Below are 57,671 nucleotides of genomic sequence, written 5' to 3'. Positions count from 1 at the left end.
CCGGACGCCGTGGCGATATGCCGGGGTTGCGCCAGCAGGGCGGCATATCGGGTTTTCCGCGCCGCTGCGAGTCCGAATACGATTCATTTGGCACTGCACATTCCTCTACGTCAATTTCAGCGGTGCTGGGCATGGCTGTGGCCTCCAGAAATCTCAAAATCGATCGCCAGCACATTGCCGTGATCGGGGATGGAGCCATGACTGCGGGAATGGCTTTTGAGGCGCTCAATAATGCCGGAGTGACGCCGGGCGTGAACGTGCTGGTCATTCTGAATGATAACGATATGTCGATTTCGCCGCCGGTGGGCGCGCTCAACCGGTATCTGGCGCGTCTGCTGTCAGGCGGTCTTTATCGTGATGCAAAAAATGTGGGACGCGCCGTGCTTGAGCACATGCCTGCGCCCATGCTGGATATCGCGCGCCGCGTCAAGGGGCATGCCAAGGGCATGATCAGCCCGGCCACGCTGTTCGAAGAGCTGGGGTTCAATTATGTCGGCCCGATCGACGGCCACGACATGGACTCTTTGGTTCCGACCCTTCAGAACCTAAGGGAATTGGGCGGCTTGCAGTTTCTGCATGTTATAACCAAAAAAGGTCAGGGCTATAAGCTGGCCGAAGCCGATCCGGTGCTGTATCACGGTCCCGGCAAATTCGATCCCGAGCTGGGAATCCAGAAGCCGGCCAAACCGGGCAAACAAACGTTCACCCAGGTTTTTGGTCACTGGCTTTGTGATATGGCCGAACAGGATTCGCGCCTGGTGGCCATTACCCCTGCCATGCGCGAAGGCAGCGGGCTGGTGGAGTTTGAAAAGCGCTTTCCGCAGCGGTATTTTGATGTAGGCATTGCCGAGCAGCACGCGGTCACGTTTGCGGGGGGGATCGCCTGCGAGGGACTCAAGCCGGTTCTGGCCATTTATTCCACGTTCCTGCAGCGTGGCTACGATCAGTTTATTCATGATGTGGCGCTGCAGAACCTGGATGTGACCTTTGCGCTGGACCGTGCGGGTCTGGTCGGGGCTGATGGCGCGACCCATGCGGGCAATTATGACATTGCATTTTTGCGATGCGTCCCCAATATGGTTATAGCGACCCCGTCGGACGAAAATGAAACCCGCTTGCTGCTGTCTGCCTGCTACCAGCATGTGGGACCGGCCTCTGTCAGGTATCCGCGGGGCAGCGGTATCGGCGCTATTGTTTCATCCGGTCTGGATGGTGTTGAACTGGGCAAGGCCGTGGTGCGGCGCACGGGCAAAAAGCTGGCAATATTGGCATTTGGCACGCTGCTGCATGCGGCTGCGCCCGTAGCCGAAAGGCGCGATGCCACCCTGGTGGATATGCGCTTTGTCAAACCGCTGGATGAGGCCTTGCTGCTGGAATTGATGAAGTCGCATGACCAGCTGGTGACCCTTGAAGAAGGGGCTATTATGGGCGGCGCAGGCAGTGCGGTAACCGAGTTGATGCATGCGCATGGCCTGAACGCGGATGTTTTGCAGTTGGGCTTGCCCGATACCTTCATTGATCATGGAGACCAGAGCGGTCTTCTGGCTGGTGTCGGACTGGATGCAGCAGGAATAGAGCAGGCGATTGCCCGGCGTTTCGGGCCTGCGCCTGCAGATCAATAAATTTAGAGTAAATACATGAATTCTCAAATCGAACCATCGGTGCTGATGCCGGACGTACAAAGTACACTGGATGAACGCCATATCACCATTCAGCGTGTCGGCATCCGGCAGGTCAAGCAGCCCATGTTGCTGCAACTGGCCGACGGTTCGGTGCAGGCGACCATTGCGGAGTGGACATTCACCGTTATGCTGCCGGCGCACGAAAAAGGCACGCATATGTCCCGTTTCATGGCGCTGCTCAATGCCTGGCGCAACCGTCCCATGACGGCTGAAACCTTCCGTGCCATGGCGCTGGAAATGCTGCCCCTGTTGCATGCTGAAAAGGGCGATATCACGGCGACGTTCCCTTATTTCATCAACAAGAAGGCACCTGTGTCGGGCGTGGAAAGCCTGATGGACTACCAGGTGACCTGGGTCGCCATGGCCGAGGGTGATCAGGCGGTGGTCGAGCAAACCATGGTCGTGCCGGTCATGAGCCTGTGCCCATGCTCGAAAGCCATTTCCGAGTATGGGGCGCATAACCAGCGCTCGCATGTCACGGTCAGCCTGACGGCGCAACAGCACTATGAGCTGGATGACCTGATTCGTCGAATCGAAGCCCAGGGTTCCTGCGAGCTGTGGGGGCTGCTCAAGCGCACCGACGAAAAATACGTCACCGAACGCTCCTACGACAATCCCAAATTTGTCGAAGACCTGGTGCGTGACGTGGCTGCCGTCTTCCAGAAGCTGCCTGGGGTGGTCAAGTACCGGGTGCAAGCCGAGAACTTTGAATCCATCCACAATCACAGCGCTTACGCCGTGGTGGAAGGCTAGCGCCTGACGGTCGGGAAGGCGTGTGCCGGTCTCATCGGCAGCGCATCCCGGCGCGTGCGGGGCTCCAGCCTGGCCACGAAACAGGGAAATTCGTGGTAAATCAGCATCTTGCCGACAGATAAGGCCACAATTGAGTGGTCTTTTTTTATTTGCTGTGTTATGCTTTACGGTTTCTTGCTCGCCCCGGTACGGGGTTGCGGGCAGGGTGCGGGCACTTTTTGTTTTTTTGTGTCTGTCGCCTTGCCAATCACGCAGTCAGTAGTGCCGGCGGGCTGCCCCCGTGATAGATGTTTGCAAAACTGCTGCCCGTTTGGCAGTCATGGTTTGATGCCGGCATCCTGTTGCGGATATTCCACAAGGAGTTATCTATGCGTCACTACGAAGTAGTGTTTATTGTTCACCCTGATCAAAGCGAGCAGGTGCCCGCCATGATCGAACGTTACCAGGCAACGGTAACAAACGACGGTGGTACCGTACATCGCCTCGAAGACTGGGGTCGCCGCCAACTGGCCTACCCAATCCAGAAACTGGTCAAAGCACATTATGTCTGCATGAATATCGAATGCTCACAAGCCGCACTGGATGAGCTTGAGCATGCGTTCCGCTACAACGACGCCGTGTTGCGTCACCTGGTGATCAAGGCCCGCAAGGCGCACACCGGTGCATCAGTCATGATGAAATCTGTAGAGCGTGAAGAGGCCCGCAAGGCCACGACCGAGCAGACATCTGAACAGGAAAACGCAGGTTAATGGCGCATTGCGCCAGGCATCAATATGAACCAGCTCAGCCTGCAGGCCCGCATACTTGAAATGGGCGCCCTCAGGCATACGCCGGCAGGCTTGCCGGTACTGGATCTGATCCTGACGCACGAGTCCGAAGTGATTGAAGCCGGTCTGCCGCGACGCGTCGAAATGACGATTCCCGCCAAGGCCGTCGGCCAATGGGGACAGAAAATGGCCTCACTGCCACTGGGAGCTGAAATGCGCGTACGCGGATTTCTGGCACCTACCAGAAAGAATTCCAGCAGGCTGGTATTGCATATCCAGCAGGCCGACTTTCCGGGCAGATCGAACACGGACACACCGCCATCACCAGGCATCCTGGCATAACGGAACGAGCGGTACGCTCACTATTGAAATTCAGAGGGTCAGGCCCTCGCAAACATAAAAGGCAATATCATGGCTTTCATGAAAAAAGGCAAGGATAAACGCAGTAAGTTTCCTCAGCAAAATCCATTGTTCAAACGTCGCAAATTCTGCCGTTTCACGGCCGCTGGCGTTGAAGAAATCGACTACAAAGATGTCGACACCCTGCGTGATTTCATCACTGAAACAGGCAAAATCATTCCTGCACGTCTGACAGGCACCAAAGCGCACTACCAGCGTCAACTGGACTCTGCGATCAAGCGCGCGCGCTTTCTGGCTCTGTTGCCGTACACAGATAACCACAACTAATCAGGAAAACCATCATGCAAGTTATTCTTCTCGAGAAAATTGTCAATGTCGGCAACCTGGGTGAAGTGGTTCGTGTCAAAGACGGCTACGCTCGCAACTTTTTGATCCCCCAGAAAAAAGCCCGTCGTGCAACAGAAGCGGCTATCGCTGAATTCGAAGCACGCCGTGCCGAGCTGGAAAAAGTCCAGGCTGAAAAACTGGCTGCTGCCCAGGCACAAGGTGAAAAACTCAACGGCTACAAGCTGCAAGTCAGCCAGAAAGCCGGTGTTGACGGCCGTCTGTTCGGTTCTGTCACCAATATGGATATCGCTGCCGGCCTGCAGGCCGCCGGTTTTGAAGGCGTGGAAAAAAGCCAGGTTCGCCTGACTGATGGCGCCATCAAGGCTGTGGGCGAATACCCCGTGCAAGTCTATCTGCACGCTGACGTGGTGTCTGACATCACCGTCAACGTTGTAGGTGAAATGGCGTAAGCTGTCTGCCTGCACTGCGGTTGCACATGAACAAAGAGCCGGTCTGACCGGCTCTTTGTATTTGTATCTGCCCTGACGCACAGGCGGTTAACTGCGTATAATGACATTTTTCTCCAGGGTTGTGCCGCGCCAGTTCGCTTTGGTTGCGCGCCGCCCCATGAACACCTAATCACTTTCCCGGTTCATCCTGCCATGAATGCTCCTGATCCTCAACTGGACTCCCTGCGCCTGCCCCCTCATTCTGTCGAGGCGGAGCAGTCGGTGCTGGGCGGGCTGCTCATCGATAATGCGCAGCTTGAGAATATCAGCGGGCTGCTGGCTGAAGACGATTTCTATCGTCATGACCACCGGTTATTGTTCCAGCACATTTGCAAGCTCATCAATCTGGATCGTCCGGCCGATGTGATTACCGTGCACGAATCGCTGGTTCTTGAGAGCAAATCCGAGGAAATCGGCGGGCTGGCCTATCTGGATGCGCTGACGCGCAATACGCCGTCCGCGGCCAATATTATCCGCTATGCCGAAATCGTCCGTGAACGCGCTATTTTGCGCAAGCTGGTCACGTTTGCGGATGAAATCGCGGCCGAGGCCCTCAATCCGCGGGGCAAGGAAGCACGCCAATTGCTGGATGAGGCCGAGACTCGTATCCTGAAGGTGTCCGAGGGCTCGTCTTCCGGCAGCGAATTCAAGGAGGTGGGCGATCTGCTGGTCGACGTGCTTAAGCGCATTGAGGAGCTGGGCGAAGGTAATCACGGCGATGTATCAGGTATTCCCACCGGCTTTGTGGACCTGGATCGCAAAACCACAGGTCTGCATCCTGGTCAATTGGTGATTGTGGCGGGTCGTCCTGCGATGGGTAAAACCTCGTTTTCCATGAACATTGCAGAACATGTGGCGATTGATGAAGGCTTGCCTGTGGCCGTGTTCTCCATGGAGATGGAGGCCACACAGCTGGCCGCTAGGATGATCGGCTCCATCGGCAAGCTGGATCAGCAGCGCATGCGTACAGGTCGTCTGCTGGACGAAGACTGGCCCAAACTGACTCACGCCATGCAGTTGCTGCAAGAGGCGCAGATCTATATTGACGAGACGCCTGCGCTCAGCCCGCTGGTATTGCGTTCGCGCGCGCGCAGGCTTAAGCGCAAATGCGGCAAGCTGGGCTTGATTGTGGTCGATTATTTGCAGCTGATGTCTGGCAATGCGCTGTCCAAAAACGATAACCGTACGGCCGAGATTTCCGAGATCAGCCGGTCACTCAAGACCCTGGCCAAGGAAATGGAGTGCCCGGTCATTGCCTTGTCGCAGCTTAATCGCGGTCTGGAGCAACGCACCAACAAGCGACCGATTATGAGTGACTTGCGCGAATCAGGCGCGATTGAGCAGGACGCCGACTTGATTCTGTTTATTTACCGCGACGAGGTGTATCACCCCGATACCCAGGATAAGGGCTCTGCCGAAGTTATTATCGGCAAGCAGCGGGCGGGTCCGATCGGCACCGTCAGGCTGACCTTTGCTGGTGAATTTACCAAGTTCATGAACTACGCCGGTCCGGGCGACAGCTTTATCGCTGAATAAGCGGACGTTCACGGCAGTCCGCCTGTCTGCTCAACCGGTCGCCGGCTGCGTGTAGATGGAGCCGGGACGACATTTTGTCCGCATGGCGTTTGTCAGGATGCTGGCAGACCGGGTGAGGGCATTCGGACCCCGTATGTCAGGACGCCTTTTCGAGCACGGACTCGTCGTCGTCAATCGCAATGTCATCCTTGCGTTTGGATAGCTTGGCCGCAATGACGGCGCAGACCATCAATTGAATCTGATGGAAAATCATCAGGGGCAGCACAATTGCACCGACTGCCTGACCGGCAAACAGCACCTGCGCCATGGGCAGGCCACTGGCCAGGCTCTTTTTCGATCCGCAAAACACAAGTGTGATACGATCTTCCAGGGAAAAACCAAACAGGCGGCCGATCAGGGCGGTCAATACCAGCACCAGCGCCAGCAGCACGATGCTGACGATCACCAGGGCCACCAGCGCCTGGACAGGAGTTTTGTGCCACAGTCCTTCATTAACCGCTTCGGAAAAGGCGACATAGACCACCAGCAGGATCGAGCCCTGATCCACGAACTTCATCAGTGAACCGTGGCGTCCGATAAAGGCCGACGTCCAGGGACGGCTGAAATGCCCCAGTGCAAACGGCACCAGCAATTGCAAGGTAATCAACCAGATGGCATGCAGCGCCTGATGCGGGTCGGTGCTGGCGTTGGTGTCTGCAATCAGCAGATTGACCAGCATGGGCGTAATGAAGATACCCAGTATGCTGGACGATGACGCGCTACAGACGGCGGCGGGGATATTGCCGCGCGCAATCGAGGTGAAGGCGATAGCCGATTGCACCGTAGCCGGCAGCACGCACAAATACAGTACTCCCTTGTACAGATCGGGTGTCAGCATGGGTTCAAGCACGGGCCTGAGCAGCTCGCCCAGCAGCGGAAACAAGATAAAAGTGCAGGAAAAAATAACCAGATGCAGACGCCAGTGCGTGGCACCGGCAATGATGGCCTGGCGTGACAGGCGCGAGCCGTGCAAAAAAAACAGCAGCGCAATGGCCAGATTGGTGACCAGCTCAGCTACCGGCATGCCCCGACCGTGTGCAGGCAACACAGATGCAATAATCACGGCGATAATGAGCAGCAGGGTGAAACGGTCTATTTTCAGAAGGCGAAGCAGGGACTGGGACATTGCGCGAGTCTATTTGTAAAAAATTGAATGGTGCGGCTATTGTACTCAATCCTGCACTGGATTCCGCTTTGGCGGGACATGCGATAGGCGTAATTGCACAGCCTGTCTTGCGGTCTTCCGGCGAGAAAACGGGTTGATCCGACGCCTGGTTATTTCGTCGCAGAACCAGTGTTGACTGGCTTGTGGGCGGATTTGGTGTACGAAAAAAGCGGGGAGTGAGCGCGCGTCGCCGGATGAATGGACTTTAGGTAAAATCACCTTGAACCTTAAGTGATGTATTCGCTGTTGAGCTGGTATGATTTTCCTGGGCACTCAATTGTAAACAGTAAGCCGTTAAAAAGCCGGTGCGCCCCCATCATTGGGAGGGTAACACCGGCTTTTGCTGCTAATGCTGGTCGCTGATTCTGGTTACAGCGCGTCCCCTGCATAATCGGCCAGGCGTGAACGTTCACCTTTTTGCAACGTGATATGTCCGGAGTGCGGCCAGCCTTTGAAACGATCGACCACATAGGTCAGTCCCGAACTGCCTTCGGTCAGATACGGTGTATCAATTTGCGCGATATTACCCAGGCAGATGATCTTGGTGCCGGGACCGGCGCGCGTGATCAGCGTTTTCATCTGTTTGGGGGTCAGATTCTGCGCTTCATCAATAATCAGGTACTTGTTCAGGAAGGTGCGTCCTCGCATGAAGTTAAGCGATTTGACTTTGATATGCGATTTGACCACTTCCTTGCTGGCGCTGCGATCCCATTCCCCGGACGAACCATCGTTTTTGCTTCCGGTATTGAGAAACTCAAGGTTGTCTTCAAGCGCGCCCATCCAGGGCTGCATTTTTTCTTCTTCAGTGCCGGGCAGAAAACCGATGTCTTCACCTACGGGCACAGTGACCCGGGTCATGATGATCTCGGTATAGCGTTTGGTTTCCAGCACTTGCGTCAGGCCGCAGGCCAGGGCCAGCAGCGTTTTGCCGGTGCCGGCCTGTCCCAGCAGAGAGACAAAATCAATGTCGGGATTCATCAACAGATTGAGGGCGAAATTCTGTTCACGGTTGCGCGCCGTGACACCCCAGACATTGTTTTTCTTGTGTGTATAGTCCCGCAGCGTAGCCAGCACGGCTGTCTTGCCGTTGACTTCACGAACCTGGGCATACAGCGGGGAGTCGCCTTCAAGATAGACAAACTGGTTTACGACAAAATCAGCACACAGCGGCCCCTTGATTTTGTAGAAGGTCGTGCCGCCCTGAATCCAGGACTCAACATCTTTGCCATGCTTTGCCCAGAAATTGCCCGGCAGGACCATGGCGCCGTCATACAGCAGATCGGAGTCTTCCAGCGAATGGTCATTCAGGTAGTCCTCGGCTTCCAGACCCAGCGCACGCGCCTTCAGGCGCATATTGATGTCTTTGGATACCAGGATAATCTGGCGTTGCGGCTGTTCGCGATGCAGGGTCTGCACCACGCCCAGAATCATATTGTCTGCCTTGCCGTTGGGCAGATCGACCGGCAGGCGGTCTGCCATGTTCTGGGTCTGGAACAGCAGGCGACCGGTCGCATCCTTGTTGCCCAGCGCATTCAGCGGCATCCCTTTCAGAATATCTTCAGTCTCGGCCACCAGGGCGTCCAGCGAACGGCTGACCTGGCGTGCGTTGCGGGCCACTTCGGTCATACCTTTCTTGTGGTGATCCAGTTCTTCCAGCGTCATCATGGGCAGGAAAATATCATGCTCTTCGAAGCGGAAAATGGAAGTCGGGTCGTGCAGCAGTACGTTGGTATCCAGCACAAAAAGTTTGGATATGCCATTGCTGCCGGCCGTGTTGGCGGCGCGCACCGGTGCGCCGCGGGTGCTGCCCGATTTGCCCGCTGCAGGTGTCGTGCTGCGTGTGGCGTTCGGGCTGCGGGCGGCCGGTGGCTGCTGCGCGCCCGTGTGTTGTTCGTTTGCTTTCGCAGCCGGGCGGCTTGCCTTGGCTGCCTTGCCGCTGGCAGCCGTGCCGGAAGGGGCCGGCGTGCTGGCGGCTTCGACCGGTGCCGCAGCCGCAGGTTCGGCGTAATCTGTCGCATTGGCGGCATCTGCACTGATAATTGTGTCCGGATTGTCCTGCTTCTGGCGTTTGCGTCCCCGTGGCGCCGCAGCTTCCGCGGAAACTTTCGGGGCTGGTAATCCCGTCATATCCAGGATGTCGGCAGGTTTGGCAGGCAGCTTTGGAAGTGGCATAGATGGTTTCTCACATGACAATTGTTCCATGGGCGGTTGCGCCATGGAAACCGGAGCCCGAGAGGGCCCGGATGGGACTAATCCTGTTTTGCTGCATTCAGATTGCGTACGGCTTCAAGCACCGCATCCACATGACCCGGTACCTTGACTTTTCTCCATTCCTGCACCAGTTTGCCAGTGCTGTCGATCAGGAATGTGCTGCGCTCGATCCCGCGTACCTGTTTGCCGTACATGTTCTTCATCTTGATGACGTCGTATTGTGTACACAGGGTTTCATCGGGGTCGGAGAGCAGGGCGAAGGTGACCTCCTGCTTTGCCGCGAAGTTTTCGTGGCTTTTAAGCGAATCGCGTGAAGCGCCCAGTATTACCGTATTTTCGTTTTCAAATTCGGTCAGCGCATCACGAAATCCCTGGGTTTCGGTCGTGCAGCCGGGCGTATTGTCCTTGGGGTAAAAATACAGCACGACATGTTTGCCTTTGAGGGCGGCCAGGGAAACCGGACCAAGCTGGCTGTCAGCCTTGAAAACAGGTGCTTTTTTGCCTACTGCAGGGGGTGTGGTCAAATTATTCTCCTTCTGTGAGCATGAGTGCGACGGCAACGTTGCGTCCTTCGGCCATCAGTACATTATAGGTTCGCGCCGCCGCTTTTGAATCCATGGCTTCGATGCCGACGCGCGCGGCCAGCAGGGGGGCGGTCACGGCAACCGGCAGAAAATGCTGGCGCGCGCCGGTTCCGACCAGCAGGATTTCGGGGGCGTTCTCGTAGCGGCAGGCAGGTGCGTTGTCGTCCAGAAAATCAATGGCATTGCCCGCTTCCTTGCGCATATCGGCCGCCAGAATCAATTGTTCTGTGGTGATATCGCTGACGGAGGTGACATTCCAGGGGCGAATGGCGCCTTCAGGGCGAAATGCAATGGCGTGGGTATACTGGATTTCATTGACTTCAATGAATTGATCCCCGTAGCGGGTGACCGTGTTGAGCGCGTTTGGCTGTTCTCTTTTCAGTTCCACAGAAACTCCTTGTGCATTTATCTTATTCTAACTGTATTTCATATATGTGATAGTGGTCTGCTCTTGTTTCGTGCGACACAATTAGCCTGCCATGGCAGTCATGGGGGAGTGGTGACTTTGCCACTATGGCGCAGCAGCTGGCGCCAGCCGTATCAGGTGCCTGTGTTGGGTGCGCACCCCGCCGGGGGAAGGGCATGTCTTTTTTTTACTGCAATATCGCATTCGATGCAAATTTTTTGCGAGTATCGGCAAAATCATTTGCCGTGCGTCTGCATATAGGCTAGATTTACTGGTTTCACCCAATATTTGTTCCTTCACTTTTCCAGGTCCATCATGAGAAACTTCCCACGTATAGAACGGCTTCCCCCCTATGTGTTCAACATTACCGGCGAGCTGAAGATGGCGGCGCGCCGTCGTGGCGAAGATATCATTGATATGTCCATGGGTAACCCCGATGGTCCGACGCCCAAGCATATTGTGGATAAAATGGTCGAAGCCACGATCCGGCCCGACACGCATGGCTATTCCGTTTCCAAAGGCATTCCGCGGTTGCGCAAGGCGATCGCCGACTGGTATTCGCGTCGTTACAACGTGATTTTCGATCCCGACAAGGAAGCCATTGTGACCATCGGCTCCAAGGAAGGCCTGGCGCATCTGATGCTGGCCACGCTGGACAAGGGTGACACGGTGCTGGTGCCCAACCCCAGCTACCCCATTCATATTTACGGGGCGGTCATCGCCGGGGCCAATATCCGCTCCATTCCCATGAAAAAAGGCCTGGATTTCTTCGAGGAAATCGAACGCGCTGTGCGCGAATCCATTCCCAAGCCGAAAATGATTATTCTGGGATTCCCCAGCAATCCGACGGCTCAGTGCGTCGATCTGGCGTTCTTCGAGCGGGTGGTCAAGCTGGCCAAAGAGCATGACATTCTGGTGGTGCACGATCTGGCCTATGCAGATATTACATTCGACGGCTATCAGCCGCCGTCAATCATGCAGGTGCCGGGCGCCAAGGATGTGGCGGTCGAGTTTTTTACCATGAGTAAAAGCTACAATATGGCCGGCTGGCGCGTGGGCTTCATGGTGGGCAATGCCGAACTGGTCAATGCACTGGCACGCATGAAAAGTTATCACGACTACGGTACGTTTACGCCGATCCAGGTAGCGTCCATTGCCGCGCTCGAGGGCCCGCAGGAGTGCGTGGCCGACGTGGTCGCGCATTATAAGAATCGTCGCGATGTCCTGGTCAAGGGTTTGCACGATATCGGCTGGATGGTCGAAGTGCCCAAGGCGGCCATGTACATTTGGGCCGAAATTCCCGAACCCTATAAAGCCATGGGCTCGCTTGAATTTTCCAAAAAACTGCTGGCCGATGCCAAGCTTGCGGTATCACCAGGAATCGGCTTCGGCGACCTGGGAGACGATCATGTGCGTTTTGCCCTGATCGAAAATGAACAGCGCACACGTCAGGCGCTCAGAGGAATTAAAGAGATGTTCAAAAAAGACGGGTTTCTGAAAAAATGAAACCATTGAAGGTAGGTTTATTAGGATTTGGTGTTGTCGGTAGCGGCACATATGCTGTGTTAACGCGCAATGCCGAAGAAATTTCGCGCCGCGCGGGGCGCCAGATCGTGGTCTCTAAAGTTGCCACCCGTACGCCCGCCAAGGCGGTCGCGGTGTTCGGCGATAAAGTGCCGGTCAGCAATGATATGCAGGCCCTGGTCGCCGATCCCGAGGTGGATATTGTGGTGGAGCTTATTGGCGGCACCACCCTGGCGCGTGATCTGGTGTTGGCGGCCATCGACAATGGCAAGCATGTGGTCACGGCCAATAAGGCCCTGCTGGCATTGCATGGTAATGAAATTTTCGCCCTGGCCAGCAAAAAAGGCGTGATGGTGGCGTTCGAGGCCGCCGTTGCCGGCGGCATCCCCATTATCAAGGCCATTCGCGAAGGCCTGACGGCCAACCGCATTCAGTGGCTCGCGGGAATTATCAACGGCACCACCAATTTTATTCTGTCTGAAATGCGTGCGCATGGCCTGCCTTATGACACCGTGCTGGCACAGGCGCAGCAACTGGGTTACGCCGAGGCCGATCCGGCAGGCGATGTCAAAGGCGTAGATGCCGCCCATAAACTTACGCTGATGGCCTCGCTGGCCTTTGGTATTCCAATTCAGTTCAGCAAAGCTCATGTCGAGGGGATTACCGATCTGGATCAGCAGGATATTGTGTATGCAGAGCGGCTGGGTTATCGCATCAAGCTGCTGGGCATTACGCGACGCCGCGAAGAGGGTATTGAATTGCGCGTCCATCCCGCACTGGTGCCGGAACAAAGGCTGATCGCCAATGTAGAAGGTGCCATGAATGCAGTGGTTGTCAATGGCGATGCGGTGGGTGATACGCTTTACTATGGACCTGGCGCCGGTTCCGAAGCAACGGCCTCGGCTGTTGTGGCCGACCTGGTCGATGTGACGAGGCTGCACACCTCCGATCCCGGAAACCGTGTGCCTCATCTGGCTTTCCAGCCCGAAGCGCTGTCCGACACGCCTATTCTGAAAATAGAAGACGTACGTACCGCTTACTATCTGCGCTTGTCGGTCGAAGACCGCTCCGGCGTGCTGGCCGACCTGACCCGGATTTTGGCCGATCACCAGATCTCCATCAATTCCATGATGCAGGAACAGGATGGGGAAAACCGCGCCACCATTATCTTCCTGACGCACCAGGCCAGGGAAGGGGATGTCAATACCGCGATCACAACGATCGAAGCCATGCCGTTCGTGCATTCGAGCATCACGCGCATCCGGCTTGAACATTTGAATTGAGCGATCAGATCTGACTGGCCGGACTGTGGTTCGTGCGCGGTCAGGTCATTTTGCCACCGGCGGCAAGCCGGTTTAGTGGAGTTACGATGAAATATATTTCGACCCGTGGCGGTATGAGCCCGGTTTCATTTTCCGAGATCCTGCTGGAAGGGCTGGCCCGCGATGGCGGACTGGCCGTGCCCGAAAGTATTCCATCGGTCAGCGCCAAACAGCTTGAGGCCTGGCGTTCCTTATCTTATGCAGAGCTGGCGACGGAAATTCTGGGCCTGTACATTGACGATATTCCACGAGTCGATCTGGAGCGCATTTGCAAGGCAGCCTACAACGAATCGGTTTTTTCCGGCAGCGAGATTGTGCCGCTCAAACCGCTGAACGATGCCATGACGCTGGTCGGGCTGTCCGAAGGGCCGACGCTGGCATTCAAGGATTTGGCCATGCAGTTTCTGGGACAGGTGTTTGAATACGTGCTGGCGCGTGAAGGCCGCAAGCTCAATATTCTGGGTGCCACCTCGGGTGATACGGGATCGGCGGCCGAGTACGCCATGCGGGGCAAACTTGGCGTGTCGGTGTTCATGCTGTCGCCCCATGGTCGCATGAGCGCCTTTCAGCGCGCCCAGATGTATTCGCTGATGGATGAAAATATTCATAATATTTCGGTCAAGGGCGTGTTCGATGATTGCCAGGATATCGTCAAGGCGCTGGCCGGTGATGTGACCTTCAAGAGCCAGTACCATCTGGGTGCAGTCAATTCCATCAACTGGGCCCGCATTTGCGCGCAGATCGTGTATTACTTCTGGGCCTGGTTGCGCAGCACCGACGAGGCCGCCGGTAGCGGCGCCGACGTATCGGGCAGCAAGGTATCGTTCACAGTCCCTTCGGGCAATTTCGGTAATATTCTGTCAGGTCATTTTGCACGTCGTATGGGATTGCCTATTCATAGGCTGGTGCTGGCGACCAATGAAAACAACGTTCTGGAAGAATTCTTCCATACCGGTATCTACCGCCCCCGGGTAAGTGCGGAGACACTGGCGACGTCCAGTCCGTCCATGGACATTTCCAAGGCATCCAATTTTGAACGGTTTGTCTTTGATCTGCTTGGCCGCGATTCGAAGCGGCTGGCTGCAACATGGAAAAAACTGGATCAGGACGGGGCATTTGATCTGTCCGCAGAGAAAGCGCGCTTTACCGAGGAGTTCGGTTTCGTGGCGGGCAACAGCTCCCACCAGGATCGGCTCGATACGATTGCGGGGTTGCAGCGGGAGAGTGGTGTGCTGATTGATCCACATACGGCAGATGGCGTCAAAGTGGCGCGGGAATTTGTCGAAGAGGGCATTCCCATGCTGGTGCTGGAAACTGCGCTGCCGGCCAAGTTCGGCGAAACCATTCAGGAAGCCACCGGCGCCGCCGCTCCCGTGCCTGAGCACCTTAAGGCGTTGAGTGATCTGCCACAGAAAGTGGTGATCATGGATAATGACGTTGAAGCCATCCGCGACTATATCAAGGCCCGGGCGTTGACCTGAGCGCGTTGACAGTGGCCCTTTAACTGCGAAGACAATACAAAAATCGATCCCTCGGGGTCGATTTTTTTTTAGATGTATTCAGGCACCAGCGTGAACATCCGTTGATTTATGACAAATTCGATGTCTGCACCGGGCTGGTCGGCTCTTATTAAGATGTATATAATATGCATATTATATAACCATGAAACGGTCTTCTCGCCATGAATGCACCTGCCACGCCATTGCCGCGATTTTCCCTGTCGGCCTTTCTCTCCCTGGGGTTTCGGCCGCTGTATATTGCCGGCTCGCTGTGGGCGCTTATTTCCGTTGCGATCTGGGTGTTCGCGCCGCATCTGCTGGGCGGTAGATTGAATGGTGTCTGGTGGCATGCCCATGAAATGCTGTGGGGATTCGTCGCCACCATCGCCGTCGGTTTTCTGACGACCGCCAGTGCAACCTGGACGGGTATCAATCCGATCAAAGGAGGTGCGCTGGGTGCGCTGGCGCTGTGCTGGCTGGTGGCTCGCATGGCCTATCTGGCGCGAGGCGATGCGGCATTTGTACTGGGCGCGGTTGCTGATGCGCTGTTTTATCTGACTGCCGCGCTGGCGCTCTGGCGGGTGATTTTCCGGGCGCGCAGTAAGCGCAACTATGTTTTGCCGTGGATGGTTTTGCTATTGGGAGGCAGTCATGTTCTGTTTGTGCTCGCGATTGCACAGGGCAAGGCGATGCTGCTGACCGACTTCATGCGCACCGGTATTTTGTGCATGGTTTTCATTGCGCTGTTGATTGCACGTCGGGTCATTCCCTTTTTTGCAAGCCGGGCCATTGCCGGATTGACGATCCCCATGCATCAGCGTTCAGGCCTGGTGCAACTGGTGGCCTGTGCAGTGGCCCTGCTTGCGGTGGTGGCTGGCCTTGATAGGCTGGTGGGCCTGGGTGCGGCAGTGGCCGGGGCGATTGCCCTGTATCAACTTGTTCAATGGAAGCCGGGCAGGGTGGTCGGCGTGCCCTTGTTGTGGGTATTGTATCTGTCCTGGTTATTCCTGGGCGCGGGGCTGTTATTGGCGGCCTGCTACTTCATGGGCTGGCACCCGGGCTGGATGGACCGTCAGGCGCTTTATGTGCACGTCATTGCCATGGGTGGCTTCTCGGTGATGATTATGGGCATGATTACACGTACTGCATTGGGGCATACAGGCTGGCCGCTGAAGGCGGACCGCAAGATGGTGTTCAGCTACGCTCTGGTTGTGCTTGCAACCGTGGCTCGTGTGGCAGCGCTGATCATGCCATCTGTGACCTTGCCAATGTTGCATCTGGCTGCCGCTGCGTGGATCGGCGCATTTGGCTTGTACCTCTACCGTTTTGTGCCGATTCTTGTCAGCCCGCGACCGACCGCAAACCCCGTTGCGCCGGGAATGATAATTCGTCCATCCGAAAAAAAATCATGATCGCTGTTTTTTGCCGCGCGCCAGCACGCGTTTGAGCATGGGCTCGATGCGGGAGAGTTCATCCTGGTGTGCCGCCGACAGCGATGCCAGTTGTTTTTCGGCCAGCCGGGTCAGTTGCAGAAGCACTTTGCGCTGATCCTCTTCATCGGCGATACGTTCGATCAGGTCGCTGTCGACCAGCCGATTGGCCAGTTCCACCGCACTATGGTGCTTGATTCTCAGGCGCTCGGCCAGTGTGCCGACGGTAATCGGTTCCCCTTTGCCATAACCTTTGATCACCAGTAAAGCCTGATGCTGCCGCGATGTCAGCCCAACGGATTTGGCCCGCTCTTCACTGAACTCAAGAAAACATCGTATCAAATAGCGAAATTCGGCCAGAGCAGTGTAATCGGATTGGTCTAGTGTGTCGTCGGGCATAGCGATGTACGAATAGCGGATTGGAAGAAACGGGAATATCAGTGTAGCAGATCATGATTTGAAAATTTATATCGTATTACGATATAATAGTCAGCTTCTCTATTTTTCCCCACCGTCTTTATATAAATAAGTTGCATGAGTGGCAGGCCTGTTCGCTTGTGTTGCCCCTTTTTTTCATGACTAATAAACACATCCGTAATCGTCAGCTCAGCGATTTTTCAACGGATAAGCGAGTACTTTTTGTAATTGGCATTGCCGTACCGGTGGCCATTGCCGCCATGTTCGCCGGCATGCTGCTTTTGCAGTTGATCCGCTTATGCACCAATCTGGCTTACTTCGGCCGTTTTTCATTCGAGGAGTCGCAGCTGGGAAGCGTCTCTTTGGGGTTGTGGTCTGTCGGTATCCCTGTCGTGGGTTCACTGCTGATTGGATTGATTGCGCGTTACGGCAGTGAAAAAATCCGCGGCCATGGCATTCCCGAAGCGATCGAAGCAATTTTGCTGGGCCGTTCTCGCCTGGACGCGAAAGTGGCCGTCCTAAAGCCATTGTCATCGGCTATTGCCATCGGTACCGGCGGCCCCTTTGGTGCAGAGGGTCCTATTATCATGACGGGAGGCGCCATTGGTTCGCTGATCGCACAGGCGTTGCCTGTATCCGATAATGAGCGCAAGACGCTGTTGGTGGCGGGTGCCGCTGCCGGTATGACAACGGTGTTTGGAACCCCCATCGCAGCCATCATGCTGGCGGTCGAATTGCTGCTGTTCGAATGGAGCCCGCGCAGCTTTATTCCTGTGGTCGTAGCGGCGACAGTGGCTGAGCTCGGACGCAGTCTGATGGGCATGGGCGGACCGCTGTTTCCTTTCGACGGCACGATGATGACCAGCCTGCCCGGCTTTGCCGGGTGGATTGCGATCGGGATTGCTGCCGGCCTGCTGTCGGGGGTCCTGACGCAACTGGTTTACGCATGCGAAGACGGTTTCCAGCGGCTGCCGATACACTGGATGTGGTGGCCCATGATTGGCGGGCTGGTTGTGGGGATTGGTGGCCTGGTCGATCCGCGCGCGCTGGGCGTGGGTTATGAAAACATTTCGGCCATGCTCGATGGTCAGATGCTGGGCGTGGCGGCGATTATGCTGTTGCTGGTCAAGGCGATCATCTGGTCGGTGGCGCTGGGGTCGGGCACCTCGGGCGGCGTGCTGGCCCCGCTGTTGATCATGGGCGGTGCCCTGGGCGCGGCGCTGGCCGGCTGGCTGCCGGATGCGAGTCCGGGTTTCTGGGCCTTGCTGGCCATGGCGGCCATGATGGGAGGCACCATGCGTGCGCCGTTGACAGCAACCTTTTTTGCGGTTGAACTGACGGGCAATGTCCATGCTTTATTGCCGCTGATTGTAGCCTGCGTCACTGCACACGCGATGACGGTGTTGCTGATGAAGCGCTCGATTCTGACCGAAAAGATTGCCCGGCGCGGACACCATATTGTGCGCGAATATCGCGTCGATCCATTTGAGCTGACGCATGTGCGCGACGTGATGACTGCTCAGGTTGTCAGCGTGCCGGCCGCCATGACGCTGCGCGCTGCGGTTCGTTTCCTGACTGCGCCCGATACCCGCCATCCGAGTTTTCCGGTGGTTGATGAGCAGGGCCAGGTGCTGGGGATTGTGGATCCACCATCGGTATTGGCCTGGCGGCGCGCCGGTGAGCATCGCGATCAGACGCTGGAACAACTATTGCGCGGGAAAAAAATAACGCTGGCGTATCCCGACGAGTATTTGGCGGGTCTGGTGGACAAGCTTGTGCATGCCAATGTCGCACACTTGCCGGTCGTTTCCCGTACCGACGGATCACTGGTCGGTTATATCGGGTGGAAAGATCTGATGCGTGTACGCCAGCGGCTAAATAGCGAAACCCATGATCGCACTGCATTGATGGGGCGCAAAGGTCGGTCAGGCCGGTAGACAGAGCTGTTCAGGGATGACGGCGGCTCACATGAGTGGCCGACGGTGCCGCCATTGCCTCGGATGCTGCCGAAGTGCTGATATAGCTGAAGTGCTGATGCAGCAGATCTCGCCGGCGCTACCGATGTTGCCGCTGTCGCCGAGCGGCAATAAATTCATGGGCCGCCTTTGCTGCGGCGATGCCGCTCATGACGGCGCCTTCCAGCACCGCTGGATATCCGGTATCTGTCCAGTCTCCCGCCAGAAACAGCCCAGGCCATGGCGTGCGATTGCCTGGTCGCGCCAGTTGGGGCGTCGCGGCAAAGGTAGCGCGTTTTTCGATGATCAGTTCATGGCCGAGCACGGCGGGGAGCGACAGTCCGTCGGGCAGCTGGCTGCTGATCTGGTCAAGTACGGCACTGGCAATCGTATTTTTATCTGCTCCGACCAGATGATCGGCATGACTTATCACGATTGAAATGGCGTGATGATGGTCCTCATTTACGTTGCTGGCAGGTTCTTCAGCGTCGCGGGCGCATGCGGAGTCGTCGTTCGCCATACCGGCGCTGGGATTGTCAGAAGGGTGCATGAAGCGGCTTCGGTTGAACAGCCACTGGCCGTCATGTCCGAGCGCCCGATTTTCATTGAGCATATACATGCATTCATGCAGAGGGAAGGGAGCTGCGAGAAAGACCGTCAGCGTTGCAATGGCATGGTATTGAAATGCCTGCAATTGTCCCAGCAGGGGTGCGACGCCGTTCGGATCCATGGGTGAAAGCGTCCCATCACCGGCCTGTATCACAGCGCCGTGAACGGACGCACGCGAACCGTCGGACAGATCGTGAGTACCACCTTGTGACAGGCGTGCAAGCAGGCGATGGCAAATAAGCGGGGGAGTCGCCAGGACCACTGCATCGAATGTCGTCGCATTTTCGTCATTCGCATTTCCGGCGTTCGCCCCCCCACCGTTCGCATGCTCGCCGTTCGCACATCCCCCATTCGTACTCCCACTCATATCTGCGTTTTTTTTCCGCCTGCCGGTCTGCACGGTGTAGCCATCTTGCGTATACGTGATGCCGCGCACGGGTGTATTGGTGTGCACCGTCAATCGGCGCGCCAGTGCTTGCGGCCACAGGGTACTCAGGTCGACGCGAGGCAGAATCAGGTCACAGGCCTCGGCGCCTGCGCCAAGGCTGTCTTTCAGAACACGGGCAAACAAGGCCATCGAGGCCTGTGCCAATGGCGTGTTGAGCGTGGCGATGCACAGCGGTGCCCAGAAGAGATCTCTCAGGGCAGGAGGCTGACGTTGCGCGTCCAGCCAAGCCTTTACCGAGAGCGCCGGTTCGACACGCCAGCCAGCCAATTGCAATTGAAATAGTGCGCGGACCAGCGCAAATTTTTCGCGGGCAGCCAACCCCTTCAGGCGCACGAGCGCCAGCGGCAGGCGCAGTGGGCCTGGATACGCGGGATTCACGCGCAAGCCGAACTGTTTATTCAGTGAGTTCAGTTGCAGCGGCAATCGCAGCAATGCCTTATCCAGATCAATGCCGATCTCCTGCATAAGGGCCAATATCTGTCCGTATGCGCCCAGCATCAGATGCTGGCCGTTGTCCAGTACCAGATTGCGACGCGGGATAAGCGCCTTGCGGGCGCGCCCGCCGAGTACGGGCGCCTGTTCGAAGACGTCGGTCCGACAGCCCGCCTGTTCCAGTTTCCATGCCGCTGCCAGGCCCGCCCATCCGGCACCCACCACGGCCACGCGTGGGCGATTGCTGCGCTCAGTTTGCCGGAACATCCAGTGCCCGTATTTTACGGATGAACCCTTTGCCGCCGCCTACCCATATCTTCCAGGCAATGACGAGTTTGCGCAGTGGCGTCAGCGAGATGCGACTGGTCAGCACCGGCCAGCCGTCTTTTTCGATTTCGCACAGCAATGTGTAATAAATGGCGGCCATCATCAGCCCCGGCCGTTGTGCGCGGCGATCCTGTTCGTGCAGCAGCGCCATCGCCTCTTTATAAAGTCCGCGTGCGCGCGCTGTCTGAAATGCCATCAGGGCGCGAAAGTCATCGGTTTCCCGGCTGTTCAGAATATCGGCGGCTTTCACATTATGTTTCTGCAAATCGTCTATTGGCAGATAAATACGGCCACGCCGGGCATCGTCGCCCACATCGCGAATGATGTTTGTCATTTGCAGGGCCAGGCCGAGTTTTTCGGCGTAGGCCGGCGTATCGCCATTCTGGTAGGTAAAAATCTGTGCCGACAACTGGCCCACCACACCGGCGGCGTGCCAGCAGTATTTGCGCAAACCGGGCCAGTCCATATACCGCGTTTGGTCCAGATCCATTTCCATACCGTCGATCACCGCCTGAAATTGCGCCTCGCGCAGTCCGAACGGCGCCAGATGCGGCTGCAGGGCGCGGGTGACGGGGTGTTCCGCCTGGCCTTCGAACAGCTTGTGGATTTCCTTGCTCCACCAGGCCAGCTTGATACGGGCAACCGAAGGATCGGTGCATTCGTCGACCACATCGTCTACTTCGCGACAGAACGCATACACGGCAGTAATGGCACGGCGTTGTTCAGCCGGCAAAAACAGAAAGGCATAGTAAAAGCTCGAACCGCTGCGCGCCGCCTTTTCTTGGCAATATTGGTCAGGTGTCATAGTGATGGTTTCGTAAGCTGCGCCATGTCATCAGGGCCCAGTCTTTTTTATTCAGTGTTGGTCGGTGATGGAAGACGTCGCCCGCAACGGCGTCTATTTTTTCCAGTATGCGCAAGCCGCCCTGGACGATCATTTTGAGTTCCAGGCCAGGCCGGCCGCGCAGACGTGCGCACAGCGGCGCACCAGTAAGCAGTATTCTACGTGCAAATGCGGTGTTTTCCTGCATTAACCGGGGCCATTGGTGATTCAGTTGCCGATTGTCCAGATCCGCGTGTGTCATGCCATAGGCGGCGAGCCTGTCGGCAGGCAGATAATAGCGGTGACGCCGGGTGTCAATCGCGATGTCCTGCCAGAAATTGACCAGTTGCAGACCCGTGCAGATCTGGTCCGACAGCGCAAGCGATGCGTCGTCTGTCTTGCGGTACAAGTGCAGTAAAAGGCGGCCAACCGGATTGGCCGAGTAACGGCAATAGGCCCACAGATCGGTGTCGTGCTGAAACGGGATGTGCTCGACATCCTGCCGGAATGCGACCAGCAGGTCGCGCAAGGGTTGGATCGGCAGCGCATGCGCGCGTATTTCCCGCTGCAAGGCCAGAAACACGGCTTGCGGGACCTGCTCGAAATGGGTCGCGGAACAGTTGCTGTCCTTTATATGCAGCAGGGCCTGATCGAACGCGTTCAGTTGCGCCAGTCGACTTTCTGCGCTGGCCTGGCCTTCATCTGCAATATCGTCCGCCTGACGGGCAAAGGCGTATATGGCCGTGACGGCGGAACGCAAATGCCTGGGCAGCAGCACAGAGGCCACCGGAAAATTCTCATAATGGTCGACGGACATGAATACGCGCTAATGTGATGACGCAATGATTATAATTTACCCTGATCAATCCAGCATGACGAAATTGAACTGGGGAGCCACTCTATGCCGCGTCCGATCCGGGCAGTGATTTCACTGCCGGCCATGTCCCACAACCTGAGTCTTATTCGGCAATATCTTGACAATGCCCGACAGGCGCCGGCCTCAACGCAGCCCGATACGGCCACAGCGCGGCTGGGGGCCACGTATATCTGGGCCGTCATCAAGGCCAATGCCTACGGCCACGGGCTGGAAAATGGCATTCGCGGTTTCGCCCAGGCCGATGGCCTGGCGATGCTGGATCTGCAGGAAACCGTGCGCTGCCGCCAGGCCGGCTGGGACAAACCGCTATTGATGCTCGAAGGTTTTTTCGAGGAACGGGACTTGCCCGTGCTGCAGCAAAACAAAGTCATGAGCACCATTCATCATCCGGAACAGATTCGCATGCTGCAGTCAGCTACGCTGGCAACGCCGCTGGATGTCTTTCTTAAGATAAACACCGGCATGAACCGGCTGGGTTTCGCGCCACAGCAGTTTGCACAGGCGCACCAGGATCTGCTCACGCTGCAGCAGCAGGGCAAGATCGGCCGCATCGGTTTTATGACGCATTTTGCCGACGCCGATGGTGCACAAGGTGCGGTGGACGCGCCGGTGCAGGTATTTCGCGAGACGGTGGGCAACATCCAGGGCCCGATCAGTCTGTGCAATTCGGCTGCGGTCCTGCGTTACCCCCAACTGGCTGTTTCAGAGGCTGACAACTGGGTGCGGCCCGGTATTTGTCTGTATGGGTCATCGCCGTTTGCCAACACCACCGGCGACGAGTTCGGCCTGCGCCAGACCATGACGCTGCAGGCACGCCTGCTGTCGGTGCAGCATATCAAAGAAGGCCAAAGCGTGGGTTACGGCTCTACCTTTACGGCAACCCGTGACATGCGAATCGGTGTCGTTGCCTGTGGTTATGCCGATGGGTATCCGCGCAGCGCACCTTCGGGCACCCCAGCTTGGGTGAACGGTGTGCAGACGCAACTGGCGGGGCGCGTGTCCATGGATATGCTGACCATCGACCTGGATCCGGTGCCCGATGCTGTTGCCGGTGATTGGGTCACCTTGTGGGGCGAGCGGGGACCGCATATCGACGAGGTCGCGGCATCGGCAGGTACAATTGCCTACGAACTGCTGTGCGCACTGGCAATGCGCGTCCCGGTTCATATCGAACAACCAGGAGAATCCATTGAAAAATAAATGCGTGCTTGTTACCGGCGCCACCAAGGGCATCGGCTGGGCCATCACCCGTCGCTTAAGCGATGCCGGCGCTCATGTGGTCGGCATTGCCCGGCAGGTCAGTGATATTGATTTTCCCGGTTTCCTGTATCAGTGCGATCTGAACGACGCCGGTCATACAGAAGAAATGCTGCGCATGATCCGTGAGAAGTACCCGGTTGATGCCGTGGTCAATAACGCGGGTGTCGTGTTGGCGGAAAACCTGGGCGAAGTGAATCTGTCCTCGCTGTACCAGTCCTACGATGTCAATCTGCGCGCTGCGGTGCAGGTCACGCAGGCTTTCGTGGAATCAATGAAAATGCGCCGCGAAGGGCGGATCGTCAATATCGCCAGCCGCGCAGCCCGCGGCAAGGCCGGTCGTACCAGTTATTCCGCGTCCAAGGCGGCATTGATAGGCTGTACCAAAACCTGGGCGCTGGAGCTGGCCGAATACGGTATTACGGTGAATGCCGTCTCTCCCGGACCGATTGAAACCGAGTTCTTTCGCAAGGGGCAGCCGGCGGGCAGCGAAGAAGAAAAGCAATTGCTGGCGCGGGTACCCATGAAGCGCATGGGTCGTCCGGAAGAGGTCGCAGCCGTGGTCGCTTTCCTGCTGTCGGATGAAGCCGCCTATATTACCGGGCAGAACATTGGCGTGGATGGGGGATCGTCCATCTGAGGACGACCCTGGCAACAAGGAGCAGTATGGCGAAAGCAAAAACGGTTTATGTCTGTCAGGAATGCGGAGGCGTGAGCGCCAAATGGCAGGGGCAGTGTCCACATTGTCAGGCATGGAATACACTGGAAGAAACAGTAGAGCGGGGTACGGCTGCCGCCGCCCCCAATCGCTATGCGCACCTGGCGGAAGCGGCCCCGGTCAGAAATCTCGCCGATATCGAAGCGCGGGACACGCCCCGTCAACCCACAGGCCTGTCGGAGTTTGACCGCGTTCTGGGCGGTGGTCTGGTGCCTGGCGGCGTGGTGCTGATCGGCGGCGACCCGGGCATCGGCAAATCGACATTGCTGCTGCAGGCGCTGGCATCGCTCTCGCGTACCACACCGGTGCTCTATATTACCGGGGAAGAATCGGCCGAGCAGGTCGCGTTGCGCGCCAAGCGCCTGGATCTGGTGACCGGTGCCGTCCAGCTGGTTGCTGAAATTCAACTCGAAAGCATACAGGCTGTCCTGCAGCAGCATAAGCCTGCGGTTGCCGTCATCGATTCCATTCAGACACTCTATTCGGGGCAATTGTCTTCTGCACCCGGATCGGTGTCACAGGTCCGCGAGTGCGCAGCACAGCTGACCCGCATCGCCAAACAGACGGGTGTCGCCATGGTCATGATCGGCCATGTGACCAAAGATGGCACCCTGGCCGGCCCCCGTGTGCTGGAGCACATTGTAGACACCGTGCTGTATTTCGAAGGGGAAACCGATTCGTCTTATCGTTTGATCCGTGCTTTCAAGAACCGTTATGGCGCAGTCAATGAACTGGGTGTGTTCGCCATGACCGACAAGGGGCTGAAGGGCGTGAGCAATCCGTCGGCGCTGTTTCTGTCCCAGCATACCGACAATGTGCCCGGTTCCTGCGTGGTGGCGACCCAGGAAGGTACGCGACCGCTTCTGGTCGAGATCCAGGCCCTGGTCGACACGGCACATGTGCCCAATCCGCGCCGGCTGACGCTGGGAGTAGACGGCAGCCGCCTGGCCATGCTGCTGGCGGTGCTGCATCGTCATGCGGGGGTTGCCAGCTATGATCAGGATGTATTTGTGAATGCCGTGGGCGGCGTGCGTATTACCGAAACGGCAACCGATTTGCCGGTGCTGCTGGCGATTCTTTCGTCGCTTCGTAACAAGCCGCTACCCAAAGGGCTGTTTGCGTTTGGTGAAGTCGGATTGGCCGGCGAAGTGCGACCGGCACCGCGCGGCCAGGAACGGCTGCGTGAGGCGGCCAAACTGGGTTTCAACGTAGCGCTGATTCCCCGGCACAATGCGCCCAAACAACCCATAGAGGGGCTGGAAATCAAGGCTGTCTCCCGTCTGGATGAAGTGCTGGATCTGATCCGCTGACGGTATTAATCGGGCTGTACGCGCGAACGGGTGAGTACGCGGGGCCTGGTTTGCGGGCGTGGTAGCCCACACGGGCAGCAATGTGCAGGATAGAAAAGGCTGATTCGATTCACGGGCGCGTATCCCGATCGGTTCAGACCGCTTTAGAATGAGAATATATGGATTGGTATCTGAATCTGCTGCTGTTTGTTTCGCTGGGCGCGGCTATCGGTTTTGTGGGCGCTATTGTGGGAATCGGCGGCGGCCTGATTGCCATTCCCATGCTGGCCCTGGTGTTTGCCATGCCGCAGCAGCTCGCCCAGGGAACGGCGCTGCTTATGATTGCCTCCAATGTGCTGCTGACGCTGCGAAATTATCATAAGCGCTCTCCCATTGATTTTCGCAGTGTCGCGATCGGTGTGGCGGCCAATGTGGTGGCCACCCATCTGGCAGCGCTGGTGGCGCAGGATATGAGTCCCGTCATGCTGCGCAATTTGTTTGCCGTTTTTCTGGCCTCGGTCGCCACTTTCTATATCTGGCAGACTCTACGAACACGCACCCGGCAGGAGAAAGCGGATGCGACGCCTGCCCGCCGCATGGGATTTACACAATATGTCATACTCGGAGCTATTTCAGGTGTCATAGGCGGCCTGTTCGGCGTGGGCGGCTCGCTCATCCTCGTACCTGTCATGACCGTGGTCTACCGATTTCGCCAGACATCGGCCCAGGCCATGGCGCTGTCGATGATCGTGCCCGGCACGCTGGTGGCGCTGATCACGTATTCCTGGCACGGCAATACAGACTGGACAGTCGGGATTGCCTTATCCGTGGGCGGCATGCTGATGATACGCCAAGGCGTGCGTTTGGCGTTCTACCTGCCCGAGCGTACGCTCAAACTGATTTTCGCCGCTGTTCTGTATCTGACCGTGGTGTTGCTGTTATGGAAATAACAGCCTGAATTCTGGAGAAAACTGTGGGTCCCTTGGCAATATGGCAAATGGCATGGCGCTTGTTTCGCCGCGACTGGATGTCCGGCGAGTTACGCCTGCTTGCACTGGCGCTCGTGGTGGCCGTCACTGCCGTTTGCAGCGTGGGTTTCCTGGCCGATCGGGTGTCATCCGGGTTGAATGATAATGCGGGGCAGGTGCTGGGCGCCGACCTGTTGTATGAATCGGATACGCCGATTGAACAGGAGGTCATCGATCGGGCGCACGCGGCCTCGCTGCAGACCGCCAAAACCTGGCAATTTCCTTCCATGGTGACCTTTGACAGCCAGTCCAGACTGGCTTCGGTCAAGGTCGTCTCCGAGGGGTACCCCTTGAAAGGCACAGTGACACTGCAACACGCAGGATCAACGGGTGCGGCAATTGAACGCGAATCGGTGCAGCGTATTCCGCCGGCCGGCACTGTGTGGGTAGACCCGGCACTGCTGGCGCAATTGCAGGCGCCGCCCCAGGCCGAACTGCGGGTCGGCATGAAAACGCTGAGGGTCGCCGCCCTGATTGAAAACGAACCGGACCGCAATGTGGCGTTTGTGAATATCGCGCCGCGCCTGATGATGAACGAAGCGGATCTGCAGGCAACGGGGCTGCTGGTGCCCGGCAGTCGGGTCAAGGAAACCCTGTTGATGGCCGGGGCGGCAGACCAGATCAGCCAGCTGCGCACCTGGCTGCAGGCCAGGCCGGCCAAGGGTCGTCAGATTATCGGCACCGATTCGGCGCGACCGGAAATCCGGGCTTCGCTGGACCGGGCCGAGCAGTTCCTGTCGCTGGTCTCCGTGCTCAGTGTCATGATTGCCAGCGTGGCCATCGCTCTGGCCGCAAGACGCTTTTCCGCCCGGCACCAGGACGGGCTGGCGGTCATGCGCAGTTTGGGGGCTACACAAAGTACCATTCTGCGCATGGTGGCTATCGAGTTTCTGCTGATTGCGACCTTCGCTTCGATCACAGGTGTCATTGTGGGCCTGGCGTTGCATTATGTGCTGATGTATTTTCTGGCAGGCCTGATCCCGGCCACGCTGCCCGCGGTCTCCTGGGTGCCAGGCGCGACCGGTATGCTGACCGGCTGGGTGCTGGCTTTCGGATTTTGTGTCATACCCGTTCTGCATCTGTCACGGGTGCCGCCGCTTAAAGCGTTGCGGCGCGAGCTGGACGTAGGCGCCGGCCGGCCGCTGGTCGCCGTGCTGGTGGGTGTCCTGGTCTGGCTGGGACTGCTCCTGCTGCATACGGGGAATGCGAAGCTCGCCCTGATTAGCGCTGGCGGCTTTATCGGTGCCATGCTGATTTGTGCTGTCATGGCCTGGGTCATTCTGCGGCTGCTGGGGCGGCTGCGTCATGCCCTGGTGTCGCGACCCGTACTGCGGTTTGCGCTGGCCGGACTGGTCAACCGTCGCGGCATGACTGTGGTGCAGATCTGCGCACTCACGCTGGGAATCATGATTATTCTGTTGCTGGGCCTGCTGCGGACAGACCTGCTGGCGGCCTGGCAGAATAACTTGCCACCCGATGCGCCGAACCGCTTTCTGATCAATATTCAGCAGGACCAGATACCGGCGCTCAATGCGCTGTTCGAGCGTGAGGGGCTCGGTGTGCCGGTGCTCGACCCCATGGTGCGCGGACGCCTGATTCGCATCGGCGACAAGGATGTCGATCCGGCTGCCTACGAATCGGAACGCACGCAGCGGCTGGCCGAAAGAGAGTTCAATCTGTCGTGGCTGACCGAGCTGCCGTCAAGCAACCGGATTGCGGCCGGGCGCTGGCTGGACCCGAAGGCGGCCGAGGTCTCTTTCGAGGATGACATTGCCCGTCAGCTTGGGGTCTCGCTAAACGACGAAGTGACTTTCGATGTGGCCGGCGAACTCGTGACAGCCAGAGTCACCAGCCTGCGAACGGTCAAGTGGGATTCCATGCAGGTCAACTTCTTTGCCATTCTGTCGCCCGCGGCCCTGCAGGATAAGCCGGCGACATGGATTACGGCCTTTCATTTGCCGGAACAGAAAGCGGCGTTTACCCAGGATGTGGTCAGCCAGTTCCCCAATATCACGGTCTTTGACGTATCCGGGATATTGCGCCAGTTGCAGAGCATTCTGGACAGCGTGACGGCTGCGGTGCAGTTTTTGTTCGTCTTCACGCTGGCGGCGGGTGTGGTGGTGCTGAGTACGGCTTTTCTGTCGACCCAGGACGAGCGACGCTATGAGGCGGGGTTGCTGCGTGCAATGGGCGCCACTTCGCGGCAACTGGATCAGGCTCAGCGCAGCGAACTGATCGTGATTGGGGTCATGTCGGGCACACTGGCGGCAGCTTTTGCCATTCTCATTGCCCAACTGCTTGCCGTGCAGGTCTTTGATATTTCCCTGAGCACGGGCGTGCTGCCCTGGGTGAGCGGAATCGTGCTGGGCCTTGCCGCTTCCTGGTTAGGGGGTAAAATGGCCCTGCGTGCGGTGAAAAATACGCCCCCGCTGCTCATTTTACGGAGTGCCGAGTAATGGCCAGACTATTGAATATTGTGGAGAATCTGGACACCACAATTACGTTTTACGACCAGATCGGCGGTGAAGCCGGATTACATGCGCTGGTAGAGCGCTTCTATGACCTGATGGACCTGGAACCTGATTTCAAGGCTTTGCGAGCCACGCATGGTGCGTCTCTGGATAACGCACGAGAAAAGCTGTTTCTGTTTCTGAGCGGTTATCTGGGCGGACCCGACCGTTATATCGAAAAGTACGGTCATCCCATGCTGCGCGCGCGTCATCTGCCGTTTGCCATCGGTACCCGGGAACGCGACGAATGGGTGGCGTGCATGGGGCGGGCCATGATGGATTGCAATGTACCGGCGCCCCTGCAGGAACATTTGCTGCACTCGTTTTTTGGGGTGGCCGACTGGATGCGGAACAAAGATGGCTGAGCCCGGTTTTCGCAGCACGCACCGGCCCGTGCGCCAGATGCACCATGGCATCCGGATTCATCCGGATTTCCCCATCCCGGCCCGGATTGAAATCTTCACCCCCCGCACCTGGGGCGCCAAGGCCAGCAAGGTTTCTGACGGCGGGCGCAATACCGCCTGGTATGTCAGCACGCCCTGGGGGGAAGCGGTTCTGCGTCATTATCACCGTGGCGGGCTGATCGGCCGCTTTGTTGATGAACGATACGTGTGGGTGTCCGAAGAAACCACCCGTTCGTTCCGGGAGTTTGATCTGCTGAATGCTATGCATGCTGAAGGGCTGCCGGTGCCGCGTGCCATGGCTGCTGCTTATCAGCGCCGTGGTGCTACGTATCGGGCTGCGATCATGACCGAAAGACTGGAAAATACCATTTCGCTGGCCCAGGCGATCAGTCGGGCGGGCCCTGCCAGCATTCACCTGGTGGCGCCGGTGGCGGCCGCCATCCGGCAGTTGCATGATGCCCGTGTCTATCATGCCGACCTGAACGCGCATAATATTCTGGTGGATGACAACCAGAAAATCTGGCTGATTGATTTTGATAAATCGTCACGCAAAACCATGACAGCGTCATTACGGGAGCAGTCCCTGGAGCGCCTTGGACGATCCCTGCAAAAGCTGCTGGGAGAGCAGGGTGTGATTTTTTCGGGACAATTGCAGCAGCAATACCAACAAAGCTAAAAAAATCAATGACCCAGGCAGAAAATGCCTTTATCATTTCCTTTTTTTTCTAATCCGATTTGGGGAAAACGCAATGAAATCGTCCTCTGTCCGCGGTCTTTTTCTGGCTGTGTCGCTGGCGTGCACCTTGAGCGCCGCTCACGCTGCCGAAGACAAGATACTGAACGTATATAACTGGGCGGAATACACCGCGCCGGACACCATTTCTGGTTTTGAAAAAGAAACCGGTATCAAGGTGCGTTATGACACTTACGACACCAACGACATCCTGCAGGCCAAGCTGCTGACGGGCAAGTCCGGCTACGACGTGGTTGTGCCGTCCACGCATTACGCCTCACGCCAGCTCCAGGGCGGGCTGTTCCAGAAGCTGGACAAATCAAAAATTCCGAACTGGAAAAATCTGGATCCGGCCATTATGGCGCTGGTGGCTCAGGTGGACCCGGGCAACGAATATCTGGTGCCCTGGGGCTACGGCACCAATGGCATCGGCCTGAACGTAACCCGTGCCAAAGCCATCCTGGGTGATGATGCGGATCTGGGCACATGGGAAACCCTGTTCAATCCTGACAATGCAAAAAAAATGCAGGCTTGCGGCATTTCCATCCTGGATGAAGCGGCCCAGGTGTTTCCGGCCGTCCTGCATTATCTGGGCAAGGATCCCAACAGCGACAAGGCCGAGGATTACCAGGCAGCCATGGATGTCCTGAAAAAAATCCGCCCTTATATCCGGCAATTCAGCTCATCGGGCTACATCGACGAGCTGGCCTCGGGTGATCTGTGCATGGTCTACGGGTTTTCCGGCGATGTCATGATCGCGGCCAGCCGCGCCAAAGAAGCCAAAAAAGATTATGTGATCGACTACTACATTCCCAAAGGTGGTGCGCCTGCGTGGTTTGACACCATGGCGGTGCCCAAGGACGCGCCGCATCCGGAAAACGCCATGGCCTTTATCAATTACATTGAAGAGCCCAAAGTTCATGCGGCGATCACCAACAATATGTTCTATCCCAACGCCAACAAGGCCGCACGGGAATTCGTGAACAAGGATATTGCCGATAATCCCATGATCTATCCGGGTGAAGACGTGGCCAAGACACTTTTTGTCATCAAGGCCCAGCCGATCAAGATCGCACGCCTGCAGACACGCCTGTGGGCTGAACTCAAGTCAGGGAAGTAAACCATGGCCGAGGGGTATTTGTCGGTGGCGGCCAGCGACGCGGATGAGTTCGTGCGGCTGGCAGATGTCGTCAAGATTTTTGGCGATACGGTGGCCGTGCAATCGGTCAATCTGACGGTCCGGCGCAACGAGATTTTTGCGCTGCTGGGCAGTTCGGGTTGCGGCAAATCGACCCTGCTGCGCATGCTGGCCGGGTTTGAGGCCCCCACTTCGGGCAAAATTTTGCTCGATGGGGTCGACCTGACCGACATCCCGCCGTACAAACGCCCGGTCAATATGATGTTCCAGTCCTATGCACTGTTTCCTCATATGACCGTCGAGGCCAACGTGGCCTATGGCCTGAAGCAGGAAGGCGTGGATCGCCAGGAGATTCACGACCGTGTCTTTGCCGCCCTTGACCTGGTGCAAATGGCGGGCTACGCCCGGCGCAAGCCATCACAGCTGTCGGGCGGGCAGCAGCAACGGGTGGCGCTTGCGCGCAGTCTTGTCAAGCGGCCCAAGCTCCTGTTGCTTGACGAACCCATGTCTGCGCTGGACAAGCAGATCCGCCAGAAGACCCAGATTGAGCTGGTGCGGATTCTGGATCAGGTCGGCGTGACCTGCGTCATGGTCACGCACGATCAGGAAGAGGCCATGACCATGGCCAATCGCATCGCCGTCATGACCGAAGGGCAGATCGTGCAGTGCGGCACGCCCCAGGAAGTCTATATGTTTCCGAACTCGCGCTTTGTGGCGGGTTTTATCGGCTCGACCAATATTTTCACGGGCACCATCGTGGTGGACGAACCCGATCATATCGTGATCGACAGCGACGAACTCATGCGTCCGTTGTTCGTCAATCACGGGGTTAGCGAGCCGCTGGGCATGGAAGTGTTCGTCTCCATCCGTCCGGAACAGATTCGCGTGCTGATCGAACAGCCCGATGACGAAACCAATATCGGGCACGGCATGGTAACGCACGTGGCCTGGATGGGCAGCTACACGCTTTACCAGATCCGTCTGGACGCAGGCAAGATCATCGAGGCCAGTGTGCCGGGTATCGAACTGAGTCAGGAGAATGCGCCCGGCATCGACGATGAGGTGTTTGTTACCTGGGGACCGGACAGCGGTACGGTCTTGCCGTCATGAAGCCGCTGCCTTCGCTGCGCCGCTATCGGCCCGACCAGCGCGCATGGGCCATTTTGCCGCCGTACATCTGGCTCGTCCTGTGTCTGCTGGTGCCGTTTTTTATCGTCTTGAAAATCAGTTTCTCCGAGTCCACCTTCGGGATTCCGCCGTACGGCCCGCTGGTGGATATCAAGGACGAAGTGTTGACGCTGTCCCTGCATTTTGAGGGATATCTGCTGCTTCTGACCGATCCGCTTTTTATCAATGCCTATCTCAAATCATTGAAAATGGCGCTGGTCACAACGCTGTGGTGCACCATCATCGGGTACCCCATGGCGTATTACATTGCCCGATCGTCGCCGCGACTGCGCAATCTGCTGTTGCTTGCCGTGATCCTGCCGTTCTGGACGTCGCTGCTGTTGCGGGTGTACGCCTGGATCGGCATTTTGCGCAACGAAGGTCTGCTGAACCAGTTACTTATGGGCCTTGGGATCACCGACGGGCCTGTTGAAATTTATCGCACCGACCTGGCCGTGTACATCGGTCTGGTCTATACCTACCTGCCGTTTTTCATTTTGCCGCTGTATACCAATCTTGTCAAAATGGATCAACGCCTGCTGCATGCCGCCTACGATCTGGGCGCCCGTCCATGGAAAGCCTTCGTGACCATCACGTTGCCGCTGTCTCTCCCGGGCATTGTGGCCGGTGCCATGCTGGTGTTTATCCCGACAGTAGGGGAGTACGTGATTCCTGAATTGCTGGGTGGCACCAACACTTATATGATGGGGCGGCTGATGTGGGATCAGTATTTCACCGATACAAACTGGCCGGTGGCGGCGGCGGTGGCCGTGGCCATGACGCTGTTCCTGCTGATACCACTTGTCATCTTCCAGTACAGTCAGGCCAGGGCCCTGAAAGGACGGGGCGCATGAAACAGGAAAATAGCTGGCTCAAATGGCTTAGCCTGGGCGCGGGATTGCTATTTCTGTATATCCCCATTCTGAGCCTCATTGTCTTTTCGTTCAACGACTCGGCGCTGACCTCAAGCTGGTCGGGTTTTTCCCTGCGCTGGTATAACAGTCTTCTGGAAGACAGAGCGTTGCTTAGTGCGGCCTGGCTTTCCTTGCGTATCGCCTTTCTGACGGCCACTGCGGCCGTCATTATCGGCACCTGGGCAGGCTATGTGCTGGCCCGCAAGGGGCCGTTCCGAGGGTTTGGCCTGTATATCGGCATGCTTAACGCCCCGTTGGTGATTCCGGACGTCATTCTGGGCATTTCCCTGTTGTTGATGATTATCGAAATTCGCAACATCACCGGCTTTCCGGAAAGCAACGGTATTTTCACCATCTGGCTGGGACATGTGACTTTATGCGTCGCCTATGTCTCTGTCGTCATCCAGTCGCGCGTACGCGAACTGGATCGCTCGCTTGAAGAGGCGGCACTTGATCTGGGGGCGCCACCGCTGCGCGTATTCTTTACCATCACGCTGCCGTTGATCGTGCCGGCGTTGGTGTCGGCCTGGCTGCTGGCGTTTACATTGTCCCTGGATGATGTGGTTATTGCCTCCTTTCTGAATGGTCCGGGCTATACTACCTTACCAATCGAAGTTTTTTCACGCGTTCGGCTCGGCATTAAACCCGAGGTTAACGCACTGGCAACCCTGATGATTCTGCTTGTCGGGACCTTCGTGATTGTTGCCAATTATTTTCAGGGGCGAACAAAGCAATGAGTGTCATACGCCAATACGGTCTGAAACGATGCAGTACCTGCGTGAAGGCACGCAAGTGGCTGCAGGAACAGGGCGCAACGGTTGAGTTTACCGATTATCGTGACGAGCCGGTCAGCGCGGCCTTGCTGCAGGCTTGGGCCGAAGCGGCCGGTGGTGCACAGAACATGATCAATCGCAGTTCGCAAACCTGGCGCGGCCTGCCCGAAGATCGTAAATCGCCCGCGACCGAAGCGCAATGGCTGGCGCTGGCCGGTGAGTTTCCCACCCTGGTCAAGCGACCGGTCACGATGTTTGCCGATGGCGCAATCACATTCGGCTTTGCCGAGAAAACCCTGGCCGCTCATCTTTCGTAACAGGCACACATATGGAACTCAAATCCCAGGAGCAGTTAAAGCGCGAAGTGGCGCAGGCGGCGGTCACCTATATCCGGCCGTTTTTTGGCGGGCAAGCCGTGATCGGTGTGGGAACCGGGTCCACTGCCGATCTGTTCATTGATGAGCTGGCAAAGTATAAAAGTGAATTTGCCGGTGCGGTGGCCAGCTCTGAACGCAGCGCTGCCCGGTTGCGGCAGCACGGCGTGCGCGTGCTGGACTTGTCGGAAACCGACAGGCCCTTGCCCGTTTACGTAGACGGTGCAGACGAAATCAATCCCCTGTTGCAAATGGTCAAGGGCGGAGGCGGCGCGCATACGCGCGAGAAAATCGTGGCGGCCGCTTCCGAGCGTTTTGTCTGCATTGTTGACGAAACAAAATGCGTGGATCTGCTGGGTGAATTTGCCGTTCCGCTGGAAGTCATACCCATGGCGGTGCCCATCGTGATCCGCAAAATTGCGGCGCTGGGCGCGACAGCCACGCTGCGGGCCGGCTTTACCACAGACAACGGCAATCCGATACTGGATGTGGCGGGCTTGCGTCTGGCCGATGCCCGTGAAATGGAAACCACCATGAATGCCATTGCCGGGGTCGTGACCTGCGGCCTGTTCGCGCTTGAACCGGCAACGGTGGTTATGGTGGCCAAACAGCAGGGGGTGGATATTCGCGAACACGAATGTCATATTCCTGTCACTGAACGGTCTTAAACTTCTATCATCTCTCTTATTGCAGGCATCGTCATGGCACAACATACCAATACCCGCTTTGATGCGGAACTCGAAGATATCCGCTCCCGCTTCCTTCGCATGGGTGGCCTTGTTGAGGCCATGATCGAAGACAGCATGCTGGTTCTGACCGAAGGCAATCTGACCGTCGTGGAACGGGTTCTGGAGCGGGAAAAGGAAGTCAACCGCCTCGAAATGGAAATCGACCATTCCATTACCCAGGTGCTGGCATTGCAGCAACCCACGGCGGTGGATTTGCGCCTGGTCATTTCGGTGTCCAAAATGCTGACAGATATGGAGCGTTCGGGCGACGAGGCCGAGAAAATCACCAAAATGGCACGCCGTCTTCACGAAAACCCCACGCGTTACGAACCCATCGTGGATATGACCCATCTGGGCGAAGCCGTTCAGAAAATGGTTAACCGCAGCCTGGATTCGTTTGCCCGCAAAGATGCTATTCTGGCCGCCGATGTTGTGCGCAGCGACAAGAAAGTCGACAAAGAATGGAAAGGTATTTTGCGTGAACTGAGCAGCTACATGATTGAAGATCCGCGTACCACCACGGCGTGTATCGATCTGATTTTCATCGCACGTGCCCTGGAGCGTATCGGTGATCACGCCAAGAACATGGCAGAGCGTGTGATCTATCTGGTGCAGGGTGAAGATGCCCGCCACACCAGTGTCAAAAAAGTGGAATCCATGGCCCGGGGCGATGAAGATCCACAAGTGTCTACGGTTGAAACCGCAGCAGCAGCGATACCCGGTGCAGATGACAAGCAGGTGTAATCGCGGCTAAGTCTTTGCAGTGTGAAGTCAGCCTGCGCGCAGGAAGTCAGTATTCGGATTTATCCAATATGAATAGGCATCAGTAACACATTACCCCGCATCGTATATGCGGGGGTTTTTTCTGGGCGGGGTTTTGAGCCTCCACGGGCCTTAAGCTGACGGGGGCACGTAGCCCTGGGCTTCCACATCCACATCGTCAAACAGAAAACTTTCCATCTGCTGCTGCAGATACTTACGGGCGCGCGCGTCGGCCAGATTGAGCCGGTTTTCGTTGACGATACGCGTCTGAATATCGGTCCACTGCTGCCAGGCTTCCTTGGAAATGGAGCGCCAGATTTTGGCGCCCAGCTCGCCAGGATAGGGAGGATAGTCCAGACCTTCAGCTTCTTTTTTCAGTTTGACACATTGAATCATTCGGGCCATGACAATTCTCACTTAAAGTTTTTTGATAAAGATATGACTGTTGCGGCTTCGATTGTAGTTCATTTGCTTTTCCTGGGGCAAATCGCTGATCGTGCCCTGAACAAAGCCGCGCTTGATAAACCAGTGTGAAGTGCGCGTGGTCAGCACAAACAGTTTTTTCATGCCCATGGCCCGGGCACGTGCTTCGGTGTGGCGCAAGAGCATTTCGCCCTCACCGGATCCCTGCCACTCGGGGTTGACAATCAGGCAGGCCATCTCTGCCATCTGATCGTTCGGAAACGGATTGAGCGAAACGCAGCCGTAGATCACGCCGTCATGCTCCAGGACCGTAAACCGTTCGACATCGCGTTCAATCACGTGGCGACCACGAGGCACCAGGGTGCCGTCGGCCTCCAGCGGCTCGATCAGTTGCACGATCGCGCCGATATCGTCAATGGTCGCGGTACGCAGATCGTCCAGGGTATCTTCAACCACCATGGTGCCCACGCCATCATGCGTGAAGTACTCAAGCAGAATGCTCCCGTCCAGGTCAAAGGGGATCAGGTGGGCGCGTGCCACGCCGCGTTTGACGGCCTTGGCCGCATGCGACAGATAACTGCGGGTGTCAGTGTCCAGCGTGCCTTCTCGAATCATGGCTTCTGCATCTTCGCGGGCAATTTCCGTGATGATCTCTCCCAGGCCGTCGCGCAGCATGCGGTTGTTGGTCAGGAAAATCAGCTTTTCTGCGCGCAGTGCCACCGCTGTGCTGGTGGCGATATCTTCCATGGCCAGATTGAACGCCTCGCCGGTCGGTGAAAAACCAATGGGCGAGAGCAACACTACGCCACCGTGCGAGAGCACTTTTTTCATGGCGTCCAGATCGAACTTGCGAACCTTGCCGGTATGGCGAAAGTCCACGCCGTCGATCACGCCGATGGGTTGTGCGGTGACAAAATTGCCCGAAATAATATGAATCTGGGCATTGGACATGGGTGTGTTGGGCAATCCCTGGCTGAACGCGGCTTCAATATCCAGCCGGATCTCACCGGCGGCTTCCTTGGCGCATTCGAGCGCCTCTGCCGAGGTCGGTTCGGGTTCACGGCCAAACTGAAAGGAAAACCCTTTCAGGCGCAACTGTTCGTTCACCTGGGGCAGGCAGCCGTGAACCAGTACAATATGCACCCCGAGCGACGTCAGAAGAGACAGATCCTGGATCAGGGCGTTGAGCGCGCCTGCCTGGATCAGATCGCCGCCGAATCCAACCACAAATGTCTTATTGCGCAATGTATGCACATAGGGGGCGACGTCGCGAAACCATCGCACAAACTGAGCGGGTACAAATTCAGGCGCATCCTGTGCAGAATAGGTTTCGGGGTCGGGAGCAATAGTCACTGTGGTCTGGATTCCGGAAATTAGGGTGAAATGAAGCGATCTGCGATGCAGACGAATTGCCAAAATTATAATGTTGGCTGACTGAACAGATGAAAATTGTATGAAAAAAAAGGAAGATAGGGTCCAGGATACGGCAAAGAAACCACAGAATGCGCGCCAGCACACTACTGCGCGCCCTGTGCGTGCGCCGCGCGAGGTGGGGCCCATTACCTATCCCGAATCGCTGCCGGTCAGTGAGCGGCGGCATGAAATCGCCCAGGCAATGCTTGAGAATCAGGTGATTATCGTCAGTGGCGAGACCGGCTCGGGTAAAACCACCCAATTACCCAAAATCTGCCTGGAAGCAGGGCGGGGCAGAACCCGTCTGATCGGTCACACCCAGCCCAGGCGCCTGGCGGCAACCTCGGTCGCCCGCCGTATTGCAGAAGAACTGAACACGCCGCTGGGCGAACTGGTCGGCTACCAGATTCGTTTTAATGATCGCACGAGCCCTGATTCTGCCATCAAGCTGATGACAGATGGCATATTGCTGTCGGAGTCGCAAAAAGACCCGCTGCTGCGCCAATACGACACGATCATCATCGATGAAGCGCATGAGCGCAGTCTGAATATCGATTTTCTGCTGGGGTTCCTGCGTGTGCTGCTGCCACGCCGGCCCGACCTGAAGCTGATTATCACTTCGGCCACGATCGATGCCGACCGTTTTGCGCGCCATTTTGCCGATGCCCGCGGCAAGGCTGCACCGGTGATCGAAGTGTCCGGCCGGCTTTTTCCGGTTGAAGTGCGCTATCGGCCCGTGCATTTTCTGGACGAGGAAGACGAGGGCAAGCCGTCGGTAGCCTCGGCGAACGATGCCCGCCGCATGGACCGCGACGGTGAGAAGGAGCTGGTGGATGGCATTGTGTCTGCCGTGGATGAATGCGCTGCGCACGGTGCAGGCGACATACTCGTGTTTTTACCGGGCGAACGCGAAATCCGCGAAGCGGCCGAAGCCCTGCGCAAGCATCATCCTCCCACGACCCAGATCCTGCCGCTGTTTGCGCGGATGTCGCAGCAGGAGCAGGAGCGCATTTTTCGCCCGGACACCAATCAGCGTCGCGTGATTCTGGCCACCAATGTGGCCGAAACCTCGCTGACGGTGCCGGGTATTCGTTTTGTGATTGACAGCGGCCTGGCGCGCGTCAAGCGCTATTCCTGGCGCAATAAGGTTGAGCAACTGCAGATCGAGCCCATCAGCCAGGCCTCGGCCAACCAGCGTGCCGGCCGCTGCGGCCGGATCGGTCCGGGCGTATGTATTCGCCTGTATGACGAAGAAGGGTTTTCACAGCGGCCGAAATTTACCGACCCCGAAATTCTGCGTTCGTCGCTGGCGGCGGTTATTCTGCGCATGAAAGCCCTGCGCATGGCCGATATCGAATCTTTTCCGTTTGTCGATCGGCCGGCCGGCAAGGCGGTGGCCGATGGCTACCACCTGTTGCAGGAACTGGGCGCGCTGGACGAACAGAACAGGCTGACCGCCACAGGCAAAAGCCTGTCGCTGTTGCCGCTGGATCCGCGCATTGCGCGAATGATTCTGGCGGCCAATGATCAGCATTGTCTGCACGAAATGCTGATTATCGCGGCGGCCCTGTCCATCCAGGATCCGCGTGAGCGCCCGTTCAATGCGCGTGAAGCCAGCGAGCAGGCCCATATGCGTTTCCGTGATGACAAGTCCGAATTCATGTCATACCTGAAATTGTGGAACTGGTACGAAGACGCCGTCAAACACAAGGCCTCGCAACGCAAACTGGTGACACAGTTGCGCGGGGAGTTCCTGTCTCCCCTGCGCCTGCGCGAATGGCACGACGTTCATACGCAACTGGCGCAACTGGTGCGCGAGCAGGGCTGGCGCATCAACACCACCGAGGCTACGTTTGAACAAGTGCATCGCGCGCTGCTGACCGGCCTGCTGGGCAATATCGGCGTCAAAAGCGAAGAGAGCAGCCAGTACCAGGGCGCGCGCGATATCCGTTTTGTGGTGCATCCAGGTTCGGCGCTGATCAAAAAAAGCGGCAAATGGATCGTGGCCGCCGAGCTGGTCGAGACCACGCGCCTGTTTGCTCGCTGCATTGCCAATGTGGACCCGCGCTGGATCGAAGCGGCGGGCGCCCATCTGCTGAAAAAACACTGGTCCGATCCCATGTTCAACGCCCGTCGCGGACAGGTGCTGGCCAATGAACGTGCAACCTTGTACGGACTGATGATCTATAGTGGCCGCAAGGTCAATTACGGACGCATTGCGCCAGCCGAGGCGCGGGAAATTTTCATCCGGCAGGCGCTGGTCGATAGTCAGATCACCGCGACGCTTCCCTTTATCGCCCACAACACAAAAGTGATGCGGGAAATCGAAAGGATGGAACATCAGGCCCGCCGACCCGATATTCTAATTGACGATGAACTGATTTTCGCTTTTTACGACAAGCTGATTCCTGCCGATGTCTGTCAGACCCAGACGCTGGTGAACTGGTATGGCAAGCTGGATCAGTCCAGCGCCCGCCAATTGCTGCTGAATCGTGAAGACCTGATGCGCCATGAAGCATCGGGCATTACCTCCGACGTGTTTCCCAAACGCACGGAATGGGATGGCATGTCACTTGCGCTGTCTTATCATTTTGAGCCGGGTTCGCCCAAGGACGGGGTCACGGCGACCATTCCTGTGTTTCTGCTCAATCAGGTCGACCCGGTGCAAAGCGAATGGCTGGTGCCCGGCATGCTCAAGGAAAAAGTGCTGCACCTGCTCAAGTCACTGCCGCAGAAATTGCGGCGTCACTGCGTACCGCTGCCCGATTATGCTCAGGGTTTTTTCGAACGCTGGTTTACCCGTGCCTCCAATCCCGACCGGTCCTTGCTGGCGGCGCTGGCCGATGACATTCGCGATGAACTGACGATTCGCGTTGCCCTCAGCGACTTCAAGCCTGAAACGCTGCCGGCTCATTTGTTCATGAATTTTCGCGTGGTCGATGAGCATGGCCGGATGCTGTCGGCCGGCCGCAACCTGAGCCAGCTCAAGGCAGAACATGCCCCGGCCGCGCAGGCGTCATTCCAGTCTCTCGTGAGCAAAGATCAATCGGTGGCCCAGGTGGTCAGTCAGGACGATATCGTGGAATGGAATTTCGGGCAATTGCCCGACATCATGGAGATCCGCAAGAAGAACGAAACCTTTATCGGCTACCCGGCGCTGGTGGATCTGGGAGAAAGCTGTACCATCGACGTGTTCGATGACCCCGACAGCGCCGCCCGCAAGCATCGTCAGGGGTTGCTGCGCCTGTTTCGCATTGCCATGAAGGACCAGTTAAAGCAACTGTCCAAATCCATCCCCGAGCTCACGCGCATGGGCATGCTGGCGGTCTCGCTCATGAACCAGGACAGTTTGCGCGACCAGATTGTCGCGGCCGCGCTTAACCAGGCGTGCCTTGCCGATCCGCTGCCGACCGATGCGGCGCAATTTGAGGCGCGTCGCGTTGATGCAAAAGGGCGCATCGGCCTGCTGATTCAGGAAGAAGCCCGCCTGGCCATGACCACGCTCACCGAGTGGGCCGCGTTACAGAAAAAACTGGTGTCGGTGCGCTCCGTCAAGCCGCTGCATGATGATATCGTGGCGGGTGTCGGCGCCTTTATGACGCCGCAGTTTCTGACCGATCATCCGCATGCGCGCCGGGCGCATTACCCGCGTTATCTGAAAGCGGCATCGGCGCGGATCGACAAATATCGCAGCGATCCGCTGCGTGATACGCGCCTGATGCAGGATATGGCCCCCTTGCTGGCTAATTACCAGCGCATGCGCGGTGCCCTCAAAGGGCAGAGCGATGCACGTCTGGACGACTTTTTCTGGATGCTTCAGGAACTGCGCGTCGCACTGTTTGCCCAGGAGTTGCGCACGCCGGTTCCGGTCTCGGTAAGGCGTTTGCAAAAAACCTGGGAAAGCCTTAATCGTTGATACAATATCGTATGACTTCAGTAGACGCCTCCCCCATGTTTGTTCACCTGCGCACCCACTCCGAATTTTCCGTGGTGGACGGCACCGCGCGCATCACCGAGCTGGTGGCCGCTGCGGTTGGCTATTCGCAGCCGGCCATCGCGCTGACCGACCTGAGCAATCTGTTCGGCCTGATCAAGTTCTACAAATCGGCCCGTGGCAAAGGCATCAAGCCCATCGCCGGATGCGATGTGTGGCTGACCAACGAGCAGGACCGTGAAAAACCGTTCCGGCTGTTGTTGCTGGTTCAGAACCGCCAGGGCTATCTGAACCTGTGCGAGCTGCTCTCGCGCGCCTGGACCACCAATCAATACAAGGGCAGGGCAGAGTTGCAGCGCAGCTGGCTGCAGAATCAGGAAGGGTTGATTCTGCTGTCGGGCGGTGTGGCCGGCGACGTGGGGCAGGCCCTGCTGGCCGGGCGCGCCGATCAGGCGCAGGCGCTGGCGCAGCAGTGGGCCGAGTGGTTTCCCCGCTCTTTTTATATCGAATTGCAGCGCACCGGCCCCCAGGCCGATGAGCGCTATGTCCAGCAGGCCATGCAACTGGCGGCCCGTCTGGATCTGCCCGTGGTGGCGACCCATCCGGTGCAGTTCACCCGGCCCGAAGACTTTCGGATGCACGAAGCACGGGTCTGTATCGCCGACGGCGAGCTGCTGGGCAATAAATCGCGCACACGCCGCTTTTCGGAAGACCAGTATGTGCTCAGTTCCGCACAAATGGCCGAGAAGTTTGCCGATGTGCCTTCGGCCATCGCCAATACCGTCGAAATTGCAAGGCGCTGCTCACTGACCCTGTCGCTGGGCAAGCCTCACCTGCCTGACTTTCCGACGCCCGACAACAGCTCGCTGGACGATTATCTGGTCAAACTGTCCGAAGAAGGCCTGGAAGTGCGGCTGGCCCAGTTGTATCCCGATGAGCAGGAGCGTGAGCAGGCGCGGCCGGCCTATGAGGATCGCCTCAAGCTGGAATGCAAAACCATTATCGGCATGGGCTTTCCCGGCTACTTTCTGATCGTGGCTGACTTTATCAACTGGGGCAAGCATAACGGTGTTCCTGTGGGTCCCGGACGAGGTTCGGGCGCCGGTTCGCTGGTAGCGTACGCCCTGGGCATTACTGATCTTGATCCCTTGCGCTATGACTTGCTGTTCGAGCGGTTCCTGAATCCGGAGCGGGTCTCCATGCCCGACTTCGATATTGACTTTTGCCAGGACAATCGCGAGAAGGTCATCGAATACGTTAAGGAAAAATACGGTCGTGCTGCGGTCAGTCAGATTGCCACGTTTGGTACGCTGGGGGCCAAGGCGGTCGTGCGCGACGTGGGTCGCGTGCTGGAGCTGCCGTATTCCCTGTGCGATGGTCTGTCTAAACTCATTCCCTTCAATCCGGCCAATCCGTGGAGCCTGTCCAAAACGCTGGAAGAAGAACCCGAATTTCGTCGCCGCTACGACAACGATGAAGAGGTCAAGGCCATCGTCGATCTGGCGCGTCCGCTAGAAGGTCTCACGCGTAACGTCGGTATGCACGCCGGCGGCGTGCTGATCGCGCCGGGCAAACTGACGGATTTCTGCCCATTGTATTGCCAGCCCGGCAGTGAAACCAGCGTGGTCTCGCAGTACGACAAGGATGACGTAGAGGCGGCCGGCCTGGTCAAGTTCGACTTCCTGGGTCTGCGAAATCTGACGATTCTGGATTGGGCGGTGCGTTATGTGCAGCGCTTCAATCCGGCCATGCGCGATTTTGACATCATGACGCTGCCGCTGGATGATCCGGGCGCCTATCGCACCCTGTGCGAAGGCAATACCACCGCGGTTTTCCAGCTTGAGGGCCGGGGCATGAAAGAGCTGCTCAAAAAGCTGCTGCCCAATACCTTTGAAGATATTATCGCCGTGCTGGCGCTATACCGTCCCGGCCCGCTGGAGTCGGGCATGGTCGACGACTTCGTCAACCGCAAGCACGGGCGTGCCGAAGTGGATTATTTCCACCCCTCGCTGGAATCCACGCTGCGCAGCACCTATGGTGTGATCGTGTATCAGGAACAGGTGATGCTGATCTCGCAAATTGTAGGCGGCTACAGCCTGGGCGGCGCCGACCTGTTGCGACGCGCCATGGGTAAGAAAAAAGCCGAAGAAATGGCCAAGCATCGCGAACTGTTTGAGAAAGGCGCGGTGCAAAAAGGGTACGACGGCGATCTGGCTGTGCGTCTGTTTGACCTGATGGAAAAATTTGCCGGTTATGGTTTCAACAAAAGTCACTCGGCTGCATATGCACTGATTTCCTATCAGACAGCCTGGCTCAAGGCACACCATCCGGCCGAATTCATTGCGGCCACCATGTCATCGGATATGGACGACACCGACAAAGTGCAAATTTTCTGGCGCGATGCGCTGGACAACGGCCTGACCGTGCTGCCGCCGGATATCAACGAATCCGTTTACCGGTTCGAACCGGTGCAGGATGACGCCATGCGCGCCGGCAAGCCGCCTCGTACCATTCGGTTCGGATTGGGCGCTGTCAAGGGGACGGGCCAGGGCGCGGTAGAAGAAATTCTGCGCGCACGCGAGGCGGGTGGTCCATTTCAGGATCTGTACGATTTCTGCAAACGGGTCAACCGTCATACCGTTAATCGGCGCACCATGGAAGCATTGATTCGCGCCGGCGCATTCGATGAGCTTGAACGCAACCGTGCAGCCTTGCTGGCGGCTCTGGCCCGCGCCATTGACGCAGCAGACCAGGCTGATCGCAGTGCCGATCAGGTGTCGCTGTTTGGCGATGATTCGGGTGCCATCGTACAGGATCAGGTGGCGCGTGTGCAGCCATGGAATTTGCATACCGAACTCATTGAAGAAAAAAACGCGCTGGGGTTTTATTTCAGTCATCATCTGTTCGATGTCTGGCGCGACGAAGTGCGGCGCTTTGCACCGACTCGGCTGGCCGCGATTGCCGAATCGCGCGATCCGCAATGGGTGGCCGGGGTGCTGATCGGACTGCGCTTTTTTGCCAGCAATCGCAAGACACCGGGGCAGCCCGAGGCCGACGACCGCCTGTATTTCCTGCTGCTGGATGACGGTTCCGCGCAAGTGGAAATCATGTGTCCCGGCAGTGTCTATGAACAGAACCGTCATTTGCTCAAGACCGACAGTCTGGTCATAGCCCGCATCAAGGCCAAGGTCAACCGTTTCAACGGCGGACTGCGTATCAGTGCAGACAGCCTGTATGACCTGCAGAAGGCGCGCGAAGATCGAGCGCGCTGCCTGCAGATCGAAATTGCAGATGGCATGTCGGTGGCTCAGCTCAAGTCCATTTTGAATCCGTATCGCGCGGAACCGGAAAACGGTATTCCCGGCGTGCGCGTACAGCTCAGTTATGTGTCGGCGCGCCAGGGTTACAAATGTGATATTGAGCTGGGCGAAGAATGGCGCGTGCGCATGGCCGATAGTCTGTTCGATCGGCTGCGCGAAGACAAACAGTCCGGTTCGGTGGAGGTCGCGTATTCGTGAATACAAACGTCAACTCAACAGCAGCCCAGGGCGGCATGCCACCATTCACGGATCAGGAGACGGCCGTCGGGAAAACCGACAGGCCGCTGCGTATTGTCCACTCGGAAGCGGCCGTGTCTTTCGGGGGGCAGGAGCACCGGATCTTCAAGGAGATGCGGGCCATGCGCAAACGCGGCCACCATATGGAGCTGATCTGCCGGCCTGAAGCGCAGCTGGTCGCCCGCATGCGCGATGAAGGATTTGTCGTGCATACGGTTCCCATGGGCGGGATCCCCAATTTTGTCAAAGGGGTAGCGGCGATACGCCGGATCCTGCTGGATGGCCGATTCGATGTATTGAATACACACAGCCGCAAGGATACGCTCATCGCCGCACTGGCCGGCCGGCTTGCGGGTACGCCGCTGATCGTGCGCACCCGGCATCTGGCCATTCCCATTGGTTCGCTGCTGTCGTATACCTGGCTGCCACATAAAGTGGCTACGGTCAGCAACCATGTCCGGCAAATGGTGCTGGACAAGGGCGTGTCGCCAGATCGGGTGGCCACCATTTATTCACCGGTAGAACCGCCGGCACACGTTGCCCATTCCACCCTGCGCGAAGAGCTGGGGCTGGATGCATCGGCCATTGTGGTCATTTGTGTTGCCGTAATGCGTGAGAAAAAAGGCCACGTCTTTCTGATCGACAGCATGAAGCCGTTGTTTGAACGCTATCCCGATCTGCATCTGGTGCTGGTGGGCGCCGGCTCGCCCACGTTTGAAAAAGTCAGCAAACACGTGGCAGACAGCCATCTGGATAATCGTGTTCATTTGCTGGGATACCGTAAGGATGTCCCCAATTTGCTCGCCGGCAGCGATATTTTTGCACTGGCCACCGAACAAGAGGCCTCCGGCACCGTGTACGTTGAAGCCCAGATGAGCGGGCTGCCCGTGGTGGGCACCGATGTGGGCGGCGTATCGGAAATGCTGCTGGACGGCCAGACCGGGATTCTGGTGCCGCTGCATGATGCCGCAGCATTGACCCAGGCACTCGAACAACTGATACAAAATCCCGCATTGCGTACGCAGATGAGCCAGGCGGCGCATAAATGGCTTTATGATGAAGCTGTTTTCTCGCCGGAAAAGCTGGCACTCAATACCGAAGCCGTTTACTGTAAATGGCTGGATGAAAAGTCATGACAGACAATGCAAAAAACGTACCCGTGCTCATGTATCATCATGTGCACCCCCTCAAAAGCCCGCTGAACGTCCAGCCGGATGTGTTCGAACGTCAGCTTGCCACCCTGAAGAACGCAGGCTATCGCTCGCTCACCATCGAGCAGTTTGCCGATTATATGAATGGCGCGCCGGTACCCGATAAATCCGTGCTCATCACGTTTGATGACGGCTATCTGAACAATTACACCTACGCCTACCCGCTGCTCAAGAAATACGGTATGACAGGTGTGTTATTCGTGGTGACCGGATGGGTGGGCGATGGCCTGCCAAGGCCTACCACGGCCAACGCCGATGCGGGTGATCTTCCCGCATCCTACGTGCACGAAGAATCAAAACATCTGGTGGCCTCGGGTGAAACCGACAAAGTCATTCTGCGCTGGTCCGAGTTGCAGGAAATGGACGCCAGCGGCGTGATGCAGATTCACTCGCATACCCATACGCATACCCGCTGGGACAAAATGGCGGCGGATCGTGACGAGAAAATCGCAAGAATCAGCGCCGAACTGGCACAATGTCGACAGCTCATTGGGCAGCACCTGGGCAAGCAGGATGATTTCATCTGCTGGCCCCAGGGTTTTTTTGACGACGATTATAAACAGGCGGCGCGTGAGCAGGGCTTTCGTTATTTTTTCACCACCGACGCTTACGGTTTTAACCGGCCCCTCGGCGACAAGGAAAACATCTATCGGATCGCTGTCTCCAATCGCAGCGGAAAATGGCTGCTCAATCGCCTGTTTTATGCCAGGGATACGATTGCGGGCAGGCTCTACGGCAAATTCAAAAAATGGAAAAAACTGCGCCGGGAAGCCAAAAAACGGGCCCGCGAGGCGCAGGCCTGAAAACCAATCCTACAACCAGCCGCGCAACCAGTACACCAGCACACCGACATACTCCTTGAGCACGGAGCGGCTGCCGGCCAGGGCCCGTTCATTGGGTATATAAAGTGAAAAGTCCTTGTCGTCCGGTACTGTGATTTGCGGCGGATTGGGCGCGGCCGTCACATCCAGCCCGAATTTGCTGAACGACGCCATGGAGCGGGGCATATGCAGGGCGGAGGTGACCAGCAGAATCGATTGAATCTGGTGATCGCGCAATTCCTGCACAGTCAGTTCGGCGTTTTCGTGTGTGGTACGGCTCTCGTTCTCCAGAATAATATCTTCGGCAGGCACACCCAGTGTCTTGAGTCGGGCGGCCATGCCGCGCGCTTCGCTGACGTCGCCCGACAAGGCGCCGCCGGACACCAGAATGCGGGGCGCCTTATGGGCGGAGTAGAGTTCGGCAGCGGTGTCCACCCGGGCAATCTTGGTGGCTGGCTCCAGTGGCTCAAACCAGTTGACGCGATTATTGGCCGTTGCGCCGCCCAGCACGACAATGGCCTGTGCTTCAGGATACTGGCTGGCGTCCTTGTACGGATAGCTGTTTTCCAGAATGCCGCCAAAAATGATGGATGTAATGGGCAGCGACCACAGCAGCACCCAAAGAATGCCGGCAAAAATAAGCGACAGTCCGCTGCGCTTGAAGTGAAGCAGGCACAGCACAAACCCCGCAATCACCAAAAAAATACACAGGTTCAGGGGGACAACAAGATTGATCAGGGAGCTGAACATGGTCTACTCGTTCCGCAATAGTGAATGGGCCGTATCCAGCACGTCCTGCACGGACGGCCAGTGGCCGAAGGTACCCAGCAGGTGCGCCCGCGGTGTCCAGGGCCGGGTGCGGGCCGGGTCCGTGACGCCGATCAGGGTAATCTGGGGGGTCTCCGTCAGTGCAGACAGGTGGGCTACGCCCGAATCGTTACAAACGACCAGACTGCATTGCCGCAACAGCGCCACAAACACCGCCAGGCTAAGGGGAGGCAGCAGGGTGGCGGTGGGAGCATTGGCCTGTGCCTGCGCCACTTCGTGCGACGGCGGCGACATGACCACAGTATACCCTTGCGTCTGCAATTGATGTGTCAGGCTGTCAAAATGCGGCCAGACCTTGTTTTTCCCCTTATGTTCGCCGGTCGCCGTCGGGGCAACCAGAACCGGCGTACCGGTAATGCCGGCCTGCGCCAGCGCAGTGCGGGCCTGTTCCATATCGGCGGCGGAAGACTGTGCCTGAAGGGTGTCGGCGGGTTCGGCAGGCAGGGTCACGCCCCATTGTGCAAATGCTGCGCGGGTCAGCCAGTACCAGGACTGTACCGCATGCAGGGCTTGTGATGGTTTGGAAAAGCCCCATCTGAGTAGCAGCGAGCGGCCATCGTCGCGATAGCCGGCGCACGGCAGTCCCGCCAGGCGGAAAGCCAGGGCGCTGGTGAGCGAATCGGGCAGCAGCAGGCCCACACTGGCGCCGGTGCAGGGGTGACTGGCACGATGGGCTTTGATACGGCGCCGGTCTTCACGCCACCGGCCGCTCATGGGCAGGAACTGCAGGCCCGGCAGATCGGCCAGCAAGGCATGGGCCCAAGGCTTGCCGCAGGCCACCACCGTCAGTCCGCTGGACAGCGCGGCCTGGATGGACGGCATGGACATGCACACGTCGCCGATCCAGTTTGGCAGCCTGATGTAAACACGTTCAAGGTTTTTCATGCTCAGAATTTTAGCGTGGTTTTTCAGGCGCTGCTTCAAACTTATCCCCTTGCCGACGCCAAACCCGCACGCAAGGCAACCCTAAACCGGTAAAATGCCCGGGATGAACAGTAAGTCAGTGACAGTACAAGGTACACAGATTGGATAATTCCTTCAAAAGCGGCTCCCGCAAAACAGTATTCCGACGTATATACGCCAGGGTCGGTGACTACTGGCAGGCATTGATCGCAGCGGCCGTGCTCGTTTCGGTGGCGGCTGTTACACAACCGGCGCTTGCCTATATTATGAAACCCCTGCTGGACGAAGGGTTCAATGGCGCCAAGCCCCATTACATCTGGTCCATCCCGCTAACGGTTATCGGCCTGTTCCTGGTGCGAGGGATTCTTAACTTTTTGAGCGACTATTTGCTGGCCTGGATCGCCAACAACGTCCTGCTGGGCATACGCAAGGACATGTTTGAAAAGTTGCTGGGCATGCCCGATGCACAGTTCCAGAAAGGCGACACCGGCAGGCTGATGAATCGCTTCACGATCGACGCCGGCAATATTACCGACTATGCGACTGAAGTGTGCATTATTCTGGTGCGCGACGGCGCGGTGGTCATCGCCCTGCTTGCCATGCTGCTTTACCTGTCCTGGCAGTTGACACTGATTATCTTCATTATTCTGCCGATCTCGGTCATCACCACGCGGATATTCGTCAAGCGACTGCGCCGCATCAACATGAAAACCGTGGACATCAATGCCGATCTGACGCGCGTGGTCAAGGAGTCCATAGAAGGGCAGCGGGTCGTCAAACTGTTTAACGGCTATCGCTTCGAGCGTGACCGGTTTCTTTCCATTAATGGCAGCCTGCGTCGCTTTGCCATGCGTTCTGCCATCGCCAGCGCGGCCATGACCCCGATTACGCAGCTGAGCATCGCTTTTGCCGTGGGTGTGGTCATTGCCACCGCGCTTTATCAGGGCAGCACAGGCGCGCTGACCGTGGGTTCGTTTGCGGCGTTTCTGACTGCGCTGGCGCAGATTTTCGATCCCGTCAAGCGCCTGACCAATGTGGCCGCGCGCATGCAGAAAATGCTGGTGGCGGCCGACAGCGTCTTTACACTGATCGACAGCCCCCAGGAAAAAGATCAGGGCGGGCTGAAACTGGATCCGGCCGAGCGGGGACCGATATCATTTGAAAACGTCAGCTTTCGTTTTCCGGACGCTGGCAGCGATACGCTCAGCGATATTTCATTTACGGTCAATCGTGGTGAAACCATCGCGTTTGTCGGCCGTTCGGGCAGTGGGAAAACCACGCTGGTCAATATGATCCCGCGCTTTGTGGACCCGGTCAGCGGTCAAATTACCATGAATGGCCGCAATATTGCCGACTATTCGCTTGAAAGCCTGCGCTCGCAGCTGTCACTGGTGAGCCAAAGCGTCGTGCTGTTTGAAGGCACGATGGCGCAGAACGTGGCCTATGGCTTTTTCGGCGATACCAGTGAAGAGCGTATCCGTGAAGCGCTGGCCTCGGCCAATCTGCTGGATTATGTCGATTCACTGCCTCAGGGGCTGGAGACGCCCATCGGCGAAAACGGCGCCTGGCTCTCGGGCGGTCAGCGGCAACGGCTTGCTATTGCGCGGGCCCTTATTAAGAATGCGCCTATTCTGATTCTGGACGAAGCCACCTCGGCGCTGGACAATGAATCAGAGCGGCAGGTCCAGGCGTCACTCGAGACGCTGATGAAAGGGCGCACCACCTTTGTGATTGCGCACCGGCTTTCCACGGTTCAGAATGCCGACCGGATTCTTGTGCTCGATCGCGGTCGCATCGTAGAGCAGGGAAATCACACCGAGCTCTTGAAAACTGACGGTTTGTACGCATCTTTATACCAGATGCAGTTCCGCGAGGACTGAAGGGGCCAGAGTGGCTCCGACAGCCTTGTGCCGTCTGCTGATTCCATTATCTTTATTTGCACTTGAGACAGACTATGACCCAATCCTCTCCCAGCCAGGGCGCTTTCTGGGGATATGAACACCCCGAGGTAAAAGGGCCCAATGCCTTGATGTTTTTCACCTGGGATTTGTCCAAAACCATTGAACAGGCATTCAAAAATGCCAACGACGACAATATCGACGAATTTCTGGACACCGCCCAGACCTCGATTGATGCCCTGCTGCAGAAATACATTGAAATCGAAGCCGATCCGGCCACGTTCGACGGCCAGAGTATTCGCTTGCGTTTCGAACAGGGTGAAGAGAGCAGTACACCGCTGATCGCACTGGAGACCTCTCCTCATCTTGAAGACCGCATCATCAAGATGCAGGCCCGGGTTCAGCCCGGCCACAGCTAATCGGTCTTCTTCTTCGTCCTGATCCTAGATCAGGACGATATCGTACATCTCCTGGGAATACCGGGTATCCACCTCAAGCGTCACCGGTTTGCCGATAAAATCACCCAGCGTCGCCAGATACTGGCTCTCATCTTCCAAAAACAGATCAATCACGCTTTGCGAGGCAATCAACCGGAACTCGCGGGGATTGAACTGCCTGGCTTCCCGCAGAATTTCACGCAGAATGTTGTAGCACATGGTTTGCGGCGTCTGGATCTGACCACGCGAATCGCAGGTGGGGCAGGGTTCGCACAGCTGGTGCGACAAAGAGTCGCGCGTGCGCTTGCGGGTCATTTCAACCAGCCCCAGCGCTGAAAAACCATTGGCTGTTGTTTTGGTACGATCCCGGCTCAGCGCCTTCTGCAGTTCGGCCAGCACGGCATCCTGATGGACTTTATTGTCCATATCGATAAAGTCGATGATGATAATGCCGCCCAGATTGCGAATGCGCAGCTGCCGGGCAATGGCATGGGCCGCTTCCAGATTGGTCTTGAAAATCGTATCGTGAAAATTGCGACCGCCCACAAAGCCGCCCGTGTTCACATCGATACTGGTCAGCGCTTCAGTCTGGTCGATAATCAGATAGCCACCCGATTTGAGATCAACTCTGCGCGACAGCGCTGATTTGATTTCTTCATCAACATTGGCGGTATCAAAGAGGGGGCGCTCGCCATGATAATGGTTGATCTTGTTTGAGATACCGGGCGTATAGATATCGCCCCAGGTTTGCAGGGCCTGCACCGTCACACGCGAATCGATTTCGATGGATTCTGTTTCGGGACTGACCATGTCGCGCAGCACGCGCTGCGCCAGCGTCAGATCTTCATAAAGCAAAGACGGTGCTGCCTGCGTCATGACCGCGGCCTGAATCATGGACCAGCGGCGCGCCAGATATTCCTGGTCTCGGCGGATCTCGTCGTCGCTCGCCCCTTCGGCCTGGGTGCGGATGATATAACCGCCTTTCTCTTCCTCGGGCATATGCGCGATGACCCGCTCCTTCAGTGAGGTGCGCTCTTCTTCGGATTCGATTTTCTGGGAAATGCCGACATGATTATCAAAGGGCAAATACACCAGCATGCGACCGGCAATGCTGATCTGATTGGATAGACGCGCGCCCTTGTTGCCCAGCGGATCTTTGATGACCTGTACCAGCAACGTTTGCCCTTCGAACAGCAATTTTTCGATCTGCGTGTATGGAATACCCGTGTTGCGCAGCGCGCGGTTTTCGCGCAGGTCGGCAATGTGTATGAAGGCAGCACGTTCCAGACCGATATCGACAAAGGCGCTTTGCATGCCTGGCAATACTCTTACGACACGTCCCAGATAGATGTTGCCGACTTTGCCGCGCTGTCGTGTGCGTTCCAGATGGATTTCCTGCACCACGCCTTGCTCGATCAGGGCGACGCGGGTTTCAAACGGCGTTACGTTAATCAGAATGTGTCCACTCATATTATTTTCGTCTGCAACAGTTCCATGGTCGGTGCTGTCAGCTTAGCATGAGATGTCTGCATAAAGTGACGGGTCGCACCCGGGCTTCTTGATAAACAGTATCATAATGCATTGGTTCAGGTTCAAACAGCAGACAAGGAAATGTGTCGTGAGCGATATCAGCACAGAAAAGAACAACGGAAACACACAGGGCGGGGCAACGCATCCGGATGACGCAGGCTATATCTCGCAGCGGATCCGCAACCGTATTAGCCAGGCCGGTGCCCGTTTCTACGCGAATGACAATATTGCCCGATTCATCGAGCCGGGCGAGCTCGATCTGCTTCAGCAGGAAGTTCAGGAAAAAATGCAGGCGGTGCTCGCCAGCCTGGTCATTGATACCGATAGCGATCACAACACGAACGAAACCGCCAAGCGCGTCGCAAAAATGTATGTGCGCGAAGTGTTTGCCGGCCGCTATACCGAAGCCCCTCAGGTCACCGAGTTCCCCAATATTGAAAAGCTCAATGAACTCATGATCGTCGGGCCGATCCAGGTGCGCAGTGCGTGTTCCCACCACTTGTGCCCGATCATGGGCAAGGTGTGGGTCGGTATCATGCCCAACGAACATTCCAATCTGATCGGACTGTCAAAATACGCGAGGCTGATTGCGTGGATCATGCAACGGCCGCAGATTCAGGAAGAAGCGGTCAAGCACATTGCTGATCTGCTGATGAAGAAAATGCATCCCGATGGTTTGGCCGTGGTCATGGATGCCGATCATTTCTGCATGCAGTGGCGCGGGGTCAAGGATCTGGACTCGCGCATGATCAACAGCGTCATGCGTGGATCATTCCTGAAAGACTCCGACCTGCGTCGGGAATTTTTGTCGCTTATCCGTGCCCGCTAGCAGGAACCGGGGATCAGTGCCAGTGCAGGCAGGCTGGGGGGCAATCTCCTGTACGGGGCCTGGGTGCCGTACTGTTTACTCACAGCAACAGAACCTGATTGGATCGCCTGATTGCTTGTAAATAGTAATGGTTATTATTTACATTTGTATTTCAAAGCGCTACAGTATTTCCTTTTGAAAAAGGGAAGTACAGAAATGAAGTGCAGTTGTTCCATCCTGAGCCTGGCGGTCGCCGGGGCATTCGTACCCGGCGTGGCAGCAGCTGCCGGGGCGACTCAGTCGACCACACTGGAACCCATTGTTGTAAGCGCGTCCGGCTCCACACAAAATGTGAGCGATGCGCCGGCCAGTGTGACGGTCATTGAGCAGGACGAACTGGCGCACATGCCGGTGAATAATCTGACCGATGCTATACGTGATATTCCAGGAATCAATGTTGTCGGCAGCAATCCGAGTAAATCGGACATTTCCATCCGCGGCCTGTCCGGGGATTACACCTTGCTGCTGGTCAACGGCAGGCGCCAGAACACGCGGGAATCCAGGCCGAACGGCAGCGGCGGATTTGAAGCCGGCTTTATGCCGCCCATGGCGGCGATTGAACGCATTGAGGTCGTGCGCGGTCCGATGTCTTCGCTCTACGGTTCCGATGCCATGGGCGGCATTGTCAACGTGATTACCAAGGACTTTACGCCAGAATGGACTGGCAGCCTGTCTCTTGGAGGGATTCTTCAGGAAAGCGGGGATGCCGGCAACACAGCCAACAGCAGCTTTTTTCTGTCGGGGCCCTTGGTCGACAATAAGCTGGGCGTTCAGATATACGGGGGCGGCAATATTCGTGGGGAAGACCGTATCGTTGGCGGTTACAACCGACATGAGGACAAAAATATCGTGACGCGTTTTGCCTGGTTGCCGACAGACAACCAGCGCGTTATTCTGGAAGCAGGGCGCTCAGTGCAAAAGCGCCGCAGTACACCAGGAAAATCCATCGATGCCTATACGGCAAGGGGAACATCAATCAAAGCCAATACGCAGGATGACACCATCGGCAGTCGCAATCATTGGTCGTTGACGCATACCGGCGACTGGAACGTCATGACCTCTGAACTGAGTGTCTATCAGGAAAATGCCAAACGTGAAGTGCGCAATGACGGCGTTTATGACAGTCGCAGGCCAGAGATTACCCAAACGGTGTTTGATGCCCGCTTTGTTGTGCCATTCTCGGTACACAAGCTGACGTTTGGAGGACAATATCAGCGAGGCCGGCTCCGGGACGACAGCACAACAGGCCTGAAGCGCACGGTGCCGGGCAAAATCAATATGAACCAGTACGCCCTGTTTGTCGAAGACGAAATCGCGCTTCGGGACAATCTGGCTCTGACGCTGGGCGCCCGCATGGACGATCATGAACAGTATGGGGTGCACTGGAGCCCGCGCGCATATCTGGTTTATCACCCCAGTTCCCGCTTTACCGTGCGCGGGGGGATTTCAAAAGGTTTTCGTACACCGGGCTTGCGTGAGCTGTCACCGAATTACGGAACTGCGACCGAAGGTGGTCGCGGCATTATTTATGGCAACCCCGATCTGAAGCCGGAAACCAGCACCAGCCAGGAGATCGGCTTTGAGTATCGCGATCCCGATGGCTATCATGCGTCGGTCACGTTTTTCAATACCGATTTCCGTGACAAACTCACCAGTTATTCCACCGGTGATAAGGACCCGGTCAGTGGCCTGAACAATTATGTGTATGCCAACGTCGGCAAGGCCAATATCAAAGGCATTGAACTGGCTGCCGGTATGCCCATCACCACCAGCCTGAAACTGGATGTCAATTACACCTATTTGGACTCCAAACGCAAAAGCGATGACGAAACCTATACCTCCGGCGAATCGCTCAAGGGGCAGCCTCTGGAAATGACGCCCAGACACAGTGCGAGCGCAAAACTTTCCTGGCAGGCCAGCGACAGCCTCGATGTATATGTAAAGGCTGCGTACAGCGGCAAGCAGGCCTGGGCCAACCAGCGCAATGGCTTCGGCGGTAAAGGGGGAACCCGGTATCGCAGCGGGTTCATGACTGCAGATGCAGGCGGCAATTATCAGGTTAATAAAAATCTGACGGTGGGTTTCGCTGTCCTCAATATTGGCAACCAGCGCATGTATGGCATTGATACGGCCGGCAACTGGGCAGTCGAGGACGGTCGTCGCTATTGGCTCAATCTGAATATGACCTATTAAAATATATGATCAGATTGAATCTAAGGCGAAACACGCGAGGGATATGGGCCAGCCTGCGCCGCCTTTCGCAACGAGGTGGCCGCAGCGGTGCTTTGCGATGGGGCCGCGTGCTGCGCTGCCCAGCCATCCTCGCCCTGGCGGCGTCGCACGCAGCATCGGCCCAGCCGGTGCAAACCATACCGACAATTTCCTCTATGGCAAATGAAATTTACACCATCAGTCACCAGGACATGAGCTGGCGCGGCCACCCCTATCGGGTGTTCATGGCAATGCCGCGACTGGGTCAGACCAGGCAGGACAATATGACTGCCTTATATATACTGGATGGGAACGCGCAGTTTCCATTAGCCGTCAACGCGGTGCTGGCGCACTGGACGCCGCTGCCGCAAGCAGACAAGGCAACGCAGGCGACGGAGTTGCCTGTGATTGTGGGGCTGGGCTACCCCGAAGACAAAGCGTATCCATTGGCGGCTCGAACACGTGACTATACTTATGCCGCACCAGGAGAAGCGTTTGCCGCAGGCGGGGGCGCTGCCGATTTTTACGACTTCCTGCGTTACAAGGTCAGGCCCTATATACATAGACAGCTTACGACCGATCCTGACCGGCAGATTCTGGCCGGCCATTCTTTTGGCGGGCTATTTGCCTTATATGTATTGTTGAATCATCCCGACGCGTTTGATAACTATGTTATTGGCAGCCCTTCGTTATGGTGGGGAAACGGCGCGATCGTATCCGGTGCCGATGGTCGTGCGCCATCTATATTGGGCCAGAAGAAGACCATGTCTGAAGAGGAAATTGTCGAATCCGGACGGAGGACGGCCGTGTCTGGTCGGAGGGCGGCAGGGTCTGACACGGCGGCCGCCACCGTGGGTAATACGTATCCGGTTGTGGGTAAAAACACACGCGTCACTATTCTTCAGGGTGAATATGAGGAAAATCCCAAGGCCGATCCGGCAATGACACCTGAGCGCCTGGCCAGGATGGCGCAACGCCGCAGCCCCATCAATGCGCGGAGCCTGGATCGGTGGCTGCAGGCGCAAGGCGTGCATAGTGAATTTACATTGGTAGAGAGAAGCGGACATGGTGGCGTCATCCCCGCCACCATCTCTGCCGCGGTTCGTGATGCATTGAAGCAACAGGGGCGGTAAGAAATGGTAGACAGGGGCAGACATGGGCGACGAAGTTGTATTCACCCTCTTGTATTTCGGTGACCAGGGGATTGCTAGCCCGGTGTAGTGGTAAAAATAAGCCAGTAAAGTGAATTTCGGTAGAAAAGAAGAGGTGTGCGGGCGTCAAATGATCAGCCCCGATCAGAATCAATCAGGCTTGTTGTTGCATTTTTGTCACGGAAACGACGAATTGCCGAATCGGGCTGAAATTTTCTTCTCACTGTTGCAAAACTGCGAAATCGAATCAAATCATGAGCTTAGGGTATGTACGGATCAGAAAGCGGTGTTGAGCGTAAAACTTTTTAACCGTCAGGCTTGCCAAGGCGTTAAAAGCTCTGCTATAGTTTCGATCTTTCCTGCTTAACAAACAACGCAGGGCACCTGCAGAAGGGTACCGCATGAGTGGCAAATTATTCAGGTAAATCAAGGCGTTGTATGTTGTTTTGGGTAGGGATGAGGCGGTAAGCGTGTTGGCATTTATGAGCGGCACTTCGGGTTTGGTGGTGGTTTTGCAACGATCACTGAAGCGAAAAAAGAAGGGTCGATCAGCTGAATACGAGAAGCAACTTTTTAAAATAAATGCTTGCTTTTGGTTTCAAACTGATTCATAATAGCGGATTACGCGGTTGAGTTTTCAGGCGGTGTTTTGGAAACGAGATCGGGGGTTGAAGAAAAAAAACTTTCGG

Annotated in this window: 49 protein-coding genes (1 of these 49 running past the window's edge); 36 read left to right on the top strand and 13 right to left on the bottom strand. The window is 57.0% G+C overall.

From position 1 onward, the window contains the following. The 7 genes from dxs to dnaB form a co-directional block, all read left to right on the top strand. Window positions 1-1,622 carry the 3' portion of a 1-deoxy-D-xylulose-5-phosphate synthase gene (gene dxs / locus W822_RS44190; RefSeq protein WP_031243686.1) on the top strand. Its footprint begins 247 nt before the window's first position, so 1,622 of the gene's 1,869 nt are visible here — the last part of the coding sequence; its start codon lies beyond the left edge, outside the window; it ends in the stop codon at window positions 1,620-1,622. A 15-nt stretch (window positions 1,623-1,637) separates the two neighbouring features. After that, window positions 1,638-2,435: a GTP cyclohydrolase FolE2 gene (folE2, locus tag W822_RS44185; protein WP_024007235.1), complete on the top strand. Its 798-nt coding sequence runs from the start codon at window positions 1,638-1,640 to the stop codon at window positions 2,433-2,435. A gap of 368 nt (window positions 2,436-2,803) precedes the next feature. Next, on the top strand, window positions 2,804-3,184 hold the full coding sequence (gene rpsF / locus W822_RS44180) for a 30S ribosomal protein S6 (protein WP_024007234.1): 381 nt from the start codon (window positions 2,804-2,806) through the stop codon (window positions 3,182-3,184). A 24-nt stretch (window positions 3,185-3,208) separates the two neighbouring features. Next, window positions 3,209-3,544: a primosomal replication protein N gene (priB, locus tag W822_RS44175; RefSeq protein WP_024007233.1), complete on the top strand. Its 336-nt coding sequence runs from the start codon at window positions 3,209-3,211 to the stop codon at window positions 3,542-3,544. Between the two features lie 69 nt (window positions 3,545-3,613). After that, window positions 3,614-3,889 carry a 30S ribosomal protein S18 gene (rpsR, locus tag W822_RS44170; protein WP_024007232.1) on the top strand — a complete coding sequence of 92 codons (276 nt, stop codon included), beginning with the start codon at window positions 3,614-3,616 and terminating at the stop codon, window positions 3,887-3,889. 14 nt (window positions 3,890-3,903) lie between these two features. Beyond that, window positions 3,904-4,359: a 50S ribosomal protein L9 gene (rplI, locus tag W822_RS44165; RefSeq protein WP_024007231.1), complete on the top strand. Its 456-nt coding sequence runs from the start codon at window positions 3,904-3,906 to the stop codon at window positions 4,357-4,359. Window positions 4,360-4,551: 192 nt separating this feature from the next. Then, window positions 4,552-5,934, top strand: coding sequence for a replicative DNA helicase (dnaB, locus tag W822_RS44160; protein ID WP_024007230.1), 1,383 nt, complete (start codon window positions 4,552-4,554; stop codon window positions 5,932-5,934). A gap of 136 nt (window positions 5,935-6,070) precedes the next feature. On the opposite strand, the gene W822_RS44155 is transcribed toward dnaB, so the two are convergent. From W822_RS44155 to W822_RS44140, 4 genes are all read right to left on the bottom strand, one after another. Then, entirely contained in the window at window positions 6,071-7,099 is a 1,029-nt protein-coding gene (locus W822_RS44155) for a bile acid:sodium symporter family protein (protein WP_024007229.1), read from the bottom strand. 408 nt (window positions 7,100-7,507) lie between these two features. Next, window positions 7,508-9,310 (bottom strand): PhoH family protein, encoded by a 1,803-nt coding sequence (locus tag W822_RS44150; protein WP_024007228.1) that lies wholly within the window; start codon window positions 9,308-9,310, stop codon window positions 7,508-7,510. A 77-nt stretch (window positions 9,311-9,387) separates the two neighbouring features. After that, window positions 9,388-9,873, bottom strand: coding sequence for a peroxiredoxin (locus W822_RS44145; RefSeq protein WP_031243684.1), 486 nt, complete (start codon window positions 9,871-9,873; stop codon window positions 9,388-9,390). A gap of 1 nt (window position 9,874) precedes the next feature. Next, on the bottom strand, window positions 9,875-10,321 hold the full coding sequence (locus tag W822_RS44140) for an Mth938-like domain-containing protein (protein WP_024007226.1): 447 nt from the start codon (window positions 10,319-10,321) through the stop codon (window positions 9,875-9,877). Window positions 10,322-10,654: 333 nt separating this feature from the next. Here W822_RS44140 and alaC point away from each other — a divergent pair, with 333 nt between their 5' ends. The 4 genes from alaC to W822_RS44120 all read left to right on the top strand — a co-directional run bounded on the left by alaC (window position 10,655) and on the right by W822_RS44120 (window position 16,096). Continuing rightward, on the top strand, window positions 10,655-11,845 hold the full coding sequence (gene alaC, locus W822_RS44135; RefSeq protein WP_024007224.1) for an alanine transaminase: 1,191 nt from the start codon (window positions 10,655-10,657) through the stop codon (window positions 11,843-11,845). After that, window positions 11,842-13,146, top strand: a complete 1,305-nt coding sequence (locus W822_RS44130; RefSeq protein WP_024007223.1) for a homoserine dehydrogenase — start codon at window positions 11,842-11,844, stop codon at window positions 13,144-13,146. The genes alaC and W822_RS44130 overlap by 4 nt, the downstream gene beginning before the upstream one ends. A gap of 86 nt (window positions 13,147-13,232) precedes the next feature. Further along, entirely contained in the window at window positions 13,233-14,666 is a 1,434-nt protein-coding gene (gene thrC, locus W822_RS44125; protein WP_024007222.1) for a threonine synthase, read from the top strand. 200 nt (window positions 14,667-14,866) lie between these two features. Continuing rightward, window positions 14,867-16,096, top strand: a complete 1,230-nt coding sequence (locus W822_RS44120) for an NnrS family protein (RefSeq protein WP_024007221.1) — start codon at window positions 14,867-14,869, stop codon at window positions 16,094-16,096. Here the strand turns inward: W822_RS44120 and W822_RS44115 are convergent. Beyond that, on the bottom strand, window positions 16,091-16,513 hold the full coding sequence (locus tag W822_RS44115; protein WP_024007220.1) for a MarR family winged helix-turn-helix transcriptional regulator: 423 nt from the start codon (window positions 16,511-16,513) through the stop codon (window positions 16,091-16,093). The two genes, W822_RS44120 and W822_RS44115, sit on opposite strands and share 6 nt — an antisense overlap. 176 nt (window positions 16,514-16,689) lie before the next feature. On the opposite strand from W822_RS44115, the gene W822_RS44110 reads away from it, so the two are divergent. Continuing rightward, the gene (locus W822_RS44110) at window positions 16,690-18,468 is read left to right on the top strand and encodes a chloride channel protein (RefSeq protein ID WP_034281045.1); all 1,779 of its coding nucleotides are present in this window, start codon (window positions 16,690-16,692) and stop codon (window positions 18,466-18,468) included. Window positions 18,469-18,586: 118 nt separating this feature from the next. Here W822_RS44110 and W822_RS44105 read toward each other — a convergent pair whose 3' ends face one another. The 3 genes from W822_RS44105 to hpnC are packed head-to-tail and all read right to left on the bottom strand — an operon-like array spanning window position 18,587 to window position 21,942. After that, window positions 18,587-20,242: a hydroxysqualene dehydroxylase gene (locus tag W822_RS44105; protein WP_024007218.1), complete on the bottom strand. Its 1,656-nt coding sequence runs from the start codon at window positions 20,240-20,242 to the stop codon at window positions 18,587-18,589. Next, window positions 20,226-21,107 (bottom strand): presqualene diphosphate synthase HpnD, encoded by an 882-nt coding sequence (gene hpnD / locus W822_RS44100; RefSeq protein WP_024007217.1) that lies wholly within the window; start codon window positions 21,105-21,107, stop codon window positions 20,226-20,228. The genes W822_RS44105 and hpnD overlap by 17 nt, the downstream gene beginning before the upstream one ends. Beyond that, window positions 21,097-21,942 carry a squalene synthase HpnC gene (hpnC, locus tag W822_RS44095; RefSeq protein ID WP_024007216.1) on the bottom strand — a complete coding sequence of 282 codons (846 nt, stop codon included), beginning with the start codon at window positions 21,940-21,942 and terminating at the stop codon, window positions 21,097-21,099. Before hpnC ends, hpnD begins: the two co-directional genes overlap by 11 nt. Before the next feature lie 84 nt (window positions 21,943-22,026). On the opposite strand from hpnC, the gene alr reads away from it, so the two are divergent. The 14 genes from alr (at window position 22,027) to phoU (ending at window position 35,779) form a co-directional block, all read left to right on the top strand. After that, window positions 22,027-23,202: an alanine racemase gene (alr, locus tag W822_RS44090; RefSeq protein ID WP_024007215.1), complete on the top strand. Its 1,176-nt coding sequence runs from the start codon at window positions 22,027-22,029 to the stop codon at window positions 23,200-23,202. Next, the gene (locus tag W822_RS44085; protein WP_024007214.1) at window positions 23,192-23,899 is read left to right on the top strand and encodes an SDR family oxidoreductase; all 708 of its coding nucleotides are present in this window, start codon (window positions 23,192-23,194) and stop codon (window positions 23,897-23,899) included. Before alr ends, W822_RS44085 begins: the two co-directional genes overlap by 11 nt. A 26-nt stretch (window positions 23,900-23,925) precedes the next feature. After that, a complete protein-coding gene (gene radA / locus W822_RS44080; protein ID WP_024007213.1) occupies window positions 23,926-25,287 on the top strand; it encodes a DNA repair protein RadA in 1,362 nt (453 codons plus the stop codon). 158 nt (window positions 25,288-25,445) lie between these two features. Further along, on the top strand, window positions 25,446-26,216 hold the full coding sequence (locus W822_RS44075) for a sulfite exporter TauE/SafE family protein (RefSeq protein WP_051401866.1): 771 nt from the start codon (window positions 25,446-25,448) through the stop codon (window positions 26,214-26,216). A 23-nt stretch (window positions 26,217-26,239) separates the two neighbouring features. After that, the gene (locus tag W822_RS44070; protein WP_253272351.1) at window positions 26,240-28,750 is read left to right on the top strand and encodes an ABC transporter permease; all 2,511 of its coding nucleotides are present in this window, start codon (window positions 26,240-26,242) and stop codon (window positions 28,748-28,750) included. Further along, the gene (locus tag W822_RS44065) at window positions 28,750-29,169 is read left to right on the top strand and encodes a group II truncated hemoglobin (RefSeq protein WP_024007210.1); all 420 of its coding nucleotides are present in this window, start codon (window positions 28,750-28,752) and stop codon (window positions 29,167-29,169) included. Before W822_RS44070 ends, W822_RS44065 begins: the two co-directional genes overlap by 1 nt. Then, window positions 29,162-29,884 carry a 3-deoxy-D-manno-octulosonic acid kinase gene (locus tag W822_RS44060; RefSeq protein ID WP_024007209.1) on the top strand — a complete coding sequence of 241 codons (723 nt, stop codon included), beginning with the start codon at window positions 29,162-29,164 and terminating at the stop codon, window positions 29,882-29,884. The genes W822_RS44065 and W822_RS44060 overlap by 8 nt, the downstream gene beginning before the upstream one ends. Window positions 29,885-29,957: 73 nt before the next feature. After that, a complete protein-coding gene (locus W822_RS44055; protein ID WP_024007208.1) occupies window positions 29,958-31,061 on the top strand; it encodes a polyamine ABC transporter substrate-binding protein in 1,104 nt (367 codons plus the stop codon). Window positions 31,062-31,064: 3 nt separating this feature from the next. Further along, a complete protein-coding gene (locus W822_RS44050) occupies window positions 31,065-32,189 on the top strand; it encodes an ABC transporter ATP-binding protein (RefSeq protein WP_024007207.1) in 1,125 nt (374 codons plus the stop codon). Beyond that, entirely contained in the window at window positions 32,186-33,100 is a 915-nt protein-coding gene (locus tag W822_RS44045) for an ABC transporter permease subunit (protein ID WP_024007206.1), read from the top strand. Before W822_RS44050 ends, W822_RS44045 begins: the two co-directional genes overlap by 4 nt. Then, window positions 33,097-33,897, top strand: coding sequence for an ABC transporter permease subunit (locus W822_RS44040; protein WP_024007205.1), 801 nt, complete (start codon window positions 33,097-33,099; stop codon window positions 33,895-33,897). The genes W822_RS44045 and W822_RS44040 overlap by 4 nt, the downstream gene beginning before the upstream one ends. Then, window positions 33,894-34,250, top strand: coding sequence for an ArsC/Spx/MgsR family protein (locus W822_RS44035; RefSeq protein WP_024007204.1), 357 nt, complete (start codon window positions 33,894-33,896; stop codon window positions 34,248-34,250). The genes W822_RS44040 and W822_RS44035 overlap by 4 nt, the downstream gene beginning before the upstream one ends. 11 nt (window positions 34,251-34,261) lie before the next feature. After that, window positions 34,262-34,975: a ribose-5-phosphate isomerase RpiA gene (gene rpiA, locus W822_RS44030; protein WP_024007203.1), complete on the top strand. Its 714-nt coding sequence runs from the start codon at window positions 34,262-34,264 to the stop codon at window positions 34,973-34,975. 33 nt (window positions 34,976-35,008) lie between these two features. After that, window positions 35,009-35,779: a phosphate signaling complex protein PhoU gene (gene phoU / locus W822_RS44025; RefSeq protein WP_024007202.1), complete on the top strand. Its 771-nt coding sequence runs from the start codon at window positions 35,009-35,011 to the stop codon at window positions 35,777-35,779. Between the two features lie 150 nt (window positions 35,780-35,929). On the opposite strand, the gene W822_RS44020 is transcribed toward phoU, so the two are convergent. Then, complete coding sequence (locus W822_RS44020; protein WP_024007201.1) at window positions 35,930-36,202, bottom strand: oxidative damage protection protein; 273 nt, start codon at window positions 36,200-36,202, stop codon at window positions 35,930-35,932. Between the two features lie 12 nt (window positions 36,203-36,214). Then, a complete protein-coding gene (gene argA, locus W822_RS44015) occupies window positions 36,215-37,573 on the bottom strand; it encodes an amino-acid N-acetyltransferase (RefSeq protein WP_034281041.1) in 1,359 nt (452 codons plus the stop codon). A 100-nt stretch (window positions 37,574-37,673) separates the two neighbouring features. Between argA and hrpA the strand changes: the two genes are divergently transcribed. From hrpA to W822_RS43995, 4 genes are read left to right on the top strand one after another with little or no spacing between them, the layout of a single operon-like run. Further along, window positions 37,674-41,549 carry an ATP-dependent RNA helicase HrpA gene (gene hrpA / locus W822_RS44010; protein WP_031243668.1) on the top strand — a complete coding sequence of 1,292 codons (3,876 nt, stop codon included), beginning with the start codon at window positions 37,674-37,676 and terminating at the stop codon, window positions 41,547-41,549. An 11-nt stretch (window positions 41,550-41,560) separates the two neighbouring features. Then, on the top strand, window positions 41,561-45,085 hold the full coding sequence (dnaE, locus tag W822_RS44005) for a DNA polymerase III subunit alpha (RefSeq protein WP_024007198.1): 3,525 nt from the start codon (window positions 41,561-41,563) through the stop codon (window positions 45,083-45,085). 35 nt (window positions 45,086-45,120) lie between these two features. After that, window positions 45,121-46,260, top strand: a complete 1,140-nt coding sequence (locus tag W822_RS44000; RefSeq protein WP_051401877.1) for a glycosyltransferase family 4 protein — start codon at window positions 45,121-45,123, stop codon at window positions 46,258-46,260. After that, complete coding sequence (locus W822_RS43995) at window positions 46,257-47,138, top strand: polysaccharide deacetylase family protein (RefSeq protein ID WP_024007196.1); 882 nt, start codon at window positions 46,257-46,259, stop codon at window positions 47,136-47,138. The genes W822_RS44000 and W822_RS43995 overlap by 4 nt, the downstream gene beginning before the upstream one ends. A 9-nt stretch (window positions 47,139-47,147) precedes the next feature. Here the strand turns inward: W822_RS43995 and W822_RS43990 are convergent, their stop codons facing one another. After that, entirely contained in the window at window positions 47,148-47,906 is a 759-nt protein-coding gene (locus W822_RS43990) for a YdcF family protein (protein ID WP_024007195.1), read from the bottom strand. A gap of 3 nt (window positions 47,907-47,909) precedes the next feature. Beyond that, a complete protein-coding gene (locus tag W822_RS43985; protein ID WP_024007194.1) occupies window positions 47,910-48,869 on the bottom strand; it encodes a glycosyltransferase family 9 protein in 960 nt (319 codons plus the stop codon). Window positions 48,870-49,009: 140 nt separating this feature from the next. Here W822_RS43985 and msbA point away from each other — a divergent pair, with 140 nt between their 5' ends. Continuing rightward, window positions 49,010-50,767: a lipid A export permease/ATP-binding protein MsbA gene (gene msbA, locus W822_RS43980; RefSeq protein ID WP_024007193.1), complete on the top strand. Its 1,758-nt coding sequence runs from the start codon at window positions 49,010-49,012 to the stop codon at window positions 50,765-50,767. Window positions 50,768-50,841: 74 nt separating this feature from the next. After that, entirely contained in the window at window positions 50,842-51,204 is a 363-nt protein-coding gene (locus W822_RS43975; RefSeq protein ID WP_024007192.1) for a hypothetical protein, read from the top strand. Window positions 51,205-51,228: 24 nt separating this feature from the next. Here the strand turns inward: W822_RS43975 and rng are convergent, their stop codons facing one another. Next, window positions 51,229-52,692: a ribonuclease G gene (gene rng / locus W822_RS43970; protein WP_024007191.1), complete on the bottom strand. Its 1,464-nt coding sequence runs from the start codon at window positions 52,690-52,692 to the stop codon at window positions 51,229-51,231. A 157-nt stretch (window positions 52,693-52,849) separates the two neighbouring features. On the opposite strand from rng, the gene folE reads away from it, so the two are divergent. The 4 genes from folE to W822_RS46465 all read left to right on the top strand — a co-directional run bounded on the left by folE (window position 52,850) and on the right by W822_RS46465 (window position 57,349). After that, window positions 52,850-53,581, top strand: coding sequence for a GTP cyclohydrolase I (folE, locus tag W822_RS43965; protein WP_155848231.1), 732 nt, complete (start codon window positions 52,850-52,852; stop codon window positions 53,579-53,581). A gap of 195 nt (window positions 53,582-53,776) precedes the next feature. Next, window positions 53,777-55,813 (top strand): TonB-dependent receptor domain-containing protein, encoded by a 2,037-nt coding sequence (locus W822_RS43960; protein ID WP_024007189.1) that lies wholly within the window; start codon window positions 53,777-53,779, stop codon window positions 55,811-55,813. Window positions 55,814-56,007: 194 nt separating this feature from the next. Further along, entirely contained in the window at window positions 56,008-56,964 is a 957-nt protein-coding gene (locus tag W822_RS43955) for an alpha/beta hydrolase (RefSeq protein WP_024007187.1), read from the top strand. 148 nt (window positions 56,965-57,112) lie between these two features. Continuing rightward, entirely contained in the window at window positions 57,113-57,349 is a 237-nt protein-coding gene (locus W822_RS46465) for a hypothetical protein (RefSeq protein WP_155848222.1), read from the top strand. Window positions 57,350-57,671 lie beyond the last annotated feature (322 nt).

Source organism: Advenella kashmirensis W13003, from assembly GCF_000506985.1.
In the GTDB taxonomy this organism is placed as follows: domain Bacteria; phylum Pseudomonadota; class Gammaproteobacteria; order Burkholderiales; family Burkholderiaceae_B; genus Advenella; species Advenella kashmirensis_A.
Note: the sequence above shows the minus strand (reverse complement) of the source record. Positions and strands in the feature narration are given on the sequence as shown.

Coding starts and splice junctions, on each gene's coding strand:
- folE2 (WP_024007235.1), top strand. CDS start 1,638: ATGAATTCTCAAATCGAACCATCGGTGCTGATGCCGGACGTACAAAGT.
- rpsF (WP_024007234.1), top strand. CDS start 2,804: ATGCGTCACTACGAAGTAGTGTTTATTGTTCACCCTGATCAAAGCGAG.
- priB (WP_024007233.1), top strand. CDS start 3,209: ATGAACCAGCTCAGCCTGCAGGCCCGCATACTTGAAATGGGCGCCCTC.
- rpsR (WP_024007232.1), top strand. CDS start 3,614: ATGGCTTTCATGAAAAAAGGCAAGGATAAACGCAGTAAGTTTCCTCAG.
- rplI (WP_024007231.1), top strand. CDS start 3,904: ATGCAAGTTATTCTTCTCGAGAAAATTGTCAATGTCGGCAACCTGGGT.
- dnaB (WP_024007230.1), top strand. CDS start 4,552: ATGAATGCTCCTGATCCTCAACTGGACTCCCTGCGCCTGCCCCCTCAT.
- W822_RS44155 (WP_024007229.1), bottom strand. CDS start 7,099: ATGTCCCAGTCCCTGCTTCGCCTTCTGAAAATAGACCGTTTCACCCTG.
- W822_RS44150 (WP_024007228.1), bottom strand. CDS start 9,310: ATGCCACTTCCAAAGCTGCCTGCCAAACCTGCCGACATCCTGGATATG.
- alaC (WP_024007224.1), top strand. CDS start 10,655: ATGAGAAACTTCCCACGTATAGAACGGCTTCCCCCCTATGTGTTCAAC.
- W822_RS44130 (WP_024007223.1), top strand. CDS start 11,842: ATGAAACCATTGAAGGTAGGTTTATTAGGATTTGGTGTTGTCGGTAGC.
- thrC (WP_024007222.1), top strand. CDS start 13,233: ATGAAATATATTTCGACCCGTGGCGGTATGAGCCCGGTTTCATTTTCC.
- W822_RS44120 (WP_024007221.1), top strand. CDS start 14,867: ATGAATGCACCTGCCACGCCATTGCCGCGATTTTCCCTGTCGGCCTTT.
- W822_RS44115 (WP_024007220.1), bottom strand. CDS start 16,513: ATGCCCGACGACACACTAGACCAATCCGATTACACTGCTCTGGCCGAA.
- W822_RS44110 (WP_034281045.1), top strand. CDS start 16,690: ATGACTAATAAACACATCCGTAATCGTCAGCTCAGCGATTTTTCAACG.
- W822_RS44105 (WP_024007218.1), bottom strand. CDS start 20,242: ATGTTCCGGCAAACTGAGCGCAGCAATCGCCCACGCGTGGCCGTGGTG.
- hpnD (WP_024007217.1), bottom strand. CDS start 21,107: ATGACACCTGACCAATATTGCCAAGAAAAGGCGGCGCGCAGCGGTTCG.
- hpnC (WP_024007216.1), bottom strand. CDS start 21,942: ATGTCCGTCGACCATTATGAGAATTTTCCGGTGGCCTCTGTGCTGCTG.
- alr (WP_024007215.1), top strand. CDS start 22,027: ATGCCGCGTCCGATCCGGGCAGTGATTTCACTGCCGGCCATGTCCCAC.
- radA (WP_024007213.1), top strand. CDS start 23,926: ATGGCGAAAGCAAAAACGGTTTATGTCTGTCAGGAATGCGGAGGCGTG.
- W822_RS44075 (WP_051401866.1), top strand. CDS start 25,446: ATGGATTGGTATCTGAATCTGCTGCTGTTTGTTTCGCTGGGCGCGGCT.
- W822_RS44065 (WP_024007210.1), top strand. CDS start 28,750: ATGGCCAGACTATTGAATATTGTGGAGAATCTGGACACCACAATTACG.
- W822_RS44060 (WP_024007209.1), top strand. CDS start 29,162: ATGGCTGAGCCCGGTTTTCGCAGCACGCACCGGCCCGTGCGCCAGATG.
- W822_RS44055 (WP_024007208.1), top strand. CDS start 29,958: ATGAAATCGTCCTCTGTCCGCGGTCTTTTTCTGGCTGTGTCGCTGGCG.
- W822_RS44050 (WP_024007207.1), top strand. CDS start 31,065: ATGGCCGAGGGGTATTTGTCGGTGGCGGCCAGCGACGCGGATGAGTTC.
- W822_RS44045 (WP_024007206.1), top strand. CDS start 32,186: ATGAAGCCGCTGCCTTCGCTGCGCCGCTATCGGCCCGACCAGCGCGCA.
- W822_RS44040 (WP_024007205.1), top strand. CDS start 33,097: ATGAAACAGGAAAATAGCTGGCTCAAATGGCTTAGCCTGGGCGCGGGA.
- W822_RS44035 (WP_024007204.1), top strand. CDS start 33,894: ATGAGTGTCATACGCCAATACGGTCTGAAACGATGCAGTACCTGCGTG.
- rpiA (WP_024007203.1), top strand. CDS start 34,262: ATGGAACTCAAATCCCAGGAGCAGTTAAAGCGCGAAGTGGCGCAGGCG.
- phoU (WP_024007202.1), top strand. CDS start 35,009: ATGGCACAACATACCAATACCCGCTTTGATGCGGAACTCGAAGATATC.
- W822_RS44020 (WP_024007201.1), bottom strand. CDS start 36,202: ATGGCCCGAATGATTCAATGTGTCAAACTGAAAAAAGAAGCTGAAGGT.
- hrpA (WP_031243668.1), top strand. CDS start 37,674: ATGAAAAAAAAGGAAGATAGGGTCCAGGATACGGCAAAGAAACCACAG.
- dnaE (WP_024007198.1), top strand. CDS start 41,561: ATGACTTCAGTAGACGCCTCCCCCATGTTTGTTCACCTGCGCACCCAC.
- W822_RS44000 (WP_051401877.1), top strand. CDS start 45,121: ATGCCACCATTCACGGATCAGGAGACGGCCGTCGGGAAAACCGACAGG.
- W822_RS43995 (WP_024007196.1), top strand. CDS start 46,257: ATGACAGACAATGCAAAAAACGTACCCGTGCTCATGTATCATCATGTG.
- W822_RS43990 (WP_024007195.1), bottom strand. CDS start 47,906: ATGTTCAGCTCCCTGATCAATCTTGTTGTCCCCCTGAACCTGTGTATT.
- W822_RS43985 (WP_024007194.1), bottom strand. CDS start 48,869: ATGAAAAACCTTGAACGTGTTTACATCAGGCTGCCAAACTGGATCGGC.
- W822_RS43975 (WP_024007192.1), top strand. CDS start 50,842: ATGACCCAATCCTCTCCCAGCCAGGGCGCTTTCTGGGGATATGAACAC.
- rng (WP_024007191.1), bottom strand. CDS start 52,692: ATGAGTGGACACATTCTGATTAACGTAACGCCGTTTGAAACCCGCGTC.
- W822_RS43960 (WP_024007189.1), top strand. CDS start 53,777: ATGAAGTGCAGTTGTTCCATCCTGAGCCTGGCGGTCGCCGGGGCATTC.
- W822_RS43955 (WP_024007187.1), top strand. CDS start 56,008: ATGGCAAATGAAATTTACACCATCAGTCACCAGGACATGAGCTGGCGC.
- W822_RS46465 (WP_155848222.1), top strand. CDS start 57,113: ATGATCAGCCCCGATCAGAATCAATCAGGCTTGTTGTTGCATTTTTGT.